59 protein-coding genes (2 of these 59 only partly in view) are annotated in these 56,116 nt (G+C 58.3%); 27 read left to right on the top strand and 32 right to left on the bottom strand.

Annotated features, from left to right (window positions below):
* Nucleotides 1-1,194, bottom strand: the 5' portion of a protein-coding gene (ubiB, locus tag GRI35_RS03715) for a 2-polyprenylphenol 6-hydroxylase (protein ID WP_160612929.1). 363 nt of this gene lie to the left of the window's left edge; 1,194 of the gene's 1,557 nt are visible here — the first part of the coding sequence; its start codon is at nt 1,192-1,194; its stop codon lies beyond the left edge, outside the window.
* Nucleotides 1,195-1,198: 4 nt separating this feature from the next.
* The gene (locus GRI35_RS03710) at nt 1,199-1,930 is read right to left on the bottom strand and encodes a class I SAM-dependent methyltransferase (protein WP_160612928.1); all 732 of its coding nucleotides are present in this window, start codon (nt 1,928-1,930) and stop codon (nt 1,199-1,201) included.
* 55 nt (nt 1,931-1,985) lie between these two features.
* Here GRI35_RS03710 and mutM point away from each other — a divergent pair, with 55 nt between their 5' ends.
* The 4 genes from mutM (at nt 1,986) to GRI35_RS03690 (ending at nt 6,125) form a co-directional block, all read left to right on the top strand.
* Entirely contained in the window at nt 1,986-2,801 is an 816-nt protein-coding gene (gene mutM / locus GRI35_RS03705) for a bifunctional DNA-formamidopyrimidine glycosylase/DNA-(apurinic or apyrimidinic site) lyase (protein WP_160612927.1), read from the top strand.
* 288 nt (nt 2,802-3,089) lie between these two features.
* A complete protein-coding gene (rpsT, locus tag GRI35_RS03700) occupies nt 3,090-3,350 on the top strand; it encodes a 30S ribosomal protein S20 (protein ID WP_160612926.1) in 261 nt (86 codons plus the stop codon).
* Nucleotides 3,351-3,806: 456 nt separating this feature from the next.
* Nucleotides 3,807-5,249, top strand: coding sequence for a chromosomal replication initiator protein DnaA (gene dnaA, locus GRI35_RS03695; protein WP_160612925.1), 1,443 nt, complete (start codon nt 3,807-3,809; stop codon nt 5,247-5,249).
* Nucleotides 5,250-5,354: 105 nt separating this feature from the next.
* Nucleotides 5,355-6,125, top strand: a complete 771-nt coding sequence (locus tag GRI35_RS03690) for a HesA/MoeB/ThiF family protein (protein ID WP_160612924.1) — start codon at nt 5,355-5,357, stop codon at nt 6,123-6,125.
* A 5-nt stretch (nt 6,126-6,130) separates the two neighbouring features.
* On the opposite strand, the gene GRI35_RS03685 is transcribed toward GRI35_RS03690, so the two are convergent.
* Together GRI35_RS03685 and GRI35_RS03680 are read right to left on the bottom strand one after the other, a co-directional pair.
* The gene (locus GRI35_RS03685; RefSeq protein WP_160612923.1) at nt 6,131-6,565 is read right to left on the bottom strand and encodes a hypothetical protein; all 435 of its coding nucleotides are present in this window, start codon (nt 6,563-6,565) and stop codon (nt 6,131-6,133) included.
* Between the two features lie 11 nt (nt 6,566-6,576).
* Complete coding sequence (locus GRI35_RS03680; protein ID WP_160612922.1) at nt 6,577-7,299, bottom strand: NAD-dependent deacylase; 723 nt, start codon at nt 7,297-7,299, stop codon at nt 6,577-6,579.
* Between the two features lie 35 nt (nt 7,300-7,334).
* Between GRI35_RS03680 and dapB the strand changes: the two genes are divergently transcribed.
* Entirely contained in the window at nt 7,335-8,063 is a 729-nt protein-coding gene (dapB, locus tag GRI35_RS03675) for a 4-hydroxy-tetrahydrodipicolinate reductase (protein WP_160612921.1), read from the top strand.
* Nucleotides 8,060-8,710 carry an endonuclease III gene (gene nth, locus GRI35_RS03670; RefSeq protein WP_160612920.1) on the top strand — a complete coding sequence of 217 codons (651 nt, stop codon included), beginning with the start codon at nt 8,060-8,062 and terminating at the stop codon, nt 8,708-8,710. The genes dapB and nth overlap by 4 nt, the downstream gene beginning before the upstream one ends.
* A 2-nt stretch (nt 8,711-8,712) precedes the next feature.
* On the opposite strand, the gene GRI35_RS03665 is transcribed toward nth, so the two are convergent.
* The 4 genes from GRI35_RS03665 to GRI35_RS03650 are packed head-to-tail and all read right to left on the bottom strand — an operon-like array spanning nt 8,713 to nt 11,724.
* Nucleotides 8,713-9,033, bottom strand: coding sequence for a hypothetical protein (locus GRI35_RS03665; RefSeq protein WP_160612919.1), 321 nt, complete (start codon nt 9,031-9,033; stop codon nt 8,713-8,715).
* Nucleotides 9,033-10,169 carry a succinyl-diaminopimelate desuccinylase gene (gene dapE, locus GRI35_RS03660; RefSeq protein WP_407985041.1) on the bottom strand — a complete coding sequence of 379 codons (1,137 nt, stop codon included), beginning with the start codon at nt 10,167-10,169 and terminating at the stop codon, nt 9,033-9,035. Before dapE ends, GRI35_RS03665 begins: the two co-directional genes overlap by 1 nt.
* A complete protein-coding gene (locus GRI35_RS03655) occupies nt 10,166-11,098 on the bottom strand; it encodes a S1/P1 nuclease (protein WP_290258947.1) in 933 nt (310 codons plus the stop codon). Before GRI35_RS03655 ends, dapE begins: the two co-directional genes overlap by 4 nt.
* Nucleotides 11,056-11,724, bottom strand: coding sequence for a glutathione S-transferase family protein (locus GRI35_RS03650; protein ID WP_160612917.1), 669 nt, complete (start codon nt 11,722-11,724; stop codon nt 11,056-11,058). The genes GRI35_RS03655 and GRI35_RS03650 overlap by 43 nt, the downstream gene beginning before the upstream one ends.
* Before the next feature lie 347 nt (nt 11,725-12,071).
* On the opposite strand from GRI35_RS03650, the gene GRI35_RS03645 reads away from it, so the two are divergent.
* The 3 genes from GRI35_RS03645 (at nt 12,072) to GRI35_RS03635 (ending at nt 15,016) form a co-directional block, all read left to right on the top strand.
* Nucleotides 12,072-12,491, top strand: a complete 420-nt coding sequence (locus GRI35_RS03645) for a VOC family protein (RefSeq protein ID WP_160612916.1) — start codon at nt 12,072-12,074, stop codon at nt 12,489-12,491.
* 126 nt (nt 12,492-12,617) lie between these two features.
* The gene (locus GRI35_RS03640; protein WP_160612915.1) at nt 12,618-13,709 is read left to right on the top strand and encodes a sel1 repeat family protein; all 1,092 of its coding nucleotides are present in this window, start codon (nt 12,618-12,620) and stop codon (nt 13,707-13,709) included.
* Nucleotides 13,710-13,825: 116 nt separating this feature from the next.
* The gene (locus GRI35_RS03635) at nt 13,826-15,016 is read left to right on the top strand and encodes an acyl-CoA dehydrogenase family protein (protein WP_160612914.1); all 1,191 of its coding nucleotides are present in this window, start codon (nt 13,826-13,828) and stop codon (nt 15,014-15,016) included.
* A gap of 16 nt (nt 15,017-15,032) precedes the next feature.
* Here GRI35_RS03635 and GRI35_RS03630 read toward each other — a convergent pair whose 3' ends face one another.
* The 8 genes from GRI35_RS03630 to GRI35_RS03595 form a co-directional block, all read right to left on the bottom strand.
* On the bottom strand, nt 15,033-15,386 hold the full coding sequence (locus GRI35_RS03630; protein WP_160612913.1) for a thiol-disulfide oxidoreductase DCC family protein: 354 nt from the start codon (nt 15,384-15,386) through the stop codon (nt 15,033-15,035).
* 102 nt (nt 15,387-15,488) lie between these two features.
* Entirely contained in the window at nt 15,489-16,166 is a 678-nt protein-coding gene (yihA, locus tag GRI35_RS03625) for a ribosome biogenesis GTP-binding protein YihA/YsxC (RefSeq protein WP_160612912.1), read from the bottom strand.
* On the bottom strand, nt 16,166-17,950 hold the full coding sequence (gene yidC / locus GRI35_RS03620) for a membrane protein insertase YidC (RefSeq protein ID WP_160612911.1): 1,785 nt from the start codon (nt 17,948-17,950) through the stop codon (nt 16,166-16,168). The genes yihA and yidC overlap by 1 nt, the downstream gene beginning before the upstream one ends.
* A 61-nt stretch (nt 17,951-18,011) precedes the next feature.
* A complete protein-coding gene (gene yidD, locus GRI35_RS03615; protein ID WP_160612910.1) occupies nt 18,012-18,221 on the bottom strand; it encodes a membrane protein insertion efficiency factor YidD in 210 nt (69 codons plus the stop codon).
* Nucleotides 18,222-18,285: 64 nt separating this feature from the next.
* Nucleotides 18,286-18,687 (bottom strand): ribonuclease P protein component, encoded by a 402-nt coding sequence (rnpA, locus tag GRI35_RS03610; protein ID WP_290258948.1) that lies wholly within the window; start codon nt 18,685-18,687, stop codon nt 18,286-18,288.
* A 321-nt stretch (nt 18,688-19,008) separates the two neighbouring features.
* A complete protein-coding gene (gene rpmH / locus GRI35_RS03605) occupies nt 19,009-19,143 on the bottom strand; it encodes a 50S ribosomal protein L34 (RefSeq protein ID WP_067784371.1) in 135 nt (44 codons plus the stop codon).
* A 65-nt stretch (nt 19,144-19,208) separates the two neighbouring features.
* Nucleotides 19,209-19,988 (bottom strand): alpha/beta hydrolase, encoded by a 780-nt coding sequence (locus GRI35_RS03600; RefSeq protein ID WP_202390498.1) that lies wholly within the window; start codon nt 19,986-19,988, stop codon nt 19,209-19,211.
* Between the two features lie 159 nt (nt 19,989-20,147).
* Nucleotides 20,148-22,454 (bottom strand): CRTAC1 family protein, encoded by a 2,307-nt coding sequence (locus GRI35_RS03595; RefSeq protein ID WP_160612909.1) that lies wholly within the window; start codon nt 22,452-22,454, stop codon nt 20,148-20,150.
* 143 nt (nt 22,455-22,597) lie between these two features.
* Here GRI35_RS03595 and GRI35_RS03590 point away from each other — a divergent pair, with 143 nt between their 5' ends.
* Both GRI35_RS03590 and GRI35_RS03585 read left to right on the top strand, forming a co-directional pair.
* A complete protein-coding gene (locus tag GRI35_RS03590; protein ID WP_160614736.1) occupies nt 22,598-24,106 on the top strand; it encodes a YifB family Mg chelatase-like AAA ATPase in 1,509 nt (502 codons plus the stop codon).
* Nucleotides 24,106-24,960, top strand: a complete 855-nt coding sequence (locus GRI35_RS03585) for a hypothetical protein (protein WP_160612908.1) — start codon at nt 24,106-24,108, stop codon at nt 24,958-24,960. The genes GRI35_RS03590 and GRI35_RS03585 overlap by 1 nt, the downstream gene beginning before the upstream one ends.
* A 23-nt stretch (nt 24,961-24,983) precedes the next feature.
* Here the strand turns inward: GRI35_RS03585 and yaaA are convergent, their stop codons facing one another.
* Nucleotides 24,984-25,769 (bottom strand): peroxide stress protein YaaA, encoded by a 786-nt coding sequence (gene yaaA, locus GRI35_RS03580; RefSeq protein ID WP_160612907.1) that lies wholly within the window; start codon nt 25,767-25,769, stop codon nt 24,984-24,986.
* Between the two features lie 344 nt (nt 25,770-26,113).
* Between yaaA and GRI35_RS03575 the strand changes: the two genes are divergently transcribed.
* Genes GRI35_RS03575 through GRI35_RS03565 form a run of 3 tightly spaced genes read left to right on the top strand, consistent with a single transcriptional unit; the run spans nt 26,114 to nt 28,014 of the window.
* Nucleotides 26,114-26,827, top strand: a complete 714-nt coding sequence (locus GRI35_RS03575; RefSeq protein WP_235900125.1) for a ferritin-like domain-containing protein — start codon at nt 26,114-26,116, stop codon at nt 26,825-26,827.
* Between the two features lie 5 nt (nt 26,828-26,832).
* Nucleotides 26,833-27,279: a GtrA family protein gene (locus GRI35_RS03570; RefSeq protein ID WP_160612906.1), complete on the top strand. Its 447-nt coding sequence runs from the start codon at nt 26,833-26,835 to the stop codon at nt 27,277-27,279.
* A 24-nt stretch (nt 27,280-27,303) separates the two neighbouring features.
* Entirely contained in the window at nt 27,304-28,014 is a 711-nt protein-coding gene (locus tag GRI35_RS03565; RefSeq protein ID WP_160612905.1) for a Crp/Fnr family transcriptional regulator, read from the top strand.
* A 2-nt stretch (nt 28,015-28,016) separates the two neighbouring features.
* On the opposite strand, the gene GRI35_RS03560 is transcribed toward GRI35_RS03565, so the two are convergent.
* Nucleotides 28,017-28,571, bottom strand: a complete 555-nt coding sequence (locus GRI35_RS03560) for a winged helix-turn-helix transcriptional regulator (RefSeq protein WP_160612904.1) — start codon at nt 28,569-28,571, stop codon at nt 28,017-28,019.
* 173 nt (nt 28,572-28,744) lie between these two features.
* Here GRI35_RS03560 and GRI35_RS03555 point away from each other — a divergent pair, with 173 nt between their 5' ends.
* Nucleotides 28,745-29,104, top strand: a complete 360-nt coding sequence (locus GRI35_RS03555) for a CC_3452 family protein (protein ID WP_235900124.1) — start codon at nt 28,745-28,747, stop codon at nt 29,102-29,104.
* 90 nt (nt 29,105-29,194) lie between these two features.
* Here the strand turns inward: GRI35_RS03555 and GRI35_RS03550 are convergent, their stop codons facing one another.
* The 3 genes from GRI35_RS03550 to galE all read right to left on the bottom strand — a co-directional run bounded on the left by GRI35_RS03550 (nt 29,195) and on the right by galE (nt 31,196).
* The gene (locus tag GRI35_RS03550; protein ID WP_235900253.1) at nt 29,195-29,749 is read right to left on the bottom strand and encodes an HAD family hydrolase; all 555 of its coding nucleotides are present in this window, start codon (nt 29,747-29,749) and stop codon (nt 29,195-29,197) included.
* 184 nt (nt 29,750-29,933) lie between these two features.
* Nucleotides 29,934-30,059 carry a type B 50S ribosomal protein L36 gene (ykgO, locus tag GRI35_RS03545; protein WP_007165381.1) on the bottom strand — a complete coding sequence of 42 codons (126 nt, stop codon included), beginning with the start codon at nt 30,057-30,059 and terminating at the stop codon, nt 29,934-29,936.
* A gap of 126 nt (nt 30,060-30,185) precedes the next feature.
* Entirely contained in the window at nt 30,186-31,196 is a 1,011-nt protein-coding gene (galE, locus tag GRI35_RS03540) for a UDP-glucose 4-epimerase GalE (RefSeq protein WP_160612902.1), read from the bottom strand.
* 143 nt (nt 31,197-31,339) lie between these two features.
* Here galE and GRI35_RS03535 point away from each other — a divergent pair, with 143 nt between their 5' ends.
* Genes GRI35_RS03535 through GRI35_RS03525 form a run of 3 tightly spaced genes read left to right on the top strand, consistent with a single transcriptional unit; the run spans nt 31,340 to nt 33,945 of the window.
* The gene (locus GRI35_RS03535) at nt 31,340-31,948 is read left to right on the top strand and encodes a DUF4136 domain-containing protein (RefSeq protein WP_160612901.1); all 609 of its coding nucleotides are present in this window, start codon (nt 31,340-31,342) and stop codon (nt 31,946-31,948) included.
* The gene (locus tag GRI35_RS03530) at nt 31,945-33,078 is read left to right on the top strand and encodes a M14 family metallopeptidase (protein WP_160612900.1); all 1,134 of its coding nucleotides are present in this window, start codon (nt 31,945-31,947) and stop codon (nt 33,076-33,078) included. Before GRI35_RS03535 ends, GRI35_RS03530 begins: the two co-directional genes overlap by 4 nt.
* Nucleotides 33,079-33,093: 15 nt before the next feature.
* On the top strand, nt 33,094-33,945 hold the full coding sequence (locus GRI35_RS03525; RefSeq protein ID WP_160612899.1) for an energy transducer TonB: 852 nt from the start codon (nt 33,094-33,096) through the stop codon (nt 33,943-33,945).
* Nucleotides 33,946-33,959: 14 nt separating this feature from the next.
* Here GRI35_RS03525 and GRI35_RS03520 read toward each other — a convergent pair whose 3' ends face one another.
* The 4 genes from GRI35_RS03520 to GRI35_RS03505 form a co-directional block, all read right to left on the bottom strand.
* A complete protein-coding gene (locus GRI35_RS03520) occupies nt 33,960-34,982 on the bottom strand; it encodes a S66 peptidase family protein (protein WP_160612898.1) in 1,023 nt (340 codons plus the stop codon).
* On the bottom strand, nt 34,979-35,395 hold the full coding sequence (locus tag GRI35_RS03515) for a cytidine deaminase (protein ID WP_160612897.1): 417 nt from the start codon (nt 35,393-35,395) through the stop codon (nt 34,979-34,981). The genes GRI35_RS03520 and GRI35_RS03515 overlap by 4 nt, the downstream gene beginning before the upstream one ends.
* Before the next feature lie 126 nt (nt 35,396-35,521).
* The gene (locus GRI35_RS03510) at nt 35,522-36,226 is read right to left on the bottom strand and encodes a glycoside hydrolase family 25 protein (protein WP_160612896.1); all 705 of its coding nucleotides are present in this window, start codon (nt 36,224-36,226) and stop codon (nt 35,522-35,524) included.
* A gap of 8 nt (nt 36,227-36,234) precedes the next feature.
* Complete coding sequence (locus GRI35_RS03505) at nt 36,235-36,717, bottom strand: UPF0262 family protein (RefSeq protein WP_160612895.1); 483 nt, start codon at nt 36,715-36,717, stop codon at nt 36,235-36,237.
* A gap of 183 nt (nt 36,718-36,900) precedes the next feature.
* Between GRI35_RS03505 and GRI35_RS03500 the strand changes: the two genes are divergently transcribed.
* Nucleotides 36,901-38,448 (top strand): replicative DNA helicase, encoded by a 1,548-nt coding sequence (locus GRI35_RS03500; RefSeq protein ID WP_160612894.1) that lies wholly within the window; start codon nt 36,901-36,903, stop codon nt 38,446-38,448.
* Nucleotides 38,449-38,454: 6 nt separating this feature from the next.
* On the opposite strand, the gene GRI35_RS03495 is transcribed toward GRI35_RS03500, so the two are convergent.
* Nucleotides 38,455-39,627, bottom strand: a complete 1,173-nt coding sequence (locus GRI35_RS03495; RefSeq protein ID WP_160612893.1) for a phospholipase D-like domain-containing protein — start codon at nt 39,625-39,627, stop codon at nt 38,455-38,457.
* Nucleotides 39,628-39,756: 129 nt separating this feature from the next.
* Here GRI35_RS03495 and rpoZ point away from each other — a divergent pair, with 129 nt between their 5' ends.
* The 3 genes from rpoZ to GRI35_RS03480 all read left to right on the top strand — a co-directional run bounded on the left by rpoZ (nt 39,757) and on the right by GRI35_RS03480 (nt 42,131).
* Nucleotides 39,757-40,101: a DNA-directed RNA polymerase subunit omega gene (gene rpoZ / locus GRI35_RS03490; protein ID WP_160612892.1), complete on the top strand. Its 345-nt coding sequence runs from the start codon at nt 39,757-39,759 to the stop codon at nt 40,099-40,101.
* A gap of 83 nt (nt 40,102-40,184) precedes the next feature.
* Entirely contained in the window at nt 40,185-40,922 is a 738-nt protein-coding gene (locus tag GRI35_RS03485) for a ParA family protein (protein ID WP_160612891.1), read from the top strand.
* Between the two features lie 54 nt (nt 40,923-40,976).
* On the top strand, nt 40,977-42,131 hold the full coding sequence (locus GRI35_RS03480) for a DUF3667 domain-containing protein (protein WP_160612890.1): 1,155 nt from the start codon (nt 40,977-40,979) through the stop codon (nt 42,129-42,131).
* Nucleotides 42,132-42,204: 73 nt separating this feature from the next.
* On the opposite strand, the gene ftsH is transcribed toward GRI35_RS03480, so the two are convergent.
* Together ftsH and GRI35_RS03470 are read right to left on the bottom strand one after the other, a co-directional pair.
* Nucleotides 42,205-44,154: an ATP-dependent zinc metalloprotease FtsH gene (gene ftsH, locus GRI35_RS03475; RefSeq protein WP_160612889.1), complete on the bottom strand. Its 1,950-nt coding sequence runs from the start codon at nt 44,152-44,154 to the stop codon at nt 42,205-42,207.
* 90 nt (nt 44,155-44,244) lie between these two features.
* Nucleotides 44,245-44,886, bottom strand: coding sequence for a TetR/AcrR family transcriptional regulator (locus GRI35_RS03470; RefSeq protein ID WP_235900123.1), 642 nt, complete (start codon nt 44,884-44,886; stop codon nt 44,245-44,247).
* 70 nt (nt 44,887-44,956) lie between these two features.
* Here GRI35_RS03470 and GRI35_RS03465 point away from each other — a divergent pair, with 70 nt between their 5' ends.
* From GRI35_RS03465 to GRI35_RS03450, 4 genes are read left to right on the top strand one after another with little or no spacing between them, the layout of a single operon-like run.
* On the top strand, nt 44,957-46,114 hold the full coding sequence (locus tag GRI35_RS03465) for an ABC transporter permease (protein ID WP_202390496.1): 1,158 nt from the start codon (nt 44,957-44,959) through the stop codon (nt 46,112-46,114).
* On the top strand, nt 46,111-46,866 hold the full coding sequence (locus tag GRI35_RS03460; protein ID WP_290258949.1) for an ABC transporter ATP-binding protein: 756 nt from the start codon (nt 46,111-46,113) through the stop codon (nt 46,864-46,866). The genes GRI35_RS03465 and GRI35_RS03460 overlap by 4 nt, the downstream gene beginning before the upstream one ends.
* A 54-nt stretch (nt 46,867-46,920) precedes the next feature.
* Entirely contained in the window at nt 46,921-47,973 is a 1,053-nt protein-coding gene (locus GRI35_RS03455) for an efflux RND transporter periplasmic adaptor subunit (RefSeq protein WP_160612888.1), read from the top strand.
* Complete coding sequence (locus GRI35_RS03450) at nt 47,970-49,391, top strand: efflux transporter outer membrane subunit (RefSeq protein WP_160612887.1); 1,422 nt, start codon at nt 47,970-47,972, stop codon at nt 49,389-49,391. Before GRI35_RS03455 ends, GRI35_RS03450 begins: the two co-directional genes overlap by 4 nt.
* Here GRI35_RS03450 and GRI35_RS03445 read toward each other — a convergent pair.
* The 4 genes from GRI35_RS03445 to GRI35_RS03430 form a co-directional block, all read right to left on the bottom strand.
* Nucleotides 49,381-50,337, bottom strand: a complete 957-nt coding sequence (locus GRI35_RS03445) for a HupE/UreJ family protein (RefSeq protein WP_235900122.1) — start codon at nt 50,335-50,337, stop codon at nt 49,381-49,383. The two genes, GRI35_RS03450 and GRI35_RS03445, sit on opposite strands and share 11 nt — an antisense overlap.
* A 20-nt stretch (nt 50,338-50,357) precedes the next feature.
* Nucleotides 50,358-51,167: a peptidyl-prolyl cis-trans isomerase gene (locus GRI35_RS03440; RefSeq protein ID WP_160612886.1), complete on the bottom strand. Its 810-nt coding sequence runs from the start codon at nt 51,165-51,167 to the stop codon at nt 50,358-50,360.
* 7 nt (nt 51,168-51,174) lie between these two features.
* Nucleotides 51,175-53,094: a DUF3604 domain-containing protein gene (locus GRI35_RS03435; protein ID WP_160612885.1), complete on the bottom strand. Its 1,920-nt coding sequence runs from the start codon at nt 53,092-53,094 to the stop codon at nt 51,175-51,177.
* Nucleotides 53,095-53,179: 85 nt separating this feature from the next.
* Nucleotides 53,180-53,632 carry a MaoC family dehydratase gene (locus GRI35_RS03430; RefSeq protein ID WP_160612884.1) on the bottom strand — a complete coding sequence of 151 codons (453 nt, stop codon included), beginning with the start codon at nt 53,630-53,632 and terminating at the stop codon, nt 53,180-53,182.
* A 111-nt stretch (nt 53,633-53,743) separates the two neighbouring features.
* Here GRI35_RS03430 and putA point away from each other — a divergent pair, with 111 nt between their 5' ends.
* Nucleotides 53,744-56,116: the 5' portion of a bifunctional proline dehydrogenase/L-glutamate gamma-semialdehyde dehydrogenase PutA gene (gene putA / locus GRI35_RS03425; RefSeq protein WP_160612883.1), read on the top strand. Its footprint extends 771 nt past the window's final position; 2,373 of the gene's 3,144 nt are visible here — the first part of the coding sequence; it begins with the start codon at nt 53,744-53,746; the stop codon falls past the right edge of the window.

The following is a 56,116-nucleotide window of genomic DNA, read 5'->3' as shown; positions in this document are numbered from 1 at the left end:
CAGCAGCAGCAAATGCGGCTGCGTCTGCATGTCGAAATCACGGGTGATCGCGAACAGACCGTCGAGCATCTGCCCGACGCTGAGCTCACTCACCGGTTTGCCGCGCATCGGTTCGCCAACCGCACGCAGCGCCGTCGCAAATTCGCCTACATCGTGATAGCTCGGCACATATTGCGCCTCGAAGTGGATCTCGGCGACGCGCTGATAATTGCCGGTGGTTAGTCCGTAGAGAATCTCCGCAAGCCAGGCCCGTGCCTGCCGGTTGATCCGACCCATAATCCCGAAATCAATCGCGACAATCGTACCGTCCGCTTTCACGAACAGATTGCCCTGGTGCATATCCGCATGGAAGAAACCGCCGCTGATGGCTTGTGTCAGGAAGGCCAAAACCAGCCGGTTGGCCAGCTCGTCCATATCGTGGCCCGCCGCGATCAATTCATCACGCTTGCTTATCTTGACGCCATCGACCCACTCAACCGTCAACACCCGGCCATTGGTCCGGTCCCAGTCGATATCGGGCACTTCATAACCATCAATCGCGCGCATTGTTTCGGCGAGCTCGCTGGCCGAGGCCGCCTCACGCCGCAAATCAAGTTCGCGATTGGTCCAGCGCTCAAAATTGGCAATAGTCAGCCGCGGGCGCAGACGCTCTGCCTCACCGCCCATCGCTTCCAGATGCGCTGCAGCCCAGTGATAGGTTTGCAAATCGCGTTCGAATTTCTCGCGAATGCCAGGACGCAGGACTTTAACCGCAACATCCTTGCCATCGGTCGTCACTGCGCGGTGGACCTGCGCGATGGAGGCCGCGCCGATGGGCTCGGGATCAATACTGCTGAACAGCGTGTCGATAGGCTGGGCGAAGCTGCTTGCTATGCTCGCTTCGATTTCCGCAAAATCCACCGGCGGCAAATCATCCTGCAGAGACAACAGGTTATTCGCGGCTTCTTCACCGACAATATCGGGCCGGGTCGCCAGCGTTTGACCCAGCTTGATCGCCGCCGGACCAATCGCACGAAAGGCGCTGGCATAGTCGGGTGTTTTGGGCTGGAAAGTCCCGAACCGCGCCAGCCGCACAAGCCGTTTGACCGGGCGCGGCGTGTTGGGATCGGCCTCGATACCGCGCAATGCGCCGTGCTTCGCCAGAGTCCGGCCCCATTTGAGAAGCCGCCAGATATGCGTCACCGGACGAGTCACTGGATCAGATCTTCCAACCCGAATGGATTGCAACCGCACCGCCGAAAATCGGCTCTACCTTGGTCCGGCTAAAGCCTGCATCGCGGATCATCTGTTCGAATTTCGGCATGGGCGGGAAGCGGCGGATCGATTCGGCGAGATAGCGATAGCTTTCCTCGTCCTGCGCGATCAGTTTGCCCATCTGCGGCATGACCTTATGCGAATAGACGTCGTAGATTTCCTTGAAGCCGGGCCATTCCGTGGTCGAGAATTCCATGCAGTAAAACCGCCCGCCATGTTTCAATACGCGGTGCGCTTCCTTTAGTGCCTTGTCGATATGTGTGACATTCCGGATGCCGAAGACGATGGTATAAGCGTCATAGGTGCGCGAGGAGATATCGAGCTCCTCCGCATTTTGGCGCGACCATACCAGGCCATCAATGCCGCGCTCCATCGCGCGCTCAATGCCGACATCGAGCATTTCCTGATTGATATCGGATATTGTCACATCCGCGCCGTGCTCCGCCATGCGGAAGGCAATGTCGCCTGTGCCGCCCGCCATATCGAGGATTTTCTCGCCATGTTGCGGTTTTACGCGGCGGACAAACCGGTCTTTCCACACACGGTGCATCCCGCCCGACATAACATCGTTCATAAGATCATATTTGGCGGCGACTTTGGAAAAGACTTCACCCACCAGCTCGGTCTTCTCGCTGACATCGACGTCTTTGTAGCCGAAAGAAACTGTATCGCTCATGGGGTTGGTCCTTAGGGGCAATTGCGGTGCACGCAAAGGGTGTTAGGGAGCAGCAATGCCTGAATTACCAGAAGTCGAGACAACGGTTCGCGGCCTTGCGAAGTTCCTGGATGGAGAGCGAATCGAGCGGGTCACGCTCAATCGCCCTGATATGCGCAAGCCCTTCCCCACTGATTTGGTCCAGATGGTGACCGGTGCGACTGTAACGGGGTTGGGCCGCCGCGCAAAATATGGTCTGATCCATACCGACCGCAATACGACACTCATATTCCATCTTGGTATGAGCGGCCGCTGGCGGATCGATCCGGAACAGCCCGACAAGCACGATCATCTGGTGATCGGTACTGCGGATCATCAGTTTGCGCTGTGTGATCCACGGCGGTTTGGCTGGGTCGATCTGGTTGCTACCAACGCATTGGACGAGTGGCCGTCCATTGCATCGCTTGGCCCGGAGCCTCTCGGGCCTGATTTGACCGTCGCCCATTTGAAACAGGCCATCAAAGGCAGGTCGCAATCGATCAAACTGCTTTTGCTCGATCAGCGGATCGTGGCCGGTCTCGGCAATATATATGTATGCGAAGCGCTTTATCGGGCCGGTATTCGCCCGACCAAAGCTGGCGGCAAAGTGTCGGCACCGATGCTGGCTAGGTTAATCCCCCAAATCGTTGCAGTGCTTCAGCAATCGATCAAAGATGGCGGATCATCGTTAAGAGACTACGCGCAGCCTGACGGCGAGCTCGGCTATTTCGCAACCCGCTTTGCCGTATATGGACGCGAGGGCGAGCCATGTGACAGGAGCGATGGCGGAACAATCCGGCGAATCGAGCAAGGCGGGCGCAGTACGTGGTATTGCCCGAAATGTCAGAAGTGAGGGGAGCCTTTATGTTTGGCCTCAAGCGCCGGGCGCAAGCTATCCGGCTGGCTGTTTGCAACAGCCGCTCAGGATAAACTGCGCGAAGTGACCGTCAGGGAACGAAAGCGAGGACAGCCAAGTGCCCGGATGGGCACGCCGGCGCTTGAGGCTAAACAAACCAAACAAGGATTGACGACTCACGCCTCCCTCGGTAAAGGGCGCGCTTTCCGGCGGGTAACTGCCGTTTCCGAACGAACCAATTAAAGAATTCCGGCCGCTCTTGTGGCGGCCCGATAAAGGACAGACATGGCCAATACTCGGCAAGCCCGTAAACGCATCCGTCGCAACGATCGCCGCGCTGAAATCAATGGCGCGCGCATGAGCCGCATCCGCGGTTTCGTGAAGAAAGTCGAAAGCGCCATCGAAGGCGGCGACAAGACAGTTGCAGCGGAAGCTCTTAAAGTCGCTCAGCCTGAGCTGGCGCGTGGTGTAGCCCGCGGCGTGATGCACAAAAACACTGCGGCACGCAAAATGTCGCGCCTCTCGAAGCGAGTAGCAGCCCTCTGATTCGGTCCATGGTGGAGCGATTCGCTCCATTTGTGACATGCAAAAACACATGAAGGTCGGTGCCAATGGCATCGGCCTTTTTTGTTGCAGTGCGAAGACTCGGACGGTTCGACTGAGTCGCCCTCCAGAACCCTAGGTGACTCCACGATTCGCGCGCGCATATGGCGAAAATGCAGGGTAAACAGCCTGTTAAACGGAGGCCTGCGGGGTTGCGACGAGTCAACCGAAATATTTCAGATTTTTTGCAATATCCCCCCTTGCTTCAAGCCCTCAGGCGTTCATAACTAGTTGCGTGCTCAGGGCCGGACAGCCGGAGCTTTATAGAATTTGTGCAATGGGGGGAGCCCGGATCAACCGATTCCGGGACGTGGCAGTGCTATGCCATTTGTCTTCCAATGCTTGGGTACATAACAAGCCGGCATTCGTGATCGGCATTTGCGGGATTTGGGCAAAGTAATGGCAACGAAAAAGGATGGCACCGAAGATCTTGAAGCAGTGAACCTGGCTGCCGATTGGTCGGATATCAGCCAGGGATTGCGGAAGGATTTGGGGCACCAACTGCACAGCCAGTGGATCAAGCCGATTCAGGTTGGCGGCTTCTGCAAAGATACCGGCACTCTCGATCTTTATCTGCCAACCGAATTCTCCGCCAATTGGGTGCAGGACCGGTTCGCTGACCGTCTCTCGCTTGCCTGGAAAATCGCCAAGAGCGACATTCGCAATGTCCGCATTCAAGTTCACCCGGGCCGCCGCAAGCTGCCCGATATGAATCTGAGCGGCGATTATGCGGGCGGGCCCCGCGCAGCCAATGATCGCGGCGATTCGTCGATGATCGCTGTCGCTGCAGGCACAATCGGTGAGCAAGGCTTTACGTCTTCGGTGGGCCTCGACCCCTCGCTGACCTTTGCCGCCTTCGTAACTGGTGAGACCAATATTCTGGGCTGCAACGCTGCGCAGCGTATGGCCGCGACCGAGACGCCGCAATTCAGCCCGCTTTATCTCAAAGCTGCGACCGGTCAGGGCAAAACACATCTGATGCACGCCATCGGCCACGCCTATTTGGCCGCGCACCCGCGTTCACGCATTTTCTACTGCTCTGCCGAGCGGTTCATGGTCGAGTTCGTTCAGGCTCTGAAACAAAACCAGATGATCGAATTCAAAGCGCGGTTGCGCAGCTTCGATCTGCTGTTGGTCGATGATATCCAGTTTATCATCGGCAAGGCATCGGCTCAGGAAGAGCTGCTTTACACGATCGACGCGCTGCTGGCCGAGGGCAAACGCCTCGTCTTCGCTGCGGACCGTGCACCGCAGGCATTGGACGGTGTCGAGCCGCGTCTGCTCAGCCGCCTGTCGATGGGTCTGGTCGCGGACATCGCTCCTGCCGATATCGAATTGCGCCGCAAGATTCTCGAATCGAAACTCACGCGCTTTGCTCCGCTCGAAGTGCCCGCCGATGTGATCGAATTTCTGGCCCGCACTATCACCCGCAATGTGCGCGAGCTGGTTGGCGGTCTCAACAAACTGATCGCCTATGCGCAGCTGACCGGCCAGACCGTGTCACTGCAATTGGCCGAAGAACAATTGACCGATATTCTCTCGGCCAACCGCCGCCGGATTACGATTGATGAAATCCAGCGGACCGTATGCCAATTCTACCGGATCGACCGCAGCGAAATGAGCAGCAAACGCCGTGCGCGCGCTGTAGTTCGCCCGCGCCAGGTCGCGATGTATCTCTCCAAAGTACTGACACCGCGCAGCTACCCGGAGATTGGCCGCAAATTCGGTGGCCGCGACCACTCGACCGTTATCCACGCTGTCCGCCTGATAGAAGATCTGCGCAAACGTGATGCAGATATGGACGGCGATGTGCGGAGCCTGCTGCGGCAGCTGGAAAGCTGAGTTCACTACTCTTCGTCATTCCCGCGCAAGCGGGAACCTAGGATAATTCGCACTGCCAGACATTCTGGGTTCCCGCTTGCGCGGGAATGACGTTATGGAGTGAGTATGAGCCTCTCACCCGAACGTCTCGACCGTTTTGCGCGTCATATCGTGATCCCTGAGATCGGCGGTGCAGGTCAGGTTGCGCTCGCCGATGCGCAAATTACCGTGGTCGGGCTTGGCGGTATTGGCAGTCCCGCATTGCAATATCTGGCGGGCGCGGGGATAGGGCGGCTGACGCTGATCGATAATGGCGATGTCGAATTGTCGAATCTCCAGCGCCAGACCATCTACACACAACGGGACATTGGGCATTCGAAGGCAGTCGCAGCACGTCGGTGGCTCGCCAATTTTGACACGCATATTGCTGTTGATGTTCGCGATGACCGGATCACCGGAGACAATGTCCGCGCGATATTGGAAGGCTCTCAGCTGGTCCTCGACGGGACCGATAATTTCGCGACTCGCCTCGCGGTGTCGGATGCCTGCGTCGCGATGGATATTCCGCTCCTCAGCGCCGCGGTAGGGCGCTTCCAAGGACAAGTCGCTGCCTTCGCCGGACATCTGCCGGATCACGCCTGCTACCGCTGTTATGTCGGCGATGCATTCGACGCCGATGATTGCGACACTTGTGCGGATGACGGCATGCTCGGCGCGATGGCCGGATGGGCAGGCAGCTTTGCCGCGATGCAAGCAATACGCATTCTACTGGATGGTAAATCCGCATTGGGCGACCCGGGCTGGGGCAAGCTCCATATGCTCGACGGGCTCAAGCCAGCGATGCGGACGCTGACAATTTCGAAGGATCCGGAGTGCCGGGCTTGCTCACAAGCATAGGAAAGTCACTGCCCTCTTTGATTGCTTGGGCCAGTGATATCGCTGGCGCTCCTGAACTCAGCAGGACTATGCTTGTTCGCCTGCACAAGAGCCTCTGATGCAAACTTGCGCCCGTTATCTGCGGTCAACTGCGCTCGGCAGTGCAGTTCATATTTTGAGAGTGATCGCACTTCAATTGAGCCAGCAACAATCCAATCAACAGGTATCCCCTTTGACTCGGCAATCCTCACCATCGCCCCAGAGTAGTACCGATTAGTCTCCGGAAACTTCTCATACGCCGATGTTATGCGATCGGTTGCTATCAGATCAATGATGATTGAACCATGTGCGCCATCGGAAAGGAAGGACTGAAATTTTCCTAACGCCCAGTATCCGTCAATCTGATTGTAGCGACTGATGAAAGTTGCCAGAAGATCATTGGCGACGCCTTGAAGTTCCAATCGTCTCGCCACTACCGAATCCCGCTTTCGAGCGCTTGCGCCAACACTTCATCCACCCAAGCCGGGACAATCTCAGTCGCCGGACCAAGCCGCGTTTCATCGAACCAACTCGACCCCTCGCTCCGCTCCAGATTGAGTTCCAGAGTTTCGACCCCCAACTCTCGGGCGTCGCGGACAAAACCTGCCGCCGGATAGACCGCACCCGATGTTCCGATCGAGACGAACAGATCGGCTTGCCGCAGCGCTCCGTATATTTCTTCCATCCGGTACGGCATTTCACCAAACCAAACGATATCAGGGCGAAGCGCGGAAGCGCTGCATGCAGGACATGCTGGCCGATCGATCATGGGCCGAGTCCAGCGCGAGCGTGCATCGCAGGCGGTGCACCATGCGTTGAGCAATTCGCCATGCATATGCAGGACATTCTTGGCACCGGCGCGCTCATGCAGATCATCGACGTTCTGCGTGACGATCAGGACATCGCCACCCCATTTCGCTTCCAGTCGCGCCAGCGCATTGTGGGCGGCATTGGGCTCCTTCGTTTGAACAGCCTCGCGCCGCTTATCGTAAAAACGTAGCACCAGATCGGGGTCGCGTTGAAATGCCTCAGGCGTCGCAACATCTTCAACGCGGTGCTGCTCCCACAGCCCTCCGCCGTCTCTGAACGTATCGATACCGCTTTCAGCACTCACACCAGCGCCGGTCAAAATCACAATATTGCGGTTACCGCCCATGTCCCCCATGAAGCACAGAGCGAAGTGGAGAAGCAATGACGACGATCGGAATAATCGGCAGCAAAGGCCGGATGGGCAGGGCTCTGCAACAAGCCATCGCGGATGCCGGGCATGAGTATGCAGGCGGCGCGGACGAGGGCGATGATGTGGGCGCGCTAGCTGCCAAGGCGGATGTGTTGGTCGATTTCTCCGCACCTGTCGCATTGTCAGCCAATCTGGACGCTGCCGTCAGCGCGGGTATTCCCATGGTCATCGGCACGACCGGGCTGGAAGCTTCGCACCATGCGGCCATCGATACCGCCGCGCAGAAAACCGCGATCCTGCAAACCGGCAATACTTCGCTGGGCGTCACACTGTTAGCCCATCTGGTCGAGGAAGCCGCAGCAAAACTTGGCGACGATTGGGATATCGAGATCGTCGAAATGCATCACCGGATGAAAGTCGATGCGCCTTCGGGTACCGCCCTGTTGCTGGGCGAAGCCGCCGCCAATGGCCGCGACATCGATCTGGCCGCAAAATCCGAGCGCGGCAGAGACGGACAGACCGGCGCGCGCGAACGCGGTGCCATCGGCTTTGCGTCCCTGCGCGGCGGCACCGTCGCAGGGGATCACAGCGTCACCTTTGCAGGCGACGAAGAACGTATCACTCTGACTCACAACGCCGAAAACCGCATGATCTTCGCGCGCGGCGCGGTGAAGGCCGCTGAGTGGCTCGTGGGCAAGGATGCGGGACGGTACGCGATGCCGGATGTTCTTGACCTGTGACCAAAGACCAGATCTTTGAATTTTTCCGCCGCTTGGCCGAAGACAATCCCGAGCCGGAGACCGAACTGGAATATGGCAATGCCTATCAGCTTGTCGTGGCGGTGGCGCTGTCGGCGCAGGCGACTGACGTTGGCGTCAACAAGGCCACGCGGAGGTTGTTTGCGGAAGTCAAAACGCCCGAGCAGATGGTCGCGCTCGGCGAAGAGGGGCTGAAAGAGCACATCAAAACGATTGGGCTGTTCAATTCGAAGGCGAAGAACGTCATTCTGCTCTCCCAGCGGCTGATCGATCATTATGGCAGCGAAGTGCCCGATGATCGTGACGAGCTGGTCACACTGCCCGGTGTCGGGCGCAAGACCGCCAATGTCGTGCTCAATTGCTGGTTCAAGCAGGAGACGTTCGCGGTCGATACGCATATTCTGCGAATGGGCAACCGCACCGGTCTGGCCAAAGGCAAAACACCCGAGGCGGTCGAGGCAAAGCTCGATAAACGCGTTCCGCAGCCCTTCCGCCTGCACGCACATCACTGGCTAATCCTGCACGGCCGCTATGTCTGCAAGGCGCGCACGCCCGAATGCTGGCGCTGCGGGCTGACCGATCTATGCAGCTTCCGGAAGAAGGTGCTCGAGAAGCCGAAGGGGCGGTGACGCTAGAGGCAGTCTCCATAGAATGCGCACGCATATGAAAGAAAGAAACCGGCAAACACAAAAGCGCCTCCCGGTACGTAGCAAGCTGTCATCGCCGCCTTTGTCCATTGCTTTACCGGCAGTAGATGAATCCCGACAATTCCGATGAGCAACAATCCGAGCAGCCAGCCGTACCATGGGATGAATACAACTAGGGAATGGCGATCCGGAAGGCTGATGATCGCGGCGATAATTAGAAACGGAGCGAGCAGCGCCAAAACGCCGCCGATGGCGTAACGCACAACGGCCTCTCGCTTTTCGAATTCCGGCTCGGAATTAAACATTACCCCAGCACAGCCTTCGCGATCCGCGCGTAGATTTTCGCGAGCGTTTCCAGGTCGGCCATTGCCACCGCTTCGTCGCGCTTATGCATGGTCGCGTTGCACAGTCCGAATTCGATCACCGGGCAGACTGCGCGCAGGAAGCGGGCGTCGGATGTGCCGCCAGTGGTCGATGGCTCTGGATCAATGCCGGTCTCGGCCTTCACTGCATCAGCGATGATTTGGCTGAACTCGCCCGGGGGAGTCAGGAAGGGTTCGCCCGAGATAACCGGCTTGGCCACGCCGCCGTGCTTCTCGGCTATTGCGCTGACAGTTTCCGACAATGACGCACCGCTATGCGTGTCGTTGAAGCGGATCGAGATGCGCGCCTTGGCTACTGCCGGGATCACATTATGCGCCGGATTGCCGACTTCGAGATCGGTGATTTCGAGGTTGGACGGTTGGAACCAGTTGGTCCCCTCATCGAGCACCAGCGCATCCAGTTCCGCCAGGATCGCGACCAGCTTGGGCAGCGGATTGTCGGCCAGATGCGGGTAGGCAACGTGGCCCTGCGTGCCTTCGACCTCGAGCCAGATATTGACCGATCCGCGCCGCCCGATCTTCATCATATCGCCGAGCTGGTTTACGGATGTCGGCTCACCGACAAGACACAAATCGGGCGTTTCACCGCGTTCCTGCATAAAGTCGATCAGCGCGCGGGTGCCGTAGACAGCCGGTCCTTCCTCATCGCCAGTGATGATAAAGCTCACTGTTCCGGCCTCAGCAGGCACCTCGGCCACAGCCGCGACCATAGAGGCTATCGAGCCCTTCATATCCACCGCGCCGCGACCATAGAGCAGATCGCCTCTCCGCTCAGGCGCGAAGGGTGCGCTGGTCCAGCCTTCGCCCGGAGGCACGACATCCAGATGCCCGGCAAAGGCGAAGTGCTTCGACCCGTCCGGCCCGCGCCGGATCGCGAACAGGTTTTCCACCGGACCATCTGGCGCTTCGCCCTTCACAAAGCGGTGCACTTCGAAGCCCAGCGGCTCCAGCATCGCCTCCATCACATCGAATACCAGCCCCGTTGCCGGGGTTACGCTGGGCGCGGCGATCAGCTTTTCGGCGAGAGATATGGCGTCAGTCATCTGTTTGGCGGTCATCTGCGCCGCTCCGGCTCGGGCAGCGCGCCCGGCTCAAAGGCCTGATCCAGCATCGCCGCCATGCGCAGGCCCGCTTGCCGGATACGTCGCTGCACGAGCGGAATAGCCGCAACGATATCTTCCTGTGTCAGTGCGGTTTCATTGGGCAAATCGCTCGCACACGGATCCGTGTCGAACGCGTTGGGATAGACAAAATCACGCGCCGCCTGCCAGCTCTCGCGGCCCCAATCGGCAGCTGTGCCCCAATCATCGCGCGATGCGCCCAGTTCAGCCAATTCGTCCATGCTATAGCGGCGTGCGATCGGGCGCTGGGTTGAGCTTATCGCGCGCTCTGCCAGCGGGCCGTCCCATATCCAATGCAGGTTCATATAGGGGATGATGCCGTAAGCAGTATCGCGGTCATTCCCGCCGCGGTCGCTCTTATCGCCCGAGTGCAGCGGCTGGTGAATATCGCCTACGAAATGCACCATAAAGGCCAGCGCTTCCAAACGGATATGTGCCGGGAGACTCTCATCCGCCAGCAAGCGCTGGCTGCGCTCGATCTGCGCGGTCACACAATTGCCGCCGCTGCAGTTTTTCCACGGCTCATAGGCCTCGCAAATGGGCGTTGTGCGATAATGCCATGCTGCGGTGTAGCCCCAACGCCAACGCGTCCGCCTCACGCAATCTGGCCAAACCGTCGCATCGGCGAGGGTCGCCAACCGGCATTCGGGCGTGCCCAATTGCTTTTCATATTCAAGCAATTGGGCAATCGCGCGGCGTGTTTCCGGCTTCACATTGGCGAGCGCAATTTCGCCGGTGGTCCGGTGCCCGTACCCGCCCCATGCAAGTGCTTGTGACGGGATCAGGCTCGAAAAGACTAGCGCTAACGCAGCACAAAAGCTGCCTATTTTGCCGAAGCGTTCGTTTCGTATTGTTCGAGTACCCACTGCTCGTCCTCTGCACTGGTCAGCCATTGCTGCATCCATTCATGTTCCCATATCGCTTGCATATAAGCCTCGGCAAACCCGGGAACGCCTATGCCATACGTCAGAAAACGGCTGACAATTGGCGCGTAAAATATGTCGGCTGCACCGAAGGTTCCAAACAGATAGGGACCGCCTTGACCGAAGCGCGCCCGCGCCTCTGCCCACAGCGTCAGAATGCGGACGATATCGCCTTTGGTATCCTCGCTGATATTTACGCCGTCGAAACGCTTACGCATATTCATCGGGCATTCGCGCCGCAGCGACATGTAGCTGCTGTGCATTTCGGCAACCATGGATCGCGCCATACCGCGTGCGGTTTCATCTTTGGGCCAGAAGCGGTCGCGGCCGACCTTATCGCCGCAATATTCCATAATCGCGAGACTATCCCAGATCACCGTCTCGCCATCCCACAGGATCGGCACTTTGCCCGCAGGCATAATCTCGCCCGATTCCTTCTTGGCAGTCGCCCATTCCTCGCCGCCAATATTGACGAGGATCTCGTCAAAATGGAGACCAGATTGCTTGACCGCCAGCCAGCCGCGCAGCGACCAGCTTGAATAGTTCTTGTTGCCGATGATCAGCTTCATCGTTCCACCTTTTTGTCCCACCGAATTGCGCGATAGGCGTTCATCCTTTCGGTGTCGAGCCTGAACACGTGGAACGGATGGAACAGGGTCCAATGACAAAATTCTGCTGTTCGCAGGGGTCCGCAACGCGCGAAGATAGGCGTCGAGATATTGGCGGGCTTCGTCGGGGTTCATTCGCGATGATATGACGAAAATCGGTGATGTAGGAAAATGCTTACTCGTCATCCCTGCGCAGGCAGGGATCTAGATGGGTTCGTAATTATCGGTGCTCTTGCCAAACTGCATCGACCTGCCAGATAGAACTCTTATCTAGGCCCCTGCCTGCGCAGGGGCGACGGAGTGACTGCATGACCCTACGCCCGTTCCACCTTGCCTTTCCCGTCAATGATCTTGCTGCAGCGCGCGAGTTTTACGGCGGTCTGCTCGGCTGCGCGGAAGGAAGGTCATCAAATCAATGGATCGACTTCAATTTCTACGGTCACCAGATCGTGGCGCATCTCTCCGAAGATGGCAGCGGAGACGCGCTCAAGAACCCCGTCGATGGCCACGGCGTCCCCGTCCCGCATTTCGGCATTGTCTTGGCAATGGAGGACTGGAAAGCACTAGCCGAAAAACTGCGCGAAGCAGGCACACAGTTCGAAATCGAGCCGACCATCCGCTTCGAAGGCAAACCCGGTGAACAAGCGACAATGTTCTTCCGCGATCCGGCAGGCAACGCGCTGGAAATGAAAGCCTTTGCCAGCGACGATATGCTGTTCGCCGGTTGAGAGCAGCATGATGGGAGTATACTCTTTGACGCGTTTGGGTTCGTTCCCTTAGATGTACAAATGCAAAACCGGAGGAAGTTGAACGTCTTGTATTCGATACTCAATTCAGTAGCGCGCGGCGCTGCAATGATACTGTTCGGGGCATATCTGTTCGGCACGTCTCCGGTCCAAGCGCAAACTGCCTCAAATGCAGCCATCGAATGCCGCGAAAATAGCGCAATGGCAGCCTGTGTTGCCAAAGCGGAGGCAATGATTGCGAAGCGCCAATTTCGCCAAGCAGCAGACTATCTCCAACCCGCCTGCGAACGCGGCTCCGTGCCTGCATGTGATGCGTTATGGCCCATCTTGCTGGAGGACAAATATGGGCTGAACGATAGCGCCCGCTTCTATTCTGTGTTCGGCAAATCCTGCCAAGCCGGCGCAATGGCCACGTGCGACAACGGTTCGCTGGTGGCATCGGGCGGCTTCGTGGGTGAATGGAGTGGCTCTTACGTGGATTATCGCCGCATTCGCGCTTTCGCCGAGCCGGGCTGCGCGCAGAATCTGGTAAACTCTTGCTACGGCATGACCCTATTGCTTTTAACTCCAGACTCGCCTTCATATCAGCTTGATAAAGGCCTCCAGTTCGCCCGCAAAGCCTGCGATCTGGGGCTATTGCTTGCCTGTACTGCAGGCAGTGACGTGATCAATACGCTGGACAATTTCGAAGCGGCAAAGCGGTCCGCTGATCTCTATGCGATGAATAAAAAAGCCTGTGATGCACGGCAGACAGTCTATTGCGCAGGACTGGCCAATATCGGCACAATGGCCAGCCGCGTGGGCCAGCAAGGCGCCGTCAATGCCTGGCATATGTTTATGGTCGATCAAGGCATCAGTTCTGGCGATTGGGGCGCATCGGTATCCTATGCCGTCAATGAGGCGCGATCACCGGCGGCTACACGCTATGCCGTCGAAAGCGCTGCTGCGGCGGGCCGGATGCGGGATTTGGGACAGAATGATCTTTACTCAGTCCAGAATTTTTACTCCGGCACGAAAGCGGGCAGACTGGCGAGCAGCGAGCTTTCCAGACGGGCCAACCAGCGTGCAGCCGCGAGTGCAGCAAGCAGCAGCACTGGTGTGTTGCCATGCAATAGCGAATGCCAACGTCAAATATTCATCAAGGACAACACCCCGCTTCGCTGTTACGTCAAGGACGGCAGGCGCATCTGCAATAAATAATACAGCAACCGGTTCAGAGGTCGAGAAGAAGCCGCGGCACGTTAGTCGCACTCTGTGTTTGCGCCCTGACACCCTTAGGCTAGAGTGCATTGCCTAACCTCCATTGGACTGACGCTATGAACCTCGATGTTGACCCAAAGCTGCAAGAGTTTCGCGAGGAGGTTCGGTCGTTCTTCGCGAAAGACTATCCCAAGGATATTCTGGCGAAAGTCGCTGCGGGTGCCAGCCTGACCACACCCGAAGTGCGCAAAGCCGAAATGGCGCTGGGCGCTAAAGGTTGGCTCGCCAGCGCATGGCCGAAGGAACATGGCGGCCCGGGTTGGGGAATCGAAGAACAATATATTTTCGACGAGGAACTGGAGCGCGCGGGCGCGCCCACGGTTACCCCGATGGGCGTCGTCTATGTCGGGCCGGTGGTCTATACGTTCGGCACTGAAGAACAGCAGGCGCAGTGGTTGCCGGGCATCGCCGACGGCTCTGTCGGATGGGCACAGGGCTATAGCGAACCGGAAGCGGGATCAGACCTTGCCTCGCTGCAATTCTCCGCAGTGCGCGATGGCGATGAATATGTGCTCAATGGCACGAAAATCTGGACCTCCGCCGCGAACCATGCCGACTGGATTTTCCTGCTGACGCGCACTTCGCAAGAAGCGAAAAAGCAGATGGGCATCACGTTCATCTGCGCGGAGCTGGATCAGCCGGGTGTGACGGTGAAGCCGATCATCTCCATCGATGGCAAATACCATCTGAGCCAATGCGATTTCGAGGATGTACGCGTACCGGTCACCAACCGCATTGGCGAGGAAGGCAAAGGCTGGACGTATTCGCAATATCTGCTGGGTAACGAACGCACATCCTATGCCCGCATCGGCGGTAAGCGCAGCCAGCTCGCCAATATCAGAGCCATCGCATCAGAAATACCGACCGGCGGCAACCAGCGCTTGATTGAAGACATCACCTTCGCTTCCCGCCTAAGCGCGGCGGAGATCAAGGTCGATGCGCTAGAGATCACGACTTTGAGAGTGCTATGCTCAGTCAAGGATGGCGGATCGCCAGGCAATGAAGCGTCGATCCTGAAAATCATGGCGACCGAATTGGCGCAGGAAATCACCGGCCTGTTCGTGGTTGCCGCTGCTGAGCACGGCATGCGGAAATTCGGCGACAGCGTCAGCCCCGAATGGACCGGCCAGTCTGCCTTCGCCGCGCCAGGTGTTGCAAGCTATCTCGGCGCAAGGGCACAGAGCATTTACGGTGGTACCAACGAAATTCAGCGCAATATCATCGCGAAACGGGTGTTGGGATTATGACGGATGCTGGGCGGCGCTACTTGCCTGCCCAACGCTGAATTTGCGGCCTGACTTTCAAGAACTGATCGTAAAAGAAGTTCAGCAACCAGAGCACTGAGCGGTTTCGGGCAAGCAAGCCAAGCGGCCTCAAAAGCGGTATAGCGCGCCACATGGCTCCAAATGCTTCGGCTCCTGACAGCAGCTCGCCATTCTCGCTTGCGTGAAAGCGTTTTAGCAAGGCCGCCCTGTCGATAGGGCATGCGCGTGGCGCAGCTCCCGACACATCCACGAAATCGATGGCACCTTTCCGGTCCAGCCTCTTCATCAGGCTGATTTCCCTGATGCAAAGCGGGCAACCGCCATCAAACCAAACTGTTACGCTCTTTGTCATGATTGCGGGAAAAACGGCTGAAGCACGAATTGTTTCCAGCGCGATGTGTTTAGAAGAAAATCAAACGGGAAGCTTGATCGCCTATCGTCGATCCATGCGGCGCTAGACCGCGGCATCCCCGAGCACCGCCGCTCGCAGTGCCTCGATGCCCATGCCCTTTTCGGAGCTGGTTACGTGCATCTCCGGAAACGCGGCGACATGCTTTGCCGCTTCTTCGGCGACCTTCGCGGTCACGGCATCGAGCGCGCTGGCTTTGATCTTGTCGGCTTTGGTCAAAACCACGCGGTAGCTGACGGCGGCTTCGTCGAGCATCGTCATCATCTCGCGATCGACATCTTTGAGGCCATGGCGCGCATCGACCAACATCAGTGTGCGGTTGAGCACTTGCCGCCCGCGCAGATAGGTCTTGATCAGCTTCTTCCACTGCTCGACCACTTTGAGTGGGGCCTTGGCAAAGCCGTAACCCGGCATATCGACCAGCCGGAACAGCGTGGGGTCACCGACTTCGAAGATATTGAGCTCCTGCGTCCGGCCGGGCGTTACCGAAGCGCGTGCGATGGCTTTGCGGCCCGTAATCGCGTTGAGCAGGCTCGACTTGCCGACATTGGAGCGCCCGCAAAAGGCGATTTCCGGGACCGTTGGTTCGGGCAGAAATTTCAGTTGCGGCGCGGAAAGCAGAAAGTCGACCCGGCCCGAGAACAGCCTGGACGCACGTTTGGCCAGCTCGATCCGCTCGGCTTCCTCTTGTGCTTCAAGCTCTTCGGGGCTGAGGGCCTTCATTACTCTTTCACTTCACGCGCAGCCGCCGCCGCTTTGTCAGCCTTCTCTTTCTCAGCCGCAGCCCTCAATTGCGGGTGCTTCGAATAGAGATAGGTCTGCTGCGCCAGCGTCAGCACATTGTTGGTAACCCAGTACAGCAGCAGTCCAGCCGCGAACGGCGCCATCACAAACATCAGCATCCACGGCATGATGTTGAAGATTTGCTGCTGGATCGGGTCCATCGCGGTCGGGTTCATTTTGAACGTCAGCCACATGGTGACACCCAGCAGAATCGCGAGCGGGCCAATCGCCAGAAGGCTGGGAACTTCAAACGGCAGATAGCCGAACAGGTTCAGGATAGTCGCCGGATCGGGAGCGGACAGATCCTTGAGCCACAGCACGAAGGGCTGATGACGCATTTCAATCGCCAGTATCAGAACCTTATACAGCGCGAAGAAGATCGGAATCTGGATCAGGATAGGCAGGCAGCCCGCGAGCGGATTGACCTTCTCCTTCTTATACAGCGCCATAATCTCTTGCTGCTGCTTTTGCTTGTCGTCTTTGTAGCGTTCCTGGATCGCCTTCATCTTAGGCTGGATCGCCTTCATCGCTGCCATCGATGCGAATTGTTTCTGCGCGATGGGGAACAGCACCAGACGGATCAGCACGGTCAGGCCGATAATCGCGAGGCCGAAATTGCCGACCAGCGCGAACAGATGCGTCAGCAGCCACCAGATCGGCCATGCGATAATCTCGAACCAGCCCCAATCGACCGACTTGCCGAACTTATCGACTCCGGCATCCTCATAGGCATCGAGAACCGCGGTTTCCTTGGCGCCCGCAAATAATTGCGTGGTGCGTGCCACCTGAGTGCCTGGCGCGACTGTAAACGGCTGATAGAACATGTCCGCGCGGAAAATATCATTGCCCTGCGACCGGAACGTCGCGTCGGTATCGCTGCCTTCTGCAGGGATCAGCGCAGACAGCCAGTAAACGTCGGTGAAGCCGATCCAGTGGACACGGCCTTCGGTCTTGCCTTCATTCGAGTCCTCAGCGAGATCGTCATAGTCCGGACCAAACTGCACTGCGTCGCCGAAATTGCCAATCGGGCCGGAGTGCACATTGAACAGATCGTCGCTGGCGCTGCTGCTGGTCCGGTCGATCAGGCCATAGGGGCGTACAACAATCGGACCCGCGCCAGTGTTTGCCACCGTTTGCTTGGCGGTGATCATGTAATGCTCGTCAATCGCGAACTCGATTGTGAACAGCTGCCCTTCGCCATTGTCGTGGCGCAATGTGACGGGGTTATCCTGCGTCAAAGTGCCGCCAGACGCCTGCCATAGGGTGTCGGCCTGCGGTACGTTGACGCCTTCACCGAGCCAGCCGAAGCGCGCGTAATGTTGCTCGTCCGTGCCTTTGGGCGAGAAAATGCGGACATTGTCGCTGTCTTTATCAACCGTCTGCCGGTGCGTTTTCAGAGTGATGTCGTCAAGCCGTGCGCCGACCGTGTTGATCGTGCCGAGGACTTCGGGCGAATCGATAGTAATACGTTCACCGGCGTTCAGCGCGCTGTCCAGATCAACGGGCTGCGCGGCAACGGGGGCGGCGGAGTCGCCCAGATCGGTCGATCCGGCAACGGTTGTGGCAGGCGCTGAAACGGCAGTACCGTCAGGCGCCGTCGCAACAACCTCTTCCGTCGGGGTGACATTCCGGTCGGGGTAGAAATAGCTCATACCCGCTTCCCAGCCGACAAGCATAAGGCCGCAAAGCACCACCGCGAGCAGAAGATTACGCTGATTATCCAAAATTGAATTCCGCCTGTTTAGTCTGTTTGATCATGGATGAAGGACGCCGCCGATTTCCGGTTCAAGGTACCGGATCATGGCCATGTCCCCCCCAAGGGTGGCAGCGCAATATACGCTTAAGCGCCAACCATCCACCCTTGATTGCGCCATACTTGCCAAGCGCCTGAATCGCATATTCGCTACATGACGGAGCAAACCGGCATGTCGGCGGCAAAATCCGCGAAGGACCAAGCTGCCAAGCACGGGCAATCCAGATGAAGATGGTTTTCACGTTCGATTTCTCTGGAGCTCAGATAGGCATTATGAGGTGAATTGCCAGCATAATACACCTGCAATCAGCGACGATTGCCCTTGCGAGGCCCGCTCCCATGCTTTCTGGGCGGATCGGTTTTGCCTTCGGAAGCGCGCTTCAGCGCGGCATGCAGTTCGGTCTTGAGAGTGTCGAAATCGCGCTCGACCCCGCGATCACGGCCAATCAGAATGTGATCATGATCGGGAAGTCCCATGTCCGGCAGTGCATCCCACAGCAATTCGCGAAACCGGCGTTTCATCCGGTTGCGGACCACCGCATTGCCGATTCGCTTGGTAACAGTGATGCCGTAGCGCTTGCCCAGCCCTCCATTCGGACGAGCCAACAAAACAAAACCGGGCCGCGCAACGCGAATACCAGCGTTCGCCGCGAGGAAATCGCGTCGTTGGGAAATCACGGTGGGTTTGGAGGGAAGCGTTTCGGTCACGGTAGAGGGATAGCGCCAAGAGGAGAGAGAGTCTTTTGTTTTAGTCCCTCAAGCGCCGGGCGCTTATTTGTTTAGCCTCAGGCGCCGGCGCTCGCATCCGCTCGCTTAGGCTTCCGCCCTACCGGGCGACGCGCGGTCGCGCTTGCGGTCGGCTAGTCGCCGACCGAACCATTCCCGGCCATATCTGATTAGTGCTATTCCGGTTCACGACTAGTGAACCGCAAGGCCGACCGGCCGCCCGAGCTTATCCAAGGTAGCCAAGGAATGCGGATGCATTCCGCCCGGCGACTGAGGGGCCGAGCGAAGCTCGGCTAAAACAAATTAAGCGCTGAGTTTTTTCCGACCGCGTGCGCGGCGAGCGCGGAGGACTTTGCGGCCACCGACAGTTTTCTTGCGCGCGAAGAAACCGTGACGACGGGCACGCACGAGATTGCTGGGCTGAAAAGTACGCTTCATGAGAACACCTAGATCAAATAAAAAAGGGCCGCCCGGAAAGGCGACCGCCTGTATGGAGCGCGCAATTAAGGGAGGAGCGCGTCTAAGTCAAGATACGCAATCTTGGGTTCTGCCTTCACTTGGTAGCGATTTTCAGTCGCGGCCGCTAAAACGAATCCGGGTTTCACAGTTGTCCCTGCAAGTGTAGCTGGGATCGCCTTTTCCTGACCAATCCAGCCGCGCATATCCTGCGCTGTCAGCCACTTAGCGTCCGAATAGCCGACCGAATTGGTCATCGCGTAGAACTTGACCGCTTCGTCCGCACTCATGCCCATTTCGCGGTAATAGTCGAGATACATGCGGTTCGGGGCGGCATCCATTGCAAAATCCTGCGGCTGGCGGCCATGGGCGTCGATCCATGAATGCACTGCAAACTCTGCGCCATCGTCGATCCGGCGATTCGCACCTGCGAGGAACAGCTCGACCGCGCCCGAACGGACCGAACCGCCGTGGGGTACATGCGTTTCGATACCTGCCGCGCGGATCAGCCGCCCAAGTTTCATATTAGCGAGGTCATCATCGGTGCCCGGCGCTTCAACCAGCTTCAATGTCTTGATCCCCGGGAAGTCGGCAAGAAGCGCTGCGAAATCTGTCGGCGAAGCGCGATCGGTAACGCCGACCAATTCTGCGTTATGCTGGTCAATCGCTCGGAAGGGGCCGTAAGCGGCAATCGCATCGGATTGCGCGGCGCGTTTGGGTAACGCCGCTGCGAAGCGATCCGCACCTTCTACTACGCGCACCCATTTCTGCTCTGCCTCGCTCCATTCTTCAACATATGTCTCGACCGACAACACCTGCCCAGACACTCGCGCGGACACGGGTCCGGCGAGAAGGGCTGCAAGAGCGAAGAAAAGGGCAATAACGATGCGCATTCCGTATCGTTACAGGACAGCTTGTTGGACAATTACGAAGGTTTAGGGTTTCAATCGGGTTACCAAACAGAAAACTTCGCGAGAGTTTTGGGCTTACATCGCGCTGTGATCGTGCATCTTGGGTTTTTCGGCACGGGTGAAACGACGCAGATCGATTGGGACTTTCTCAAAAGCAGTCCGTCCTTCCACAATCCGGTATGCCGAATTCAGATCGAAGCCTGTAAGAGGTTGGGTTATGCCAGAAGTCGGCCATTCGACAATTACGCGGGAAACACTCTCAGCCTTGCCCAGGCCGATATGCCGCACCAAGGGACTGCTGCCGAAGCTGCTGCCGGTATTGACCGTCCGGTAAAGCGAGCGCTTGCTGCCATCCGCCATGACCACATCAACCCGGATGCGCGCACCGATTGCGCTGCGATTGCTTCGCTTGCCTTCGAGCTTCAGCTTGATCCAATTGTTCGCATCGGCCCGATTCTGAAGCCGGTTCTCGAACAGCGCATTCTGGAATGTATCGCCCGACTGCGCGCCGCCCATTTGCGCAAAGATGTCCTCGTCTCCGTCCTGGTCGAAATCAGCAAAGGCAATGCCGTGCCCTTTCTGGATATGACCAAGCCCCGAAGACGCAGTGATATCCAAAAAGCCTTTGCCGCTCTGATTGAGCAACGCAGTGTTGGGATAGACTGCATCATAGGGCGGCGCGCCCGTACCCCAATACATATCTAGCCAGCCATCATTATCGAAATCGCCAAAGTTCGAGCCCATCGTATAACTGGGCGCATCCAGACCGGCCTGAGCGGTGACATCTTCAAAACGGCCACCCCCCAGATTGCGATAGAGAGCCGGGCGCGTATATTCGCCTTCAACTCCAGCAAAGACGCGGCCCATTGCCTCGGCCGAACCCGTTTGCTCGGTATAGTCGTAATTGGCCACGAACAGGTCCTGCAGCCCGTCATTATCGTAGTCGAAAAACCAAGTGGAGAAGCTGAACAGCGGCTGCGCGACACCGGCCTCCTCAGCCTTGTCCTCGAACGCGACCATCCCGCCATTATCTGCCGCCAGATTGCGCATCAACATATTGCGTTCTTTCTGGCAGGACACATAAATATCGGGCGCAGTGTCGGCATCATAATCGCCGACCGTCACACCTTTGGGGCTGCACGCCAGCGCAAAGCTCTGCTCATCGGGCAAAGCCGCGAAACCACCTTTTTGGTCATTCATAAATATGCGGATCACGCCATGCGGACGCGCTCTGCTTTGCCGTTCATTGGCCACTACCAGATCGAGCCAGCCATCATTGTCGAGATCGGCAAAGGCGGAAGTGATGGTCGGTTCAAACTCAAGCAATCCCGCCTCAACCGTCACGTCGCGGAACGTGCCATCGCCATTATTCTTGAGCAGCGAATTGGGTACCAATCCGAACATTCCGTTCCACGCACCGCGCATCACGTAGATATCGGCAAACCCGTCATTATCGAAATCGGCATGGATCGCATTGAGGCCGCCTGAGAGGCCTGCCAATCCCGCCGCCTCGGTCGCTTCGCGGAAAGTTCCGTCTTCGTTGCGCAGATACAAATGGATCAAGCCGTCTTTCTGCCACTCTGTCGTAAACAAATCGAGCAGGCCGTCATTGTCGAAATCATCGACCACTGCCGCGCCCGACAGGTTCATATCGTCGACTCCCGCAAAGTCGGCGACATTGGCAAAGGTCGGCCCGTCATAATCTTCGACCAGACCGGGCATCGGGATCAGATGCTCTTCCGGCACCCCCGCGGGATATTCGCCCAGCGTCATGTAAGCGATGTTAAGCAGCCATTTCGCGCCAAAATTATCCGGATCGCGCGGCAGGATTTTGCCTTCGTAATATTCAATCGCCTTGGTCGATCCCTCGCGCAGCTTGTGGATCACTTCGGGATCAAACGGGATAATGCAGGCCGAAGCATGCGGGTTGAAGAAACAGTTCTGCTGCTCGCCCAGCCGCAGATAGGAAAGCGCAATCCATTCTTCCAACTCGGCCTTTAGCTCGGGCGAGAGCGCGGCAGTCTCCGCCTCATTCTCGATCATATGGAACAGTTCGAGCGCATCTTCGGTATCTCCCGCGCTCAAATAACGGGTGGCTGTTTTGAGAATTCTGCGGGCCTCGGCCTCATTGCCGACACCATTCCAGATGCCGCGCTGGCGTGCCAGCGATCCGTACCAGCCGCCGATTACCGACCCGTCGCGGTGGTCATTCACTTCGGCGATCATCGCGATCATACCCTCGGTGCCCGGCTGCGGTTCGATTCCCGCAACATGCTCGGCCAAAGTACCGCGGAATTTCGGATCCGTGCGCAGATCATTCACTGCAAAGCCGAGCGCGATCAGGCCCAGCACACACACAGCAATCGCAGCTTTCTTGATCATATCCGGCCCGTGCTCCTTCAATGGTTGGTTAAATCGAAATCCTTGCAATGGCTAGGAAATGCTGCCCCGCACTCTCGACAAGGCGCAATTAACCCGCCACACCATGCGGCGGTGAGGACCAGTCTAATGAGGGGGTAATGCGCGTGGTCGCATTGGTCAGGACGGTCGCTTATCTGGGGCTGGAAGCGCGTGCGGTGGAGGTGCAATGCTCGCTGGCGCCGGGGCTTCCCAAATTCAACGTGGTCGGATTGGCGGATAAGGCGGTTGCCGAAAGCAAGGAGCGGGTGCGCGCTGCGCTCTCCTCCATGGGTCTGGCGTTGCCGCCCAAGCGGATCACGATCAACCTCTCCCCCGCCGATCTGCCCAAAGAGGGGTCGCATTACGATCTGCCGATCGCGCTGGCACTGCTGGCGGTGATGGGCGTGACCGATGCCGAGCAATTGGGAGACTGGATCGCGGTGGGCGAATTGGCGCTCGATGGCCGCGTGGTCGAATCGCCAGGCGTCTTGCTCGCCGCGCTTCATGCAAGCGAGCAGGAAGCGGGCCTGATGTGCCCGGCATCGCAAGGCGCAGAGGCACGCTGGGCCAGCGGTATTCCCGTCTGCGCCGCGCCCGATCTGGTCAGCCTGCTCAACCATTTGAAAGGCACATCGCAGCTTTCCGAGCCCGAGCGCGGTAAAATAGAAAAGCCTGATCACGGACCTGATCTGAAAATGGTCAAAGGGCAGGAAACCGCCAAACGCGCTTTGGAAATCGCCGCGGCAGGCGGGCACAATCTGCTGATGAACGGTCCGCCTGGCGCTGGGAAAAGCCTGCTTGCCTCGTGCCTGCCGGGAATTCTGCCAGAGCTTACGCCCTCGGAAGCGCTGGAAGTGTCGATGGTTCAGTCAATTTCGGGAACGCTCGAATGCGGGCGGATCAGCCGCGCGCGTCCATTCCGCGCGCCGCATCATTCCGCCAGCATGGCCGCGCTGACCGGTGGCGGGCTGAAAGTGAAGCCGGGAGAAGTCAGTCTCGCGCATTTAGGCGTACTGTTTCTTGATGAACTCCCAGAGTTCCAACGCGCCGTACTCGACTCGCTCAGGCAACCGCTGGAGACGGGCAAAGTCGATGTCGCACGGGCGAATGCGCATGTCAGCTTCCCCGCCCGGGTCCAGCTGATCGCGGCGATGAACCCGTGCCGCTGCGGACATCTGGGCGATCCGGCACTGGCTTGCAGCCGCGCGCCCAAATGCGCTGCCGACTACCAAAGCAAAGTCAGCGGGCCGATGCTCGATCGGATTGATCTACATGTCGACGTCGATCCCGTCAGCGCGATGGACTTGGCCCTGCCGCCACCCGCAGAGGGCAGCAAGCAGGTCGCCGCCAGAGTAGCCCAAGCCCGCGCGATCCAGACCGCGCGCTGCGAAGAAACCGGAGCAAGAACCAACGCCGAATTGGACGGCGATGCATTGGAAAAATTCGCCACCCCCGACAAACATGGCCGCAAACTCCTGATGCAAGCCGCCGAAGCCATGCGCCTGTCCGCCCGCGCCTATACGCGAATGCTGAGAGTAGCGCGGACCGTTGCGGATTTGGCGGGGGCGGAGAATGTGGGCCGCATCCATGTCGCCGAGGCGCTAAGTTATCGAAGACAGGCACCGAGGGCGTAATGGCACACTTAGAATACGAGGATAAGTTTATTGGTTTTATCGATATCCTTGGATTCAAGGATATGATCGAGCAATCTGAAAAAGGAGAAGGGCTATCAGTCAATGAGATTCAAGAAATTTTATCGGAACTTGAACATCGAGCAAATATTGATTTCATCAGAAAGTCTGGGCCAAAGATTTGTCCAACAAGTCCGCGACTAAACCAAGGCCTAGATTTTGAAGTTACGCAAATTTCCGATTGCGCGATCGTTTCATCAGAGATCTCTCCCGCAGGACTAATAAACCTGATCAATCATTGTTGGGGAGCAGTAATTACACTCCTTACCAAAGGGATACTCATGCGGGGCTACATAACGAGAGGAAATATTGTCCATCACGGAAACCTCGTGATTGGGACTGGCTACCAAGAGGCATATAGCAAGGAGGGAGTGGTAACCGCCTTCAAAATCGAAGCAGATGAGAAAGGAACGCCCTTTGTCGAGGTGGATCCGAGCGTTCTAAAGTATGTAAACGACCAAGAAGACACATGTGTAAAGGAGATGTTTGGGAGGATGGTCGAGAGCGATGGAACTGTCGCGGCTCTATATCCATTCAAGCGCCTGTCGCATTCTTTCATGATTGGCGGTCTTGGAATGCCGCAATTCGACCCGCAGAAAGAGAAACGAAATAATGATCGAGTTAGACAAAATCTAAAAACGATGATCGCGCGTTTGATTGACGCTGTACCAGAAGAAAATACGCGCGGTCGACGGAAGACACGCCACTATATATCTGCTCTCGAGCAGCAGCTTAAGACTTGCGATAAAACTGATGAAATGATCGACAAATTAGCTGGTCCTGTTGGCCCTCAATAAGAACAGCCATACGAAATGTAGCCTCACCCCTTAACCGGCGGCTGCTTCCTCGAAAACACCAGTTCAGTCTCGCTCGAAGCCTTCGCGTCGTACTTGTAACCCTCGGCGTCGAAGTCTTTCAGGCCCTCCGCACGGTCGACACGGTTGTCCATGATCCAGCGCGCCATCAGGCCGCGGGCGAATTTGACGTGATACATCAGTTTGCGCGCTTCACCGTCTTTCACATTCAGGAAGTCAGCGGTGATGACAGGAGCGGATAGGGTATCGCGGTCTACCGCTTTGAAATATTCATCCGACGCCAGATTCACAATGGTCTGGTCATCATGGCCATCCAGATCGCCATCCAGAGTCTCCGCAATCGTGCTGCCCCAAAAATCATAAAGCGATGTGCCGCGCGGGTTTTTCATCTTGGTGCCCATTTCGAGGCGGTAAGGCTGGATCGCATCCATCGGGCGCAGCAGACCATATAGGCCCGACAAAATCCTCAAATGGTCCTGCGCATAGGCGAGCGTTTCATCGCCCATGCTCTTCGCCTCCAAGCCCCAATAGACATCGCCATCGAAAGTGAGCCCCGCAGGCTTGGCCGAATTGCTCCGCCCGTCCAGATCGAAGGCTTTGAACCGTTCTGCATTCAGCTCTGCGAGATTGTCGGATATTTTCATCAGGCGTTTCAAATCCGCCGCCGATTGCTTTTTCGCGACGGTGGCAATCTCGCGCATATCGTCGGTCAGGCGCGGGCTGGTTATCTCAAGCCCGGTTTCGAGCGGGTCGAAATTCAGCTTCTTGGCAGGGGAGAGGAGTGTCAGCATATGTGTTCGCAATCTTCAGGAATCGATAGAGGGTACCGAAACAGCGTAGCGGCGCGAATGGCAAGCCACCGCGCCGCTGTTTTACCCTGCCAAGGGCGCTGCTGCCTACGCAAAACGCAGGCAAACAATTGCGCTAAATGACGCCCATCACCCGCAGGACGATCACAATGATTACAACGGTAATTACGGTCCCGATAATGCCACGCATATTTTCTCTCCCCGATAGTTATGGAAAGGCGTTTTAACACAAAGTGTTAGAATGACAATAACGACAACCGGAAGGCGCCTAACTTTAATTTGCCGATAGGCGCCAAATGGCAGTACACTCACCATAGGAGAGCATTATGATCCAATGGTTCGGCCGCAGATATCTCGATCTGCTCGGGTCGATATACATCTATAATGAGCATCGCGGATATACCGCGATTGACCGCGTGCTGGATGCGGTGCGGGTGCGTTCTCCGGACGATACCGCGCTGATCGCCGCGATCGAGCAGCACCGCGCGGATGAGCGCAAGCATTATGTCATGTTCAAACGCTGGTTCGAACTGCGCGGCACACGTCCGCTCTCGGTCGGGCGGATGTTTGGTCATATCGACCGCTTTATCGAGATCATGTTCGGCCGCTCCATCGACAATCTTGACACGCAGGAAGTGATCGACCGTGACGAGCTGTTCGAGCGGATGTGCCGGGTGATCTCGCTGACTGAAAAACGCGGCTATAAGCAGGTCGAGATTCTGCTCGGCAACCGTTTCGTCAAATCGGACCCGGCGCTGGTGAAGATTTTCCAGATCATCAAGAAGGACGAACCGAGCCATTGGACACCTTATGACGGATGGCTGCGCGATCATGCCAAACGCGAGCCGAAATGGTGGGAACGCGCGGTGGACGGGCTGATCCATTCGGAATTGCTGTTCATCAAACTGCCGCTGCTGTTCCTCAATCCCTTGTCAAAACGGCGCACCGACTGGGCCGACGATGCAGAGGAAAATCCGGACCGGTATTCGCGCCGCCCCCGGTTGCCCGAACCGACTTTGGCCGAAGCCGGATTGGCCTGACCCCGATGGAGCCACCCTTTTTGGCGGGGCACACGCGTAAGCCGCCACTTCTCTATCGCCTGTTCAAGCCGCGGGTCGGCTGGATGCTGGCGCGTAACACCGTCGTTAGTACCGGGGCGTTTCTGGTCGGGCTGACGGTTTTGTGGCTGCTGGTCGAACAGTTTGCGATGAATGAAATTGTGGCGACAGGCATCAGCTTTGTGATTCCCAATACACTGCATTACATCCTCGGGCGGACATGGATTTTCAAAGGTACCGACCGCGCAGTGACGACGGGCTGGTTACTGTTCCTGATCAACGGGATCATAGGTCTGCTCATCACTATGGGGGCGATGGCGCTGCTGCGCGAATATACGCCGATCAACCTTTATGTGGCGCGAATTCTGGTTTCTGTGATTGCGGGGCTGACCATGTTTGTGCTCAATGCGGTGTGGAATTTCCGGCGCGTATAGCCGGACGAGGAAGCGGGGGCGTTCTTGGACAATATCGATCCATCCTTGCTGATCCAGGGCGGGTCCGCGCTTTATATCATCGCATTCCTTATCCGAGAGGAACTGGCGCTGCGCCTGACGGTGATCGCAGGCACCATCCTGTATATCCTCTATTACTATCTGTTCCCCGACCCGCCCCTGTGGGAAGCGATTATCGCAAGTGTTATCATGATTTTTGCCAATCTGATCGTGCTCGGGCAGATCCTTCTGGAGCGCACGACATTCCGGCTCAGCCCCGATGAAAAAGAGCTGTTCGATGCGTTTGAAACACTGACGCCCGGCCAGTTCCGCCACGTTCTCAAAGTTGCCGAATGGAAAGTCTCGTCGGGCAAGGATGGGACCACTCTGACGCGCGAGGCTGAACCCTCGCGTTCGCTCTTCTATGTCTTTCGCGGAATTATTTCGGTCGACAAGGCAGGCCGGCAATTCCGCCTGCCGGAAGGTAACTTCGTGGGCGAGATTGCTTATGTTCTGAAGCGCGACACGACCGCTACCACAGTAGCACCGGTTGGCGTCGAATATGTCGAATGGAACACTGATACGCTGCGTAAGCTGAGCAAGAAGAAGCCCAACCTAGGAAATGCGCTCAACGCGCTTCTAACCCGCGACTTGGCGAAGAAGCTAAGCGCCAGCTACCGCCCTGACGATGCGATGCCAGCCGCCAAAGAACCGGCAGCCCTGCTCAGCAGCGAATAGCGTCAGCCATTAGCGGCGAGTTTGGGGCCGTCTGCTGAATGCACCCTATCGCCACGCTCCAGCGCGGGAGCCCGGGTCGATTTTGAACCATCTGCGCGGGTGCCAACATTTTCACGCTCGGTCAGCCACAGATCGGTATGATCGAGAATCCGTCCGTCATGCGCAATGATCGAAACGGGGCCTATAGGCTGGCGATCGACTTCATCGACCAGTACGGGATTCTCGGCCACTTCAACGCCATATTTCTGACCCCATTGGCGCAGCGCGAGCATCGCGGGGAGAAGATCGAAACCCTTGGGGGTGAGGCGATATTCGATCCGGCGCTTGTCATCTGCGCATGGTTCGCGGTTGAGGATGTCATGTTCGACCAGCTTGCTGAGGCGATTGGACAGAATGTTCCGCGCGATGCCGAGCTCGTTCAGGAACTCTTCGAAATGGTGCAGCCCGTTAAAGCTGGCGCGCAGGATCATGAATGACCACCGCTCGCCCATCACTTCCAGTGCTTCGGGTAGCCCGCACTCGTTCAATTCCTTCAGCGGTTCTCTAAGATCGCCCATAAATTTCCTCTCGATGCCAACTGTCTAGCGGCAAATTCCCCAACCGCAAAACTCAAACTAAGTTTTTAGTTGCAATTTGCAATCTATATAACTAGGTACTGATTCGCAACTGGTTGCATATTGCAACTGGATGACTTGAGATTGACCACCACCTCAAACCAAGGATTAGACAGATGACCCTCCCCCTCTCCACTTCCATCTCTTCAGCTTTTCTCCGCAACACCGGCGCCATCGCAATGGCGATGCTATATACCGTGCTGACATTCGGCGCGACGCTGGCTCCGGCAGCCGCCGAAGCACGCACGGCCAGCACATATTACACGGCGGAATTGTCGACCCCAGCAAAGGAAGCGCGCACAATAATTCGCGGCGTTGTCTGGTATTGTAAGGACACCACTTGCCGCGCGAAAAAGAGCAATTCGCGTCCGGTCAATGTCTGCAAGCGCCTTTCCAACGAAATGGGCGAAATCACTTCCTTCACCGCCAAGGATAAAGCGCTGGCGGACGAAAAGCTGGCCAAGTGCAATAGCTGATTGCCGAACTGAACCCCTCATCCCCCACCCTCTCCTCTCCAGAAAGGGTGAACTTTACGGGCCTCCGAATGCGTTTCGGGGGCCCTTTTTCTACGCTATAAGGCCCCGCGTGGTCAGTTCCGCCTCCAACCTTGCGGCATCGGTAAAATGATGCGTGTGCCAGCCCAGCTGGTGGGCCGCGGCGATGTTAGCCGCATTGTCATCGATAAACAGCATCGCGGAGGCTGGCCGGCCAAAGCGCTTCTCCGCCAGATGGAAAATCGCAGGATCGGGCTTTACCATCCGCTCATGGCCGGACACCACGATATCGATGAACAGATCGAACGCCGGTTCGGTGGGCCGATATTCCGCCCAAAAATCTGTCCCGAAATTGGTGATGGCAAATAGCGGGACATTGCGGGAATGCAGGCGTTCGACCAGTTCCACCGTACCGGGAACCCGCGCCGGGATCGTTTCGAGAAAGCGCCGATGATAGGCGGAAATCTGTTCCGCATAGTCTGGAAACAAAGCGATCCGCTCTGCCACCATAGCGGCAATCGGGCGGCCCGAATCATGCTCCATATGCCATTCTTCCGTAACGACATTGGCAAGAAACCAGTCCAGTTCCTCTGCATCGTGGATCAGTTTTGCGAACAGCAGCCGCATATCCCACTGCACAATAACGCGCCCGACATCGAATACGGCGGTGGTCGGCTGCTGGTTCACTTCTGGTTTTCCAATCTTTGGTAAGGCGCAAACAGGAACGGCCCGCACTCCGATCAGGAGGCGGGCCGGTTCTGTCTCACGACCATGCCGCAGCATGATCGACCAATCCTGCTTAGCAGGCCAATTACCCTTGGCGGGCTTTGAAGCGGCGGTTGGTCTTGTTGATTACATAGGTCCGGCCACGGCGGCGAATAACGCGGCAATCGCGGTGACGGTTTTTCAGCGACTTGAGGCTGTTGCGGATTTTCATTGTCTGGTTTCCAAAAATAAGGGCACCGGAGGTAGTCCCCGATGCCGGAATTTCAAGCTGCGCGCCTAAGGGCGTGTCAGGCGTAAGTCAAGCGATTCGCGCCCGAAGGGTAAGGCTATCCGCGCCTCACTCACCCCGGATCTCGCCCAATTTACGCTCCCATTGCAGCGCATGGCCGATAATCTCATCGAGATTGGCGTGCTTTGGCTCCCACGGCACGGTGGAACGAATGCGCGAGGGATCGGAAATAAGCGATCCCGGGTCACCCGCGCGGCGCGGTTCCATCCGGCGCTCAATTGTCCGGTTCGTGACGCGGTCAACGGCATCGAGCACATCGAGCACTGAAAAACCGCTACCATAGCCGCAATTCATCGTCAGCGAGCGAGATGGCTGCTCCATCAAGGCCTCCAGCGCCAGCACATGCGCGGCGGCCAGATCGGACACATGAATATAATCGCGCACGCCGGTGCCATCGGGCGTATCATAATCTGTGCCGAACACCGCAACATGCTCGCGTTTGCCCAAAGCCGCTTCGACTGCGACTTTGATCAGATGCGTCGCGCCAGCAGTCGACTGCCCGCTGCGCGCCTGAGGATCGGCGCCAGCAACATTGAAATAGCGCAAAGCGCAGAAGTTAAAATCATGCGCAAAGGCAGTGTCCGACAACATTTGCTCGGTCATCAGCTTCGACCAGCCATAGGGATTAATCGGGCGCTGAGGCGTATCTTCGGTGACCGCCTCCACCTCCGGCACGCCATACGTCGCTGCCGTCGAGCTGAAAATGAAATGCGGAACGCCTGCCTTCACCGCAGCCTCGATCAACGCGCGGCTTTTGGCGGTGTTGTTGTGATAATACTTCATCGGATTTTCGACCGATTCAGGCACAATGATCGATCCGGCAAAATGCATAATGGCTTTGGTGCCTTGCTCCGCAAAAATCCGCGCGAGCAATTCGCCATCTTCGATATCGCCCTCATATAAAGGCACATCATCGGGCACCGCGAATGTGAAGCCGGTTGTCAGATTGTCGATCACCGCGACCGGCCAGCCTGTATCGCGCAAAGCAAGCACGGCGTGGCTGCCAATATAGCCGGCACCACCGGTCACCAAAACGCTGGGTTTGCTGATATCACTCATAGAGCCCCGCTAGCATTAATGCGCATCAGAGTGGTTAACGCGGTAATAGTATTACGTGAAACTATTTCTGGCACAATCAGCTCCGGAACGTTAGGCAACCGCAACCGTTTGATCGCTGTGCCTTTCCAAAGGAGGAAGCAGCCATGAAAATCAAGACATTCGCAATTCTGGCACTCGCCGGAACGCTGGCAGGATGCATGTCCGGCCCGCGCGTCAGCCCGGTAGAGATCACGCGCTTCCACCAAAGCGCGGCCATCGCGCAATTGGGCAATGGCACCATCTTCGTCGAGGACGCGCCAGGCGTAGAGGCCGATCCGCAAGAACTTGCCCCTTATAAAGCCGCTATCGCTGCCGAACTGGCAGAGCTTGGTTACCGCGAAGTTCCGCGCGCCGAAGCCTCCCAGATCGCCCAAGTGCGGGTGGAGCGCTTCATTAGCGAGCCTGCCCAACGCCGCAGCCCGGTAACAGTTGGCGGAGGCGGCTCGACAGGAACCTATGGCTCGGGCGTGGGGCTTGGCATCGGCATCAATCTAGGCGGCGGGCAGCGCGAGATGATCGGCACCGATCTGGGTGTAATGATCCGCGACGCAGCCTCCAGCGACGTAATTTGGGAAGGTCGCGCATCGATTTCGGTAAGTGATAATTCAGAATTTGCGGATAGCAGCGCGAACGCTTCGGTGGTTGCCGATGCGCTGTTTAGCGAATTTCCCGGCAATAATGGTGAAACCGTAGAAGTAAGGGTCAACAATTGAGTTCCAACATCCAGATCGATGCCGATTTTGACAGCGGCAATATCGAAGTCCTGTCGGTCGACGGCGCATCCGCGCGATTGGCGATCCGCAAGGACAACGAATCCGAGTTTAAGCAGTGGTTCCATTTCCGCGTCACCGGCATGGCTGGCCGCGAAGTGGAATTGAAAATCGACCAGCTCAACAACTCGGCATTCGTGCTGGGTTGGCCAAGCTATCAGGCGCGTGTCAGCGAAGACCGCGAATATTGGGGCACTGCACCGACAACTTTTCAGATGGACGAAGGCGAAGGTGTGCTGACCATCCGCTACACCCCAACCAGCGATATCGCGTGGTTTGCCTATTTCGCGCCCTATTCGATGGAGCGGCATCACGATCTGATCGCTGAATGCGCCGCTAGTGAAGGCGTATCCTATGAGCGCATCGGCGAAACACTGGACGGCCAGCCGGTCGACTATCTGACGTTCGGCGAAGGCGAAAAACAGATCTGGCTCACCGGACGCCAGCACCCCGGTGAAACGCAAGCCGAATGGTGGATGGAAGGCGCGCTGGAATGCCTGACCGATCCGACCGATTCTGTGGCGCGCGCATTGCGGCAGCGCTGCACGTTCCATGTGGTCCCCAACTGTAACCCCGATGGATCACGCCGCGGCCATTTGCGCACCAATGCGTGCGGAGCGAACCTCAACCGCGAATGGGAAACCCCGACGGCAGAGCGTTCCCCCGAAGTGCTCGCGATCCGCAACAAGATGGACGAAACCGGCGTCGATTTCGCGATGGATGTCCATGGTGACGAAGCGATCCCCGCGGTGTTCCTGGCGGGCTATGAAGGCATCCCCGGCCTGACCGACGAACATTATGAAGGTTTCGCCAGTTACGAAGCGATCCTCGAGCGGCGCACACCCGATTTCCAGACCGAGAAAGGCTATCCGAAAGCCAAACCCGGCGAGGCCAATCTGACGATGTGTACCACGCAGGTCGCGCACCGGTTCCAATGCCCTGCGATGACGCTGGAAATGCCCTATAAAGACAATGACGACCTGCCCGATCCGGAGCAGAACTGGTCCCCCGAACGCTGCAAAGTTTTGGGCCGCGATTGTCTCGCCGCGCTGCTGGAATGGCTGGACAGGTAAGCACGCCCTGTCCGCATGAAACTCGCTCTCTCCAGCCTATTCGTCGCAGCGGTAGCGCCAACGCCCTTCGCCTATGCGCAGGCGCAGGAGACAGACGGTGACATTGAGGCGTGGTCGGTCACAGAGGGCGATTTGGGGTGCAAGGCCACGCGCACAATTACCAGCGCAGTTCCGATTGAGGTACAAACATCACGATCATATCACGATGACGTGGTGGGAGGCATTTGGCTCCGCATCGATTGGCCGGTAGCCGAGAAGGTCGAATATTCTAACAATGTCGCGATACGCTTTGCCGGCGAAACCGCCGCTATCGGCACCGGTTTCGTGTTCCCGAGCGGCGACGACAGTACCCCCAAAGCCGGTATAACCATCTTGATGAATGCGTTGGGAGAAGAGCGCCTGTCATCAGGCAGCCTCCCAGATGATGCGGCATTTACAATTCTGCGCGATGGCCAGGAACTGAGAATTCTTCCCGTTGGCGGCCTGACTTACGAAACCGCCGAACTGGATGAGTGCATTGCGCGGGTCGGGAAGCGGCTTCTCGATGCACGCCCAGATCCTTACGCAGGTCCTCCCAGCGATCCGTCTCCTCGAAACTATCGAGGCATGTGGGTAACAAATGACGATTATCGTGTGCGGTGGATCAATGAGGGAATGCAGGGCACCGTCAGCTTTATGTTATCGATCAACCGCTATGGTTTAGCCGAAAAATGCGAAGTGACCAGTAGTTCCGGATATCAGGAAATCGACCGCAAAACATGCCAGTTAGTCAGGCGAAGAGCGCGCATGTATCCGGCACGCGACGAGGAAGGGAACGCCGTTGCTGGCTTGTATTCCTCAACCGTTCGCTGGCAGATTCCTGAATAATCAGTCCAGATCGGCTAGGCCACCACTGCCTCAACCGCCCTTATCGTTCGCGCAACCGCATCAAGTTCCACCACCGCGCCCACCGGTACGCTGAGCTGGCCCTGGATATGGCCGATATTGGCACCGGCGAAGGCGGGTATGCCGAGCGGTCCCAAATGATGGTCCACCACTTCATCCAAAGTGAAACCAAGCACTCGGTCGCCCTCGCGCGGTGCAGAGCAGCGGGTGCATTGGCCGAAAATGACGCCGCCCAGCTTCTCTAGCACACCGGCCAAGCGCAGTTGCTGGAGCATCCGGTCGATCCGGTAGGGCTCTTCGGCGACATCCTCCAGAAACAGGATCGCCCCCTTCAGATCGGGCATCCACGGTGTACCCATCAGCGTCGATATCACGGTCAGATTGCCGCCGATCAATCGGCCCTGCGCTTTCCCGCCTTGAAGCGTCCGGCCGTTGCGTCCGGTGAGCGCCTCATCCTCCGCGCCGCCCAGAACAGGCCGGATACCGGCGAAAGCCATCCACCAGAAATTGTTCCAGCTGAGCGACTGCCAGCTATTGGCCGCATTGGGCGCGTGCATGGTCGGGAAACCAGCACGCGCAGCAAAAGCGCAGTGCAGCGCGGTGATATCGCTATAGCCGACCAACAGTTTCGGATTGGCACGGATCGTGTCCCAGTCGAGCAGCGGCAGCACCCGGGCACAGCCCCACCCGCCCGAGATCGCAAACACCGCGCGAATTGACGGATCGACGAACATCGCATTGATATCGGCGGCGCGCTCTGCGTCGGTTCCGGCGAGATAGCCGTCGACGCCCGCCACATTTTGTCCAAGCCGGGGCACCAGCCCCATACCGCCTATCGTCTGCTGCGCGATATCAATCTGCCGCGTGGAAACGGCGCTCGCCGGAGCAATCAGCCCGACCCTATCGCCGCTGCGCAGGCGAGGAGGTTTGGTCTGCCGGCGGCCAAAAGCGGGCACTGGCGCGATACCTGCCGCCATCGCCGCTGCCATTCCGGCCAGCACCTGACGGCGCCCGGTCATTCGAGGCTGGCTGGTCCAAACGCCTCGGGCAACAGTACCGAGAGCTTAACCCGTTTCACGTGTTTCGGGCCAACACATAGTATTTCGGGATCGGTGTTTCCCAATTGCGCCAGTTCATTGAGCACCTGACGGCACCTTCCGCAGGGGGTGATCGGCGCGTCGCCGCCCTTGTCCAGCGGCCCGGTGACAGCGACCGCTTCCAAACCGCCGCGTCTGCCCTCAGCCATCGCTTTGGACACAGCGACGGTCTCTGCGCAGAGCGCCAAGCCGTAGCTGGCATTCTCGATATTGGTGCCCGTGACAACGCTGCCGTCGGAGAAGCGCAACGCTGCGCCGACCGCAAAGTCCGAATAGGGCGAATAGGAATGCTCGGCAGCCTTGCGGGCAGCGGCGATCAATTCTTGGTCTTCCATATCAACTCCGTTCGCCCTGAGCTTGTCGAAGGGCCGCCCTTACTACCGAAACGCCGCAGAAAGGAAGTGCGATGCTTCGACACGCTCAGCGTGAGCGGATTTTACCGCCTCCGCTTGATCGCTAGCTCAAGGCTGTACCACTACCCATTCGATCGGTTCATCCGCTGCTTCGCTGCGCAATTGCTCATTGGCCGACCAAAGCAGCCATGGCCGTGTGGTGTAGGTCGGCGCGAAACGCGTACGATTAGCCCACAAGTTCCGCTCGAGCCGCGCCGAGATGGCATAGGCCTCTTCGAATTGCGGTGTAACTTTCAGGATTGCGGGCTTGCCGGTATGGTTTTCGATCTGGTTGATCAGCGTCATCAGCTCGCTTTCAACCGCCGCATCGCTGACCCGCTTCTCGCAATTTTCAGCAGTGCGATCCAGCGCGATGACTGGCGGCATCAGTCCGTCTTCGCGCGGGACCATGGTGACGAAATTGGCCGATTGTCCGTCCGCCAAAACGCACGGGTCAAACAGATGGACTGCGCCCACTTCCAAGCCCGCTTCGCGCGCATTGGCGAAGTTACCGGCAAAACGGCTGTCCTGTCCGTCATTGCCGATACTGGATTCCAGATAGGCAAAATTCGCGCCCAATGCGGCGAGTGTGCGGAAGTTCACCAGACCATTGTCTTGCGCGATCAGAACGCCTTGATCCGGGTAAGCTGCTTCATGTGGAGTCCAATGCTGGTTCTCCCACCAGAACCACGCGCCAACAGCCAGCGCAGCCAGCACCAGCATGCCGAAAATGCGCCAAGCCCATTTGCGTGCCGGGCTTTTCCTACGTGCCATCGCTCTGCTCAGCCTTTGATGTGAAGCACGCAGATCAGCGTGAACAGCCGGCGAGCGGTGGCGAAATCGGTTTCAACTTTGCCCTCCAGCCGCTCAAGCAGTAGCTCGGCGGCGCCATTATGCACCCCGCGGCGCGCCATATCGATGGTTTCGATCTCCGCCGGTGTCGCCTTGCGGATCGCCTGATAATAACTGTCGCAGATCGCAAAATATTCGCGGATCGGGCGGCGGAACCGCGCAAGGCCGAGAATCAGCGTCTCGAGCACTTCTTCATCAGGCTGTGCAATCGCCATCGCCAGCCGTCCATCCTGCACTGCCAGTTTCAAATGGTACGGACCCTCATGGCCTTTCTGCGCCAAGCGTACCGGCTTGAATGTGTTTTCCTCGATCAGATCGAAGATTGCCACCCGCCGTTCCTGTTCGACATCGGCATTGCGCCACAGAATCGTGTCTTCATCCAGCGCAATATGGGCGATACGAAAATCAGGCATTACAAAGCCGCCTTCGCAGATATGCGGGGGCAGTGGCAAGCGCCCGTTTGGTCATTCTTGCGAAAGCGGGCCTTCCGCTTCTTTTTGGTAACCAAAATAAATATCGCTGTTTCCACAAAGCTGTCCCTGCGCTTGTTCGCAAACCGGCTTTACGCATCGCCTTGATCGCCGCATTAAGATGTCATGTCCGAAGATGATCTCCTGGTCCGCCCCGATGATGTAACCACCCCCGAGGCGAAGGGCGATCTGCCCGCAGGCCGCACTTTGCCTGCAAATATCGAGGCAGAAGCGGCGTTTCTGGGTGCCGTATTGATCGATAACCGGGTGATCGAGGAACTGCCCACACCGATTCGGCCCGAGCATTTCTTCGAACCGGTGCACCAGCGCGTCTATGACCGGATTTTGACACTGCAGGATCGCAATGCGGTGGTTACGCCGGTCACGCTCAAACCTTATTTCGAGGCTGACGAAGCGCTGAAGGAATTGGGCGGGATTACCTATCTCGCCAAATTGACGGCGGATGGCCAAGGCCTGCTCGCCCCGCGCGAATTGGCCGAACAGATTTATGATCTCGCACTGCTGCGCGAATTGGTGACCGTAGGGCGAACTTTGGTCGAAGGCGCACTCGACACATCCGAAGATGTCGCCCCGATGCAGCAAATCGAACAGGCCGAGGCATCGCTTTTCAAAGTGGCCGAGGGCGCTGCCGGTCAAAGCGAAGCATCCAGCTTCAGCTCCGCGTCGCAAAAAGCGCTGGGTATGATCGAGATGGCGATCAATTCGGGCGGCAACATTTCAGGTAAGACAACGGGTCTCACCAGTATCAACCAGAAAATCGGCGGTTTGCACGATTCGGATTTAATCATTCTGGCAGGCCGTCCGGGCATGGGGAAAACCTCGCTCGTCACCAATATCGCCTTTAATTGCGCGGATCGATATCTGCGCGACCAGGCCGACGGGATCGATATCGAGGAATCGGTCGGTGCGGGCGTAGCCTTCTTCAGCTTGGAGATGAGTGCGGACCAGCTCGCTACGCGTATCCTGTCCGAACAGGCCGGCATTTCATCAGAAGCATTGCGGATGGGTAAAATCAGCCGCGATGATTTCCAGCGGCTCAGCTTTGCCAGTCAGCGGCTGGCAGAACTGCCGCTTTATATCGACGACACGCCGGCACTGACCATTGCGGCACTGAGAACCCGCGCCCGCCGGCTCAAGCGCAAGCATGGCATCGGCTTGATCGTGGTCGATTATCTCCAGCTTCTCCAGGGATCGGGCCGTGCAAACGACAACCGCGTGAACGAAATTTCCGAAATCAGCCGCGGCCTCAAAACGCTGGCCAAGGAGCTTGAAGTTCCAGTGATCGCGCTCTCGCAGCTCAGCCGTGCGGTGGAGCAGCGTGAGGACAAAACGCCGATGCTATCCGATCTGCGCGAATCGGGCTCGATCGAGCAGGACGCGGATATGGTATGGTTCGTCTATCGCGAGGATTATTACGTCGCTTCCAAAGAACCCAAACGCCCGATGGAAAGCGATGATCCCAAAACGCACGAAGCCCACGCAGCATGGGTGGCCGAGATGGAAAGCGTATTCGGCCTGGCCGAGCTGGTTGTCGCCAAGCAGCGTCACGGTTCGACCGGTAAAGTCCGGATGAAATTCGAGGCACGTATCACCAAGTTCTCTGACCTTGCCGATGATGATCCGCGGGCCAATTATGACAGCTCTATCGACTGATCCGTCCTAGTCGCTGAAATTGAGGCTGCGGCTGACGGTATAGTCCATCGTCGTCACCATAAACCATCCGGTAAGCCATTTGAACTCGTTCCAGATCGAGCGGCGCTTGCCGTGAATTTCCGGTGTGACTTCGATCGACGCTTCCTGCATCGCATCGATCAAGTCGCGCATTTTGCCCGCCAACCCGGCATCCTCGATCCGGAACATCAGCTCCAGATTCAGCCGGATCGAGCGATGATCGAAATTGGCACTTCCAAAATACACAATGTCGTCGATCACCAACAGCTTCATATGCAGCTTGCACGGCTGAAACTCGTAAATGCGGGCCTTGCGGCGCAGCAGCGAACCATACAGAGCGCGTGCAGCATTGACGGTAGTGCTGTTGTCCGATTTGCCCGCCAGCATCAGGCGTGCCTTGCTGCGCTGGGCGACTTTACCAATCAGCCTGCGAAAGCTGCGCGGCGGAGAGAAGTAGGCCATCACCAGATCAAGCCGCGACGCCTTGGCCAGATCACGCTTGACCATCCGCGCCCAATTGTTCTCCGCGCGTGTCGGGCCGCCCAGCGTCAAGCGTACTGGCCCGTCGCCCGGATCCCAATCCTTGATCATCCGCCGGATAACCCTGAATTGCGCATCGGGGGTGGAAGTCCATTCCTGAAGTTGATGATACCAGCGAAGCAAATCGTCCACCGCCGGACCGGTCATTTTGCAGCCCAGATCGCACCAGCCATTCTCGGTCGGCGGCGCGAAATAATGCTCCGACACGTTGAAACCGCCGACCATCGCTACTGTTTCGTCGGCAATCAGGATTTTTTGATGATTGCGGATCAGGTAACGGCGGCTCCGGCGCGGACTGAACACGGAAAATTGTCCGCCATTGTCGACGATCGGGTCAAAGAAACTGTTCTCCGCATCGGTCCCAAACCGGTCGACAATCAATTGCACCGATACTCCGCGTGTGGCAGCCTTGACCAAGGCATCGCGCACTTGCTCCCCCGCGCTATCGTCCTGGAACATATAATAGAATATTTTGAGCGAACTTTGCGCTTTGTCGATAACATCGAGCAACGCATCGAACCGGTCCTTCCCGGCGGGAAAGAAAGTCAGCTTCAGACCATGCGCCTCTACTTCGAATGGTTCGACATCGTGATAGGAATCAGGGGCTTGGCTGGATGACATGGCAGGCGGTATGTGGGCGTTTGGTGGGCGAACCGCAAGACCCTTGGCCAGAGCGCAAATCCTTGACTCTTGTCGACAGGGTCCCTATTTGCCCGCTCTTCCCGAAACACTTGTTTTATCGGAGTGCCCATGGCGCGCGTTACCGTCGAAGATTGTGTCGACAAAGTTCCTAATCGTTTTGACCTTGTCCTGCTTGCGGCGCAGCGCGCGCGCGAGATTTCGGGCGGTGCAGAACTGACTCTTGATCGTGACCGGGATAAAAACCCTGTTGTCGCTTTGCGCGAAGTTGCCGAGCAAACGATCAAGCCGAAAGATCTGAAAGAAAGCGTCATCACCGGTCTGCAGAAAATCCTGCCCGACGATGAAGACGAAGCGGATGAAGTTGCATCGCTCAGCCAATCGGCAGAGGCGCTTCGGATCACGGCATCGGCACCGACCCGGTCGACCTCGATCGGTTCTGACTACGAGGGGTAACACCCTCTCCCCAATTGGTCCCGAAACGGGGCAAGCGACGGCCGCTCCTTGACGGGGCGGCCTTTGTCGTTTGGATGGGGAGCATGGCGGTAATTGCGATCTACAGCGTAAAAGGAGGCGTAGGGAAGACAACCCTTTCGGCCAATCTCGCATGGTATGCGTCATCTACATACAAACACCGGACCTTGGTGTGGGATCTTGACGCAGCGGGCGGTGCGGGCTTCCTGCTGGGCGTCGATCCTGATCCTGTACTGCCGGCAGAAACGCTGTTTTCCCGTCAAAAGTCGCCGCATGATTTCATTCAGCAAACCGGGCATGAACGGTTGAGTGTTCTTCCCGCCGACGAAAGTCTACGGAGCATCGACAGCTACTTTTCGCGGGTGGTTCGCCGGGACAGCCTGGCGCGAACGGCGGCCCGATTCAAAAGCGGTTATGAGCGTATTTTTATCGATTGCCCGCCAGTGCTCAATTCGCTGAGCCGCCAGATTATGCGTGCTGCGGATGTGGTGATTGTTCCGCTTCCGCCGTCGCCGCTATCGACACGGGCGTTTCAACTGGTTGCCGATGAAGTGAAAGCCACTGGCGCGAAGCACGCGCCGATGCTGCCGGTTCTCTCCATGCTCGATATGCGCCGCACATTGCACCGCAAAGCGCGTGAGGATGCGCCGGATTGGCCGACCATCCCGTTCGCGAGCGCGGCCGAGCAATGCGCGGTACGGAGGCAGCCTGTGGGCACTTTCGCGCCGCGATCACCAGCCGCGCAGAGCTTTGCAGGCTTGTCGGCTGCAATCGAACGGAAGCTCTCATCCCGTGGTGAATAGAGCTTAGTTCTACGTCCCCTCGACCGATGGGGCAGACCGTTCTACATAGGACGCATGAGCGGGGATATTGGTGACATTTCGGGAGCCGTCGGCGACATCGGCCTGGGCGTAGCGGCTGCAAAAGCGGTTGAACCCGAAACGGACGGAGCAACACGCGGTGGACGCGAAGAAACTGGCGGCAATGCGTGTCTGAATTGCGGCACCGCCTTGATCGGCGACCACTGCCATCATTGCGGGCAGAAGGCGAAACTTCACCGGACATTGCGCGGCTTTGGCCACGACCTGCTTCACGGCATTCTCCATTTCGAAGGCAAGTTTTGGCGCACGATGCCGCTGCTTTTCTGGCGTCCGGGCCGGGTGATTCGCGAATATGTCGAAGGCAAGCGCGCGAAATATGTGAGCCCGATTGCATTGTTCCTGTTCACGGTGTTCGTTAGCTATGCGCTGTTCAGTGCGTTCGGGGGCTTCGGCGACATCGAGCCAGAAGTTGATCCGGCGACCGCTCAAGAACTTCAAGCAAACCTGGAAGGCGCTAACGCTGAATTGGCGAAGCTCAATCAGGATCTCGCAGCGCCAGATCTGACCGCTGAAGCCAAAGCAAAACTGCGCAGGGAGATCGCCGCCGCAAATTTGGGCCGGGATATGTTGGTCACTTTGATCGAAAGTGCCAAAGTCACCGATGATCCGGAGGGGATTATCAAAGTCGGCCCGGGTAAAACAGGGATCAGCTCTGAAGCTGCGGGAAGCGCGAATCCGGATAGTGCAGGGGTTAGCGACGGTATCGGCGGATGGCTCAATTCATCCGTCCGGAAAGTCCGCGATAATCCCGGTCTAGCGGTCTACAAATTGCAGACAAACGCCTACAAACTGAGCTGGTTGCTGATCCCGCTGAGCCTGCCGTTCATGTGGCTTTTGTTCCCGTTTAGCAGACGGTTCAAAATGTACGATCACACAGTGTTTGTCACTTACTCGATCAGCTTCATGACAATGCTCGCGGTCATCCTGTCCGTGGGGATCGGCTACCAATTTTGGCCGCTGATTGTCGGCCCCCTCCTATACGCTCCGTTCCATCTCTACCGATCTTTTCGCGGCGCATACGGGCTGAGCCGGTTCGGCGCTTTATGGCGTATGGTGACGCTTTCGGCAGCGATCTGGCTCACACTCGGCCTGTTCATCACAATCATGTTCGGCATCGTGATCTCGGGCTAGGCAGCGTGCAAGGCAGTGCCGCCCGCGATGACGCAGATCCGATTGCTCAGGTGATTTGGGCACCAGTCAGCCGCTAAGCGCCTTGCGGAGCCTCGCCGCCTGATCCGCCGAATTTCTTGCCTGCTTTTGGAATGGACGAACCCGCGACCGGTTTGACAGAACCCGGGCCAGAAGGCTTGTCGGGACGGTCGAACTTGCCCGTTTCGAGCAATTGATCGATCTCATCACCGCTCAGGGTCTCGTATTCGAGCATCGCTTGAGCGAGCAAATGGAGCTTGTCTTCCTGCTCTTTCAGGATCGTCTCGGCGCGCTTGAGACCGCCTTCGACCAGCGATTTGATTTCCGCATCGATCAGCTTGTTGGTTTCCGCACCAGCCATCGTCCGCTGGGTCGAGCCCATGCCGAGATAGCCTTCCTGGCTTGCCTCGTACTGAAGCGGACCAAGCTTGTCCGACATGCCCCATTTGGTGACCATGCTGCGCGCAAGATCGGTCGCATATTGGATGTCGGACGAGGCACCGCTCGACACTTTATCGTGGCCAAAAATGATTTCCTCGGCAACGCGGCCGCCCATGGCAACCGCGAGGTTCGCATGCATTTTATCGCGGTGGTACGAGTAATTGTCCCGTTCCGGCAGGCGCATCACCATACCCAGCGCACGGCCGCGCGGGATAATGGTCGCCTTGTGAATCGGATCGGACGCCGGCTCGTTCACGGACACCAGCGCGTGGCCGGCTTCGTGATAGGCAGTCATCTTCTTTTCGTCATCGGTCATGACCATACTGCGGCGTTCGGTGCCCATCATGACCTTGTCTTTGGCGTCTTCGAATTCCTGCATCGCGACAAGGCGCTTGTTACGGCGCGCAGCCAGCAAAGCCGCTTCGTTGACGAGGTTCGCCAGATCGGCGCCGGAGAAGCCGGGCGTACCGCGCGCAATGGTGCGCGGGTTTACGTCGGGCGCAAGCGGTACTTTCTTCATGTGCACGCCGAGAATCTTCTCGCGCCCGTCAATATCCGGAATCGGCACCACAACCTGACGGTCGAAACGGCCAGGACGCAGCAGCGCGGGGTCGAGCACGTCAGGGCGGTTGGTCGCAGCGACGATGATGATGCCTTCATTGGCTTCAAACCCGTCCATCTCGACCAGCAGCTGGTTCAATGTCTGCTCGCGCTCATCATTGGAGTTACCGATACCGTTGCCGCGATGGCGGCCAACAGCGTCGATCTCGTCGATAAACACAATGCAGGGCGCGTTTTTCTTGGCCTGCTCGAACATGTCGCGGACGCGGCTTGCGCCCACACCGACGAACATCTCCACAAAGTCCGAGCCGGAGATGGTAAAGAATGGCACACCCGCTTCACCCGCAATCGCGCGGGCGAGCAGTGTTTTACCGGTACCGGGCGAACCAACCAGCAATGCGCCTTTGGGAATTTGACCGCCCAGCTTGGAGAAACGCTGCGGATCTTTGAGAAACTCTACAACTTCTTCGAGCTCTTCGCGCGCTTCGTCGATACCGGCCACGTCTTGGAACGTCACTTTACCCTGACGCTCGGTCAGCAATTTGGCCTTCGACTTGCCGAAACCCATTGCCCCGCCAGCGCCGCCACCTTTTTGCACCTGACGCAGCGCGAAAAACGCGATGCCCAGGATCAGCAGAAATGGAAGCGATTGAATCAGAACGACCAGCAGCGGATTGGTTGTCTCGCGCGGCGCACCGGAATAGCGTACATTTTGCTCTTCCAGCAGCTCGGTCAGGCCGGGATCGGCGCCTACCGGAACGGTACTGAACAGTTCGCCGTCTTTCAACTTACCGGTAATCTTGTCGGGACTGATCTGAACCTGCTCGACAGAACCCTCGGCAACCTTATCGCGGAAGCCCGAATAATCGATCTGCTGCGCGGTTGGCTGTCCGGCATTGCCAAACATCGTCACTACCAACAGCAGCGCCATAAAAATGCCGCCCCATACCATAAGGCTCTTTACCCATGGGTTGGGCTGTTGCGGTTCGTTGTCGTCGTTCATCGGCGAAGGTTCCTTTTCACCGCTCTAATGTAGGGTTCGATAGGTGAATGGCAAGATAACACTCTTATCGGGCATGAAGAGGAATTCCGATCAATCTGATCGGCCATAGGCGTTGAGGAAGACCGCGACCGCTCCCTCGATACGTTCGCGGTTCCGTTCGGGGTCGGCTTCGGCACCGAAGCGGCGCTCGAGATCGCTGAACCCCTTGCACATTGACACGAACTGCTCGGCAGCGAGCGGCAGGTCATCAATCTGCAATCTGCCTGCTTCGACTTCGGATTGCAGCATGACGACAAATTCAGCGCGCATATTGCGCGGCCCGGCATCGAGAAATGACCGGCCGATTGCTGGCTCATGCTCGGTTTCCGCCGCTATCCTCAATTCGAATCGCGTCATTTCAGGCCGCGCGAGAAAAGCAGTCATCGCTTTGCCCAGCGCCAAAAGGCGGCTTTTGAGATCGCCCGTGCCCGCCTGTTCGATGCTGAAATGGCCAGCCATTTTGGCGCATTCATTCTCGACCGTGGCGATAAACAATCCGCGTTTGTCACCGAAATGATTGTAGACTGTGACTTTGGAAACGCCTGCTTTTGCAGCGACTTGCTCGATGGCAGTGGCTGCATAGCCAACATCGAAGAACATCTGTGACGCCGCTTTGACCATGGCCTCACGCTTAGTCTCGTCGGCAGGTCGCCCGAGACGCTGGTTGGCATGTCCAGATTCGACAGTTGACAAAGTGAACGGTCCCGTTCAGTTAAACGCTACCGTTCAATAATGGGCCATGCGCTTGGTAAGTGCAACCCGTATGACAGACTGGGGTTCTCGCGTGCTGTGGATCGCAATCCGGATGCTGACTGGCGACAAGACCAAATTCTATGGTCTGCTGTTCGGCATTGCCTTTTCGACATTGCTTATCACGCAGCAGCTGACGATTTTCGTCAATCTGATCGAGCGCGGGGCATCGGGCGTGTATAATGTTCCGACCGCCGACATCTGGGTCATGGATGAAGTCAGCCGGACCACCGATGTCAACTTTCCGATGCCAGCAACCGCACTCGACAAAGTGCGCGGCGTTGCCGGTGTCGCATGGGCAGTTCCGCATTTGCGCGCCAACGCCTCTGTCAGGACGCAGGATGGCGATCTCGAAGGCGTCGGTATCGTCGGCGTCGATGATGCGACGCTGATCGGCCTCCCCAAGCGTATGGTCGAGGGGTCGACCAGCGCGCTGGCGCAGCCCGATACAGTTCTGATCGACGATGTCGGCGTCACCAATCTGTTTGAAAACGGCAATGACCCGATCGGCGAACGGCTGGAGCTTAACGACCAGCGCGCGGTGATACGCGGGGTGGCCGATTCCATACCCAGCTTCACCAGCCAGGTCGTGCTGTACACAAAATACAGTCAGGCACTCCGCTATGTGCCGGGCACGCGCAACCGGATGACTTTCGTGCTTGTCGGCGCGGCGGAGGGAGAAAATCCGGTCGCGCTATCCGCGCGCATAACCGAACAAACCGGCCTGCGCGCCCGGACCCGCGATGAATTTGCGCAAGACGGTGTCGATTTTATCATTGAGAATACCGGAATCCCGGTGAATTTCGGGATTACCGTGGTGCTTGGCTTTATTGTCGGCGTGGCGATTGTCGGCCTGACATTCAGCCTGTTTATCCGCGACAATATCAAGCAATTCGGCGCGCTCAAAGCCATCGGCGTCACCAATCGCAAGATCGCTACCATGGTCGCCGCGCAGGCGGGGATGGTCGGGACGATCGGCTATGGCTTGGGCGTTCTGGGCACAGTCGGGTTTATCTATGCCTTCAGCGGTGTGCCCCAGTTCAAGGGCTTCTACATCCCGTGGCAAATCCCGCTGATTTCACTGGTCGCAGTGATCGTCATCATCGCTTTGACCGGCTGGCTCGCCTTGCGTGATGTGATGAACACGGAACCTGCGGCGGTGTTCCGGTGAGCTCAGCATCCCAATCCCCCGAAAGCCTTGACGCAACGCTCGATGGCGACGGACCATTCGCCATCAGCACGCGCGGCGTTACGCGCGATTTCCCATCCGGTCAGGATGTCATCACCGTGCTGCATGGCATCGATTGCGACATCCGGTCGGGCGAAATGACGTATGTCGTCGGCGCAAGCGGCTCGGGCAAAACCACGCTCATTTCGATCATGTGCGGCATCTTGTGGCCAACGCAGGGCGAAGTCGATGTGTTCGGCACCGATATTTACAATCTGTCCGATAATGAGCTCGTCAATTTCCGGCTGCAGAATATCGGCTTTATCTTCCAGCAATATAATCTGATCCCGTCGGTGGATGCCGCATCCAATGCCGCCGTACCCCTGATCGCGCAGGGAATGGACCGGCTCGAAGCGCGCGAGCGCGCCGTCGCCATGCTGGAAAAACTCAACATAGCCGATCAGGCGGACAAGCTTCCCAACCAGCTCTCGGGCGGCCAGCAGCAGCGCGTCGCGATTGCCCGCGCACTGGTCCACGAACCGCGTCTGGTCGTGTGCGATGAACCGACCGCCGCGCTAGATGCCAAGTCGGGCCGCCGGGTGATGGACTTGCTCCGCGAAGTGGGCGTGTCCGAGGACCGTAGCGTCATCATTGTTACCCACGATAACCGCATTTTCGATCTCGCCGACCGTATTCTCGTCCTCGAGGACGGGCGGATAACCCATGACGGCACCGACATGCCCGAAGATCATTAAACATGATCACTAAACATGATCACTAAACACGACCACTAGAACGGACCATTCATCATGGCATTGCTTCCTGAAAATCTCAGCTTCTCGCGCAAGATATTGCCGATCATTGCCGTGGTCGGATTGCTCGTGGCGGTAGTGTTCATCTGGAACGGCCTGCCCGACCGCGAATTGTCCGAACCCGAGAACGAGCCCCCGCGCGCGACCGGCGAGCTCGCGAATGCGACACGCGTGGCCGGTGCCGGACTGGTCGAACCGTCGAGTGAGATTGTCGATATCGGCACGGCATTGTCCGGGCTGGTCAGTGATTTGCGAGTGCAGCCGGGTGACTATGTGGAAAAGGGCCAGGTGCTGTTCACTGTCGATGACCGTGCAGTGCGCGCCAGCTTGCAGGAGGCGAATGCCGCCATCAATGAAGCGCGCGCCGCAATCGGCGAGGCGCAGACCGCCCGGGCAACCGCGCAGCAACAGCTTGCCCTGTATAATCAGGTGGAAGATTCCGCTGCAGTCAGCCGCGCCGAAGTCATCCGGGCCGAAGGCGACGCGAGCGCCGCAAACAGCCGCCTGAAACTGGCCCGTGCGCGGCTATCGGCGGCGCAAGCACGTGCCGGTAGCGCGCGGACAGAATTGGGCCGCCTGACTGTGCGCGCGCCGATGGCGGGCGAAATTCTGGCGGTGAACATCCGCCCGGGCGAATATGTCTCGACCCAAGGCGGAAACGGGCAACCCTTTATCCGGATGGGTCAGACACGGCCGCTCTATATCCGTGTCGACATCGACGAATCGGAAGCTGTGCGCGTGGATATGGGCGCGCCCGCTATCGTCTCGCCCCGCGGTGCAGCCGGCGAGCAGGTGGAAGCCAAATTCGTTCGTGCAGAGCCGCTTGTCGTCCCCAAAACATCGCTCACCAACAGCGCCAGCGAGCGGGTGGATGTCCGCGTGCTGCAAGTTTTATACCAACTGCCCGAACGCGCTTCGGGAGGTGCCTCGGGAGATGGGGGCCTGTTCCGCGTCGGCCAGCAGATCGATGCCTTTATCCCGGCCAAGAATGCTTCAGCCAAATCCGATGCTAAACCAGCGGATGTTACCGAAGAGGCAGCCGCGCAATGAGATCTGGCGCCTTCCTCATCGGTGCAGCGAGCATTGCACTGACCGGGTGCGTGGCTGGCCCCGCACCGGTAATCGAAACACCCGCACCGGTTCTTCCGGCCAGCTACACTTATGCGCCGGATAGCACCGTGGCCGCATCGGTCGATACGCTCCTGCCGATTGGCGATCCGGCCTTTGCCGCGCTGTCCGCAGCGGCACTCGCAGAGTCGCCAAGCCTGCTCGAAGCGGCTGCGCGGATCGATAGCGCGCGGGCCAATGCCGCCGGCGCAGGCGCCAACCGGCTGCCGCTCATTTCGGGCGATGCATCCATCGCTGGCACGCGCACCAATCCCAATCAGTTTGGAGCCAATCTGCCCGCTGGCATCGCCATCGATACCGAGCGGCTGAACTATGGCGCAAATATCGGCGCCGTGTGGGACCCTGACCTGTTCGGACAGCTCCGCGCGCAGGAACGGGCTGCGCTTAGCCTGGTGGATGCAGCGGGTGCGGATGCAGCAGCAATCCGCCTTTCGATCCTGGCCGAGATTGCCGGTGCCGTGATCGACTGGCGCACTTTGCAGGCGCGCGAAAAGGCGCTGAAGGAAGATCTGGTCGCGGCGGAAACTCTGGTGACTTTGTCCGATATTCGCGAGCGTGCGGGCATTGCTCCGGGCTTCGACCGGGTGCGCGCAGAGACGGTTGCAGAAACCAGCCGCAGCCGGATCGCCGCGCTGGCGAGCGAACGCGCGCGGATTGCCGGACTGCTGGTCACGCTGACCGCGCAATCGCCAAAGACAGTACGCGATGCATTGGCGAGTGACGGTCCCGGCAGCATCGTATCCGCCGCACCGGCCAGCACCCCGTCCGAATTGCTGGCCAACCGCCCCGACATTCAAGCAGCCGCGGCGCGTCTGGCAGCCAGCGATGCCGAGCTTTACGCCGCTGCGGCCAATCGTTTCCCAAAGTTTACGCTGTCCGCTGCGCTCGGCCTGCTGGCGTTCGATCTGGGGGATCTGTTCGATGAGGACGCGGTCGTCGGTTCGGCCAGTGGTTCGCTGCTTGCTCCCTTGCTCGATTTCGGACGGATCGAGGCGCAGATCGATGGTGCTGCTGCGGGTAAGCGCGCCGCCTTTCAGGCCTATCGCGGACGGGTCTTCACAGCGCTCGGCGAAGCGGAAACCGGTTACGGCCTGGTCCAGTCAGCCGACCGCGAGCTGGCGCTTGCCGAACGCGAACGTGCCAGCGCGGCGCGCGCCGCTGAGCTTGCCGAAGTGCGTTTCCGCGCAGGCCTCGCCAATTTTCTGACCGTGCTCGACGCGCGCCGGATTGCCGACAGTTCGGGTGAACGTGTCGCGCTGGCTAAAGGCAGAGCGCAGCGTGCGCGTGTACTGCTATGGCAAGCGCTGGGCGGAAATGACGGCAAAGTGGCTACACAATAACCCGGTCAACCAGCCAATAGGCACCGATTGCGCCGATCCCATAGGCCGAAACGCGGATCGTCAGCGGCAGCGCGTGTGCCGCACATCGCTGGATGAAGGCGAGCACCCCCAGAACCACGGCGACGACCAGGAGCTGCCCCGCCTCGACGCCAATATTGAACGCGAGCAACGCCGCCAGAATATCGCCCTCGGGCAGGCCAATCGCATTGAGCGCCCCCGCAAATCCAAACCCGTGCAGCAGTCCGAAGACAAAGGCGACGATCCACGGGAATCGGCGCGTCAGACTTGGCGTTTCAGTTTCCGGCCGGACAATCTCCAGCGCCAAAAATACAATAGACAGCGCTATAAGCGCCTCGACCGGACCGCCGGGCAGACCGACATATCCGAGCGCCGCGCTCGCCAAAGTGATCGAGTGAGAAACGGTAAAGGCAGTTGCAGCGAGAATAACTGCACGCCAATTGCGGATCAGCAGCACCAGCGCGATCACAAACAGCAGATGGTCCCAGCCCGCCAGAATATGCTCGACGCCAAGAATGAAATAGGTCTGCAGCACCTGCCATGTGTCAGGCTGCGCCGCGATCTCTGCCGAGGGTTGTTTCGCAGTCAGCCGCAAGGCCTGCGCCGGTTCATCCAGCGGTTGGATACGCACCAGCATATCCGACTGGCCGATCAATCCCGGCATCGCAATCGACTGGCCGCCCAATGGACCAGTGCATGTGAGCGCGGCCGCGCCAATCACCGCTCCGCCCGCAACGCCCATTTCGGCATTGCCGCGCATTGCGCAGTTTGCCGGAATGACCGGCGGTGGCGGCGCTTTGGTTGGCGGCGCAGAGAATGGCTGTTTCCAACGCAAACGCCATTCGCCCGCCTTTTCTTCGGTGAGTTCCAGATATCCGGGACGTAGCTCGTCCGCCTGCGCGCTGGCGGGCAGCATCAGCAGGCACATTAGCAGGGCCGCAAGCGCCCTCATTTCTCGACCGTCACCTCATAGGCATCGCGCAGCAGCTGATAGGCATCCTGCTTGCGCCGTTCGAGCGTAGCCAGCCGCCAATCATTCTCGACACGGTCCCGGATGTCTTCAAACGCAGGCACAGTGCCAACTGCCCGATCACGCAAACGCACAAGATGCCAGCCAAACCCCGATGCCACCGGCCCCGACCATTCGCCTGTGTCTTCGATGGTTTGCAACGCCTCGAAGAATGCAATCCCGAATTGCTTCTCCACCGCTTGGGAGGACACGCCTTCGCGTGTGGCAGGCAAATCAATCACCTGCCCGAGCCCGCTCCAATCGCCGTCATCGCGCACCCGCTCCAGCGCCGCTGCGGCATCGCTCTTCCCGGCAAAATAGAGCTGGTCGAAACTGTATGTCGTATCGTCGGCAAAGCGCTGCGGATGTGCCTCCAGCCAGTCGCGCAATGTCTGGTCCGAAGGCTGCGCGGTCTCGGCAATGCTGGACGCGAGGAAGTCCATCTTGTTGGCCAGACGTTTGCGCACCACCGCATCGTCGCGGTCGAGCCCGAGCCGCAATGCCTCGCGGTAGAGAATTTCCTCACGCAGCCATGTTTCAGTCAGCGTATCCAGCTCAGCATCGGTCGGCGGACGCTGCATGGTCCGTTCCCAGGTGAGCGCAATCCGCGCACGGTCTTCCTGCGAAATCGCAATCGTCCGGCTTGCTGGATCGACCGGCTCGCCTTTCCACGCGAAGAACAGGAAAAGCGCAATTCCGAGAAGCAGAAAATGGACGAGCGGCTCACGCGTCCAGCCGGGCAATGTCATCGAACTATCACGGGGCCGCTGGCGCCGGTCCGATCCAGATCGGCGATGTATAGGCGCGTTCCTGCGCAACGGCGTATTTCTGCGCCTCTTCGCTCAACTCGATCCCGAACCGCACCGCGTCGAACAGCGTCCAGCGCGGCGTCGGGATTTCCAGCACACGGACGTAATAGAACGCATTTTGCCCCGCGCGATATTCCGGATCGGTCCACACCGTTTGTAGCTGAGGGGCGCCGATATCGTTGGTGTAAGTCGCCTCTTCGCGGTTCACCGTATTGCCCACAGCAGGCAGTTTACCGCCAACGCTACGGCGGGTGTCCATGTCCGACCACACAACGTCGAATACTTTCTCACGCGTGGTTCCGTCAGCCGTGATCCAGCCTTTCACGATCTGTACACGGTCAAGATGCGCGCCATCGGGATCTTTAAGCGCGGATACGATGAATTGCGGGGCCTTGCCTTCATCGGACAATTCGCCGCCCATCGGCACCCCGCCTTTATAAGCGTCGGCGACCCAATCACCGGCGAAATCCGTCTCGCCCAAATCGAATCCGCCGAAGAACCGCACCGTCATGCGCGGGCCAGTGGTGGCATAGACTTCACGCCGCATCATCGCGTCGAAAATTTCTGCGCGCGTGTTCGCTTTGGCCCACACCGCAGCATAGCCGCCGGCCAGATAGTTCCAACCGAACCGGCCCACGCGGGTGCCCAGATTCTGCTCGGCATTGGCGCGTTCGCCATTGGGCTCATTGCCGGTATGCTTGCCGAAGAAATTGTCCTCGTCGCCCGTCGCCAAAGTCGTGTGGCTGTCGGTCGAACCGATCATTCCGAACTTGTACGGATTGGCACCGGTCTGCTGTTCGATCGACAGGCCGCGCTTCAATGCCTCGCGCAGATATTCGCCGGCCAGCTGATCGTCTTCTTTGAAAGCTGTCAGCGAGAGATTACCGATTTCCCAGCCCACATCACCAAAGCCTGCAAATTCATCATTAGGCGAAAGAAACGGATGCGATTCGCTGTCGCCCTTGATCTGCGTCGCCTCGACCACCGGTTCGCGCAATGCGCGGCGGCGGGCTGTCTCCGCCGTCATCGGTCCGCCATCAGCCTGGGTCAGTTCGAACATCAATCCATTGGACAGGTTCGAATTGTGCGGGATCGCCAGCACTTTGCCGCCGGTGCTTTGCTCATACGCATCCATATGGTCGAACAATGCCGTGATATTTCCATCGAGCGCGGGGGCTGGAAGGATTTGCGAAGTCCGGTCGTAGCCGTCGCGATACATCACCACCCGGTGAAGATTATTTCCGCCCGGCATCAGCGTCCACTCATATCCCGCCAGCGGCGTGAATTTGCCCGGCTCGTAATATTTGTCGAGCGTGGCGAGATGTGCCTGCCAGATATTGCGCGTGTTCTCGGCCTGGTTTTCAGGATCGCGCAAAGCATCGGGCAAAGTGCCATTGGAGGCCGCAGTGATCAGTTCGGCAATGGCCAGCTGCGACTGCTCGGGCGATTCTTGCATCATATCGTGCCAGCGCAGCAGCGTGTCATCCTGGATCATGAAGCGCGGCGCATCATACAGCCGCCGTGTTGCGCCCAGCCCGTCGCTGTGATCGGCGATCACCAGGAAATCGAGCGGCCGCGCGAGCTGCGCTTCCATGCCCATCGTCGCGGTGACTTTCTCGCCGCGCGCGAATTTCAGCGCCGCATCGGGCCCAAGGCGCGTACCGAAACCAAATGCATCGATTGAATTGTCGGTGTGGAGGTGCGTATCGCCCCATAGAACTTGCTGCGGATAGTCGGCGATCGTGACGGCCGCTTCTGCTTCGGCAACATCCTCGGCCTTGGCAACCGGATCATGGCGGATGAACAGCCACCAGATCGCGGCAGCGAGAACCGCCACCAACACGACAATGCCGAGAATCTTTTTCATAACACCCCTCCTGCGCCGCGATTGGCTCGCGGTCTAATCAGTTGCAGAATGCCACATATTATCGGGCGGTCAAGTTATGGGGCGGTCACGCGGCTGCCTTCTTGAGCAAAGCCGAACGGCTGCAGCGCACCACAATTTCATCACGCTGGTTCAGCAATTCGTGCGTGAAAGTGACGATCCCGGCGTTGGGACGCGATTTTGACTCTTTCAGCGCGGTGACTTCGCTCGTCGCGCGCAAAGTATCGCCAATGAAAACCGGTTTGGGCATGACCAGCTTGTCATAACCGAGATTGGCGACCAGCGTCCCCAGCGTGGTGTCGCCGACCGACAGGCCGACCATCAGCGAGAATGTGAAAGTCCCGTTCACCAATATCTGGCCAAATTCGGACTCTTTCGCAGCTTCCATATCCAGATGCAGCGGCTGCGGATTATGCGTCATGGTCGAAAACAGGAGATTGTCGGTTTCGGTTACAGTCCGGCGAATCTCGTGCTCTATCCGGTCGCCCATTTGCCACTCGTCGAAATGCCGCCCTGCCATATAATTATTCCTCTCTCCGGTGCGGCGCGGACCATGCGCATGCAAGCACTTGATTGCAACTGTAACTAAGTCCATCCCGCGCGAATTGTACATCTATGGATTGAGTCGCCCATGACACACCCCGCTCCGCTTGATCGTTCCAACCTTCGTCTCGCATACCGGCAGGAAGAAAATGCCTGCATCGCCGAACGGATGAAGCAGGCCGGACCTGCATCCAAACTGCATGATATGGCGGCAGACACTGCGGTCGAACTGATCGAAGGCGCGCGCCGCCGCAAGGCCAGCGGGATCGATGCGTTCCTGCAGCAATTCGGGCTCGATACTGAGGAAGGCATTGCGCTGATGTGCCTCGCCGAAGCTCTGTTGCGCGTGCCAGATATCGCCACGGCAGACCTGCTGATCCGCGACAAGATCGGCGATATCGACTGGGGCGAGCATCTGGGTGAAAGCTCTTCCACTTTCGTCAACGCGGCGACGTTTTCGCTTATGCTCACCGGCGAAGTGCTGGAACGCCCGGACGAGCAGCAGCAGGGTATGAAAACCACGCTGAAACGGACCGTTGGCCGTCTTGGCGAGCCGGTGATCCGCAAGGCCACATTGCAGGCGATGCGTATTCTGGGCGGTCAATTCGTGTTTGGCCGGTCGATCAAGGAAGCGCTCAAACGCGCTGCACCGGAACGCAGGCAAGGGCTGACGCATAGCTTCGACATGCTCGGCGAAGCGGCGATGACCTACAAGGACGCCGAGCGGTATCGCGTCGCGTATGAGGATGCGATCGAGCGGCTTTCCGGAGAGACCGACGGGCAGATCGGTACATCGCCGGGTATCTCGGTCAAACTGTCGGCGCTGCATCCGAAATACTTTTTCACCCATGCCGGGGAAGTCACCGCTGCACTGGTACCGATCCTTAAAGCGCTCGCGATCAAAGCGCGCGATGCGAATATGCATTTCACTATCGATGCGGAGGAGGCAGAACGGCTCGAAATATCGATGGACATCATCGAAACGCTGGCCGCCGATGACCAGATCTTCGTCAAGAGCGACGGTACCCGTTGGGGCGGTTTCGGCCTTGCAATCCAGGCCTACCAGAAACGCGCCGCGCCGCTGTGCGACTGGGTCGTCAAGCTGGCACGGCGGCATGACCGGCGCCTGATGGTGCGCCTCGTCAAAGGCGCCTATTGGGATACCGAAATCAAGGTGTCGCAAGTCGGCGGATACACCGATTATCCGGTCTTCACGCGCAAGATCGCGACCGATGTCTCCTACCTCGCTTGCGCATCCAAGCTGATCGATGCGGGCGATGCGATCTATCCGGCTTTTGCAACGCATAACGCCTACACCGTCGGCGCGATCAAGGCCTTGGTCGCTGACTCGCGCCACGATACCGATTTCGAGTTCCAGCGCCTGCACGGGATGGGCGAGGATATTTTCGAAGAGCTGGCGAAACTGGAGGGTAAGCAGCGGACGCCAGTGCGGATCTATGCGCCGGTCGGAAGCCACAAGGATCTGCTCGCCTATCTGGTCCGCCGCCTGCTGGAGAACGGGGCGAACTCGTCTTTCGTCAACCGGATGGCCGACGCAGAGGTTCCAGCCGCTGAACTCGCGACCGATCCGGTGACGGACATCGCGGCGCTCGAGCCCAAGCGCAATCCATCAATCCCGCTGCCCACCGATATCTTCCCGGGGCGGGTGAACAGTGCCGGGGTAGATCTGTCCGATCCGCTGGTGCGCGAACCGCTGATGCAGCGGATTGCCGCTCTGGAGGAAAAGCACTGGCATGCAGAACCGACATTCTGCTCGGAAGACCCCGGTTTCGAAGCCGAGATTGCGCCGATCAACAAGCCGCAGGATTTGACCAGCGAAGTCGGCACGCGGCGCGACAGCCTGCCTGAAGAAATCGAGCTGGCGATTGCAAAAGCAAACGCGATACAACCGGGCTGGAATGCGCTGGGCGGCGAGAAACGCGCAGTACTGCTCGAAGCGGCTGCCGACGCTTTCGAGGCGCATACCGACGAGTTCCTGTCGCTGTGCCAGCGCGAAGCGGGCAAGACGCTGCTCGATGCCGTGTTGGAATTGCGCGAGGCCGTGGACTTCCTGCGCTATTACGCATCGGAAGCGCGGCATCTGTGTTCGGAGCCCTTCTTGCTCCCCGGCCCGACCGGGGAGGAGAACCGCCTCAGCCTCGCAGGCCGCGGCGTGTTTGCCACCATCAGCCCGTGGAACTTCCCGCTGGCAATCTTTATCGGCCCCGCGGCTGCAGCGCTGGCTGCGGGCAATACGGTGGTCGCCAAGCCAGCCGAGCAAACCCCGCTCATCGCGGCATTGGCAGTGAAGCTTTGCCATGACGCAGGCATCCCCGAAGAGGTTTTCCAACTGCTCCCCGGGGCGGGCGATGTGGGCGCGCTGATTACCAGCGACCCGCGCCTGGCAGGCGTGGCCTTCACCGGATCGACCGACACCGCCCGCGCGATCAACCGCACGCTG

Source organism: Pontixanthobacter aestiaquae (assembly GCF_009827455.1).
In the GTDB taxonomy this organism is placed as follows: Bacteria; Pseudomonadota; Alphaproteobacteria; order Sphingomonadales; family Sphingomonadaceae; genus Pontixanthobacter; species Pontixanthobacter aestiaquae.
The sequence above is the reverse complement of the archived record's forward strand: the minus strand, read 5'-3'. Positions and strand labels throughout refer to the sequence as shown.

Bases quoted from the DNA above. Each gene is read 5' to 3' on its own strand.
- GRI35_RS03710 (WP_160612928.1), bottom strand. From the start codon at position 1,930: ATGAGCGATACAGTTTCTTTCGGCTACAAAGACGTCGATGTCAGCGAG.
- mutM (WP_160612927.1), top strand. From the start codon at position 1,986: ATGCCTGAATTACCAGAAGTCGAGACAACGGTTCGCGGCCTTGCGAAG.
- rpsT (WP_160612926.1), top strand. From the start codon at position 3,090: ATGGCCAATACTCGGCAAGCCCGTAAACGCATCCGTCGCAACGATCGC.
- dnaA (WP_160612925.1), top strand. From the start codon at position 3,807: ATGGCAACGAAAAAGGATGGCACCGAAGATCTTGAAGCAGTGAACCTG.
- GRI35_RS03690 (WP_160612924.1), top strand. From the start codon at position 5,355: ATGAGCCTCTCACCCGAACGTCTCGACCGTTTTGCGCGTCATATCGTG.
- GRI35_RS03680 (WP_160612922.1), bottom strand. From the start codon at position 7,299: ATGGGCGGTAACCGCAATATTGTGATTTTGACCGGCGCTGGTGTGAGT.
- dapB (WP_160612921.1), top strand. From the start codon at position 7,335: ATGACGACGATCGGAATAATCGGCAGCAAAGGCCGGATGGGCAGGGCT.
- GRI35_RS03665 (WP_160612919.1), bottom strand. From the start codon at position 9,033: ATGTTTAATTCCGAGCCGGAATTCGAAAAGCGAGAGGCCGTTGTGCGT.
- dapE (WP_407985041.1), bottom strand. From the start codon at position 10,169: ATGACCGCCAAACAGATGACTGACGCCATATCTCTCGCCGAAAAGCTG.
- GRI35_RS03650 (WP_160612917.1), bottom strand. From the start codon at position 11,724: ATGAAGCTGATCATCGGCAACAAGAACTATTCAAGCTGGTCGCTGCGC.
- GRI35_RS03645 (WP_160612916.1), top strand. From the start codon at position 12,072: ATGACCCTACGCCCGTTCCACCTTGCCTTTCCCGTCAATGATCTTGCT.
- GRI35_RS03640 (WP_160612915.1), top strand. From the start codon at position 12,618: ATGATACTGTTCGGGGCATATCTGTTCGGCACGTCTCCGGTCCAAGCG.
- GRI35_RS03635 (WP_160612914.1), top strand. From the start codon at position 13,826: ATGAACCTCGATGTTGACCCAAAGCTGCAAGAGTTTCGCGAGGAGGTT.
- GRI35_RS03630 (WP_160612913.1), bottom strand. From the start codon at position 15,386: ATGACAAAGAGCGTAACAGTTTGGTTTGATGGCGGTTGCCCGCTTTGC.
- yihA (WP_160612912.1), bottom strand. From the start codon at position 16,166: ATGAAGGCCCTCAGCCCCGAAGAGCTTGAAGCACAAGAGGAAGCCGAG.
- rpmH (WP_067784371.1), bottom strand. From the start codon at position 19,143: ATGAAGCGTACTTTTCAGCCCAGCAATCTCGTGCGTGCCCGTCGTCAC.
- GRI35_RS03595 (WP_160612909.1), bottom strand. From the start codon at position 22,454: ATGATCAAGAAAGCTGCGATTGCTGTGTGTGTGCTGGGCCTGATCGCG.
- GRI35_RS03585 (WP_160612908.1), top strand. From the start codon at position 24,106: ATGGCACACTTAGAATACGAGGATAAGTTTATTGGTTTTATCGATATC.
- yaaA (WP_160612907.1), bottom strand. From the start codon at position 25,769: ATGCTGACACTCCTCTCCCCTGCCAAGAAGCTGAATTTCGACCCGCTC.
- GRI35_RS03575 (WP_235900125.1), top strand. From the start codon at position 26,114: ATGATCCAATGGTTCGGCCGCAGATATCTCGATCTGCTCGGGTCGATA.
- GRI35_RS03570 (WP_160612906.1), top strand. From the start codon at position 26,833: ATGGAGCCACCCTTTTTGGCGGGGCACACGCGTAAGCCGCCACTTCTC.
- GRI35_RS03560 (WP_160612904.1), bottom strand. From the start codon at position 28,571: ATGGGCGATCTTAGAGAACCGCTGAAGGAATTGAACGAGTGCGGGCTA.
- GRI35_RS03555 (WP_235900124.1), top strand. From the start codon at position 28,745: ATGACCCTCCCCCTCTCCACTTCCATCTCTTCAGCTTTTCTCCGCAAC.
- GRI35_RS03550 (WP_235900253.1), bottom strand. From the start codon at position 29,749: ATGCGGCTGCTGTTCGCAAAACTGATCCACGATGCAGAGGAACTGGAC.
- ykgO (WP_007165381.1), bottom strand. From the start codon at position 30,059: ATGAAAATCCGCAACAGCCTCAAGTCGCTGAAAAACCGTCACCGCGAT.
- galE (WP_160612902.1), bottom strand. From the start codon at position 31,196: ATGAGTGATATCAGCAAACCCAGCGTTTTGGTGACCGGTGGTGCCGGC.
- GRI35_RS03535 (WP_160612901.1), top strand. From the start codon at position 31,340: ATGAAAATCAAGACATTCGCAATTCTGGCACTCGCCGGAACGCTGGCA.
- GRI35_RS03525 (WP_160612899.1), top strand. From the start codon at position 33,094: ATGAAACTCGCTCTCTCCAGCCTATTCGTCGCAGCGGTAGCGCCAACG.
- GRI35_RS03520 (WP_160612898.1), bottom strand. From the start codon at position 34,982: ATGACCGGGCGCCGTCAGGTGCTGGCCGGAATGGCAGCGGCGATGGCG.
- GRI35_RS03515 (WP_160612897.1), bottom strand. From the start codon at position 35,395: ATGGAAGACCAAGAATTGATCGCCGCTGCCCGCAAGGCTGCCGAGCAT.
- GRI35_RS03510 (WP_160612896.1), bottom strand. From the start codon at position 36,226: ATGGCACGTAGGAAAAGCCCGGCACGCAAATGGGCTTGGCGCATTTTC.
- GRI35_RS03505 (WP_160612895.1), bottom strand. From the start codon at position 36,717: ATGCCTGATTTTCGTATCGCCCATATTGCGCTGGATGAAGACACGATT.
- GRI35_RS03500 (WP_160612894.1), top strand. From the start codon at position 36,901: ATGTCCGAAGATGATCTCCTGGTCCGCCCCGATGATGTAACCACCCCC.
- GRI35_RS03495 (WP_160612893.1), bottom strand. From the start codon at position 39,627: ATGTCATCCAGCCAAGCCCCTGATTCCTATCACGATGTCGAACCATTC.
- rpoZ (WP_160612892.1), top strand. From the start codon at position 39,757: ATGGCGCGCGTTACCGTCGAAGATTGTGTCGACAAAGTTCCTAATCGT.
- GRI35_RS03485 (WP_160612891.1), top strand. From the start codon at position 40,185: ATGGCGGTAATTGCGATCTACAGCGTAAAAGGAGGCGTAGGGAAGACA.
- GRI35_RS03480 (WP_160612890.1), top strand. From the start codon at position 40,977: ATGAGCGGGGATATTGGTGACATTTCGGGAGCCGTCGGCGACATCGGC.
- ftsH (WP_160612889.1), bottom strand. From the start codon at position 44,154: ATGAACGACGACAACGAACCGCAACAGCCCAACCCATGGGTAAAGAGC.
- GRI35_RS03465 (WP_202390496.1), top strand. From the start codon at position 44,957: ATGACAGACTGGGGTTCTCGCGTGCTGTGGATCGCAATCCGGATGCTG.
- GRI35_RS03455 (WP_160612888.1), top strand. From the start codon at position 46,921: ATGGCATTGCTTCCTGAAAATCTCAGCTTCTCGCGCAAGATATTGCCG.
- GRI35_RS03450 (WP_160612887.1), top strand. From the start codon at position 47,970: ATGAGATCTGGCGCCTTCCTCATCGGTGCAGCGAGCATTGCACTGACC.
- GRI35_RS03445 (WP_235900122.1), bottom strand. From the start codon at position 50,337: ATGTGCCTGCTGATGCTGCCCGCCAGCGCGCAGGCGGACGAGCTACGT.
- GRI35_RS03440 (WP_160612886.1), bottom strand. From the start codon at position 51,167: ATGACATTGCCCGGCTGGACGCGTGAGCCGCTCGTCCATTTTCTGCTT.
- GRI35_RS03435 (WP_160612885.1), bottom strand. From the start codon at position 53,094: ATGAAAAAGATTCTCGGCATTGTCGTGTTGGTGGCGGTTCTCGCTGCC.
- GRI35_RS03430 (WP_160612884.1), bottom strand. From the start codon at position 53,632: ATGGCAGGGCGGCATTTCGACGAGTGGCAAATGGGCGACCGGATAGAG.